This window comes from bacterium (assembly GCA_019637795.1).
Classification (GTDB): Bacteria; Desulfobacterota; Binatia; order HRBIN30; family CADEER01; genus JAHBUY01.
Window position 1 is genome coordinate 229,095 of record JAHBUY010000006.1, and the last position, 57,671, is coordinate 286,765.

General features: G+C 73.9%; 50 protein-coding genes (2 of these 50 cut by a window edge). 23 read left to right on the top strand and 27 right to left on the bottom strand.

The window, feature by feature from the left end; translation table 11 throughout:
• Positions 1-526, bottom strand: partial view of a hypothetical protein gene (locus tag KF840_20875; protein MBX3027360.1) — the 5' end (the start) only. The gene continues 1,871 nt to the left of window position 1, outside the view; the window shows 526 of its 2,397 coding nt (coding positions 1-526); the start codon lies at positions 524-526; its stop codon lies beyond the left edge, outside the window.
• 107 nt (positions 527-633) lie between these two features.
• Between KF840_20875 and KF840_20880 the strand changes: the two genes are divergently transcribed.
• Together KF840_20880 and KF840_20885 are read left to right on the top strand one after the other, a co-directional pair.
• A complete protein-coding gene (locus tag KF840_20880) occupies positions 634-2,301 on the top strand; it encodes a tetratricopeptide repeat protein (GenBank protein MBX3027361.1) in 1,668 nt (555 codons plus the stop codon).
• 158 nt (positions 2,302-2,459) lie between these two features.
• The gene (locus KF840_20885; protein ID MBX3027362.1) at positions 2,460-4,802 is read left to right on the top strand and encodes a glycerol-3-phosphate 1-O-acyltransferase; all 2,343 of its coding nucleotides are present in this window, start codon (positions 2,460-2,462) and stop codon (positions 4,800-4,802) included.
• Between the two features lie 103 nt (positions 4,803-4,905).
• Here KF840_20885 and KF840_20890 read toward each other — a convergent pair whose 3' ends face one another.
• Positions 4,906-5,238: a MarR family transcriptional regulator gene (locus KF840_20890; protein ID MBX3027363.1), complete on the bottom strand. Its 333-nt coding sequence runs from the start codon at positions 5,236-5,238 to the stop codon at positions 4,906-4,908.
• Positions 5,239-5,363: 125 nt separating this feature from the next.
• On the opposite strand from KF840_20890, the gene fabI reads away from it, so the two are divergent.
• The 8 genes from fabI (at position 5,364) to KF840_20930 (ending at position 12,030) form a co-directional block, all read left to right on the top strand.
• Positions 5,364-6,128 (top strand): enoyl-ACP reductase FabI, encoded by a 765-nt coding sequence (gene fabI, locus KF840_20895; protein MBX3027364.1) that lies wholly within the window; start codon positions 5,364-5,366, stop codon positions 6,126-6,128.
• A 15-nt stretch (positions 6,129-6,143) separates the two neighbouring features.
• Positions 6,144-6,638: a 5-(carboxyamino)imidazole ribonucleotide mutase gene (gene purE / locus KF840_20900; GenBank protein ID MBX3027365.1), complete on the top strand. Its 495-nt coding sequence runs from the start codon at positions 6,144-6,146 to the stop codon at positions 6,636-6,638.
• Entirely contained in the window at positions 6,638-7,756 is a 1,119-nt protein-coding gene (locus KF840_20905) for a 5-(carboxyamino)imidazole ribonucleotide synthase (protein MBX3027366.1), read from the top strand. Before purE ends, KF840_20905 begins: the two co-directional genes overlap by 1 nt.
• The gene (locus tag KF840_20910; GenBank protein MBX3027367.1) at positions 7,753-8,403 is read left to right on the top strand and encodes a carbonic anhydrase; all 651 of its coding nucleotides are present in this window, start codon (positions 7,753-7,755) and stop codon (positions 8,401-8,403) included. Before KF840_20905 ends, KF840_20910 begins: the two co-directional genes overlap by 4 nt.
• 3 nt (positions 8,404-8,406) lie before the next feature.
• Positions 8,407-9,372 carry a sodium-dependent bicarbonate transport family permease gene (locus KF840_20915; GenBank protein MBX3027368.1) on the top strand — a complete coding sequence of 322 codons (966 nt, stop codon included), beginning with the start codon at positions 8,407-8,409 and terminating at the stop codon, positions 9,370-9,372.
• Positions 9,372-9,674 (top strand): transcriptional regulator, encoded by a 303-nt coding sequence (locus KF840_20920; protein MBX3027369.1) that lies wholly within the window; start codon positions 9,372-9,374, stop codon positions 9,672-9,674. Before KF840_20915 ends, KF840_20920 begins: the two co-directional genes overlap by 1 nt.
• A 119-nt stretch (positions 9,675-9,793) precedes the next feature.
• A complete protein-coding gene (locus KF840_20925) occupies positions 9,794-10,780 on the top strand; it encodes a hypothetical protein (GenBank protein ID MBX3027370.1) in 987 nt (328 codons plus the stop codon).
• Positions 10,777-12,030, top strand: coding sequence for a hypothetical protein (locus KF840_20930; GenBank protein MBX3027371.1), 1,254 nt, complete (start codon positions 10,777-10,779; stop codon positions 12,028-12,030). Before KF840_20925 ends, KF840_20930 begins: the two co-directional genes overlap by 4 nt.
• Before the next feature lie 195 nt (positions 12,031-12,225).
• On the opposite strand, the gene KF840_20935 is transcribed toward KF840_20930, so the two are convergent.
• From KF840_20935 to KF840_20965, 7 genes are all read right to left on the bottom strand, one after another.
• Positions 12,226-12,741 (bottom strand): hypothetical protein, encoded by a 516-nt coding sequence (locus tag KF840_20935; protein ID MBX3027372.1) that lies wholly within the window; start codon positions 12,739-12,741, stop codon positions 12,226-12,228.
• 75 nt (positions 12,742-12,816) lie between these two features.
• Positions 12,817-15,333: a hypothetical protein gene (locus KF840_20940; protein MBX3027373.1), complete on the bottom strand. Its 2,517-nt coding sequence runs from the start codon at positions 15,331-15,333 to the stop codon at positions 12,817-12,819.
• 26 nt (positions 15,334-15,359) lie between these two features.
• Positions 15,360-18,983, bottom strand: a complete 3,624-nt coding sequence (locus KF840_20945; GenBank protein MBX3027374.1) for a DEAD/DEAH box helicase — start codon at positions 18,981-18,983, stop codon at positions 15,360-15,362.
• 75 nt (positions 18,984-19,058) lie between these two features.
• A complete protein-coding gene (locus tag KF840_20950) occupies positions 19,059-19,907 on the bottom strand; it encodes an SDR family oxidoreductase (protein MBX3027375.1) in 849 nt (282 codons plus the stop codon).
• A gap of 81 nt (positions 19,908-19,988) precedes the next feature.
• Positions 19,989-20,915, bottom strand: a complete 927-nt coding sequence (locus KF840_20955; protein ID MBX3027376.1) for an alpha/beta hydrolase — start codon at positions 20,913-20,915, stop codon at positions 19,989-19,991.
• A gap of 58 nt (positions 20,916-20,973) precedes the next feature.
• Entirely contained in the window at positions 20,974-21,906 is a 933-nt protein-coding gene (locus KF840_20960) for a DMT family transporter (protein MBX3027377.1), read from the bottom strand.
• Positions 21,907-22,167: 261 nt separating this feature from the next.
• Complete coding sequence (locus tag KF840_20965; protein ID MBX3027378.1) at positions 22,168-22,602, bottom strand: nuclear transport factor 2 family protein; 435 nt, start codon at positions 22,600-22,602, stop codon at positions 22,168-22,170.
• Positions 22,603-22,692: 90 nt separating this feature from the next.
• Between KF840_20965 and KF840_20970 the strand changes: the two genes are divergently transcribed.
• Together KF840_20970 and KF840_20975 are read left to right on the top strand one after the other, a co-directional pair.
• Positions 22,693-24,207, top strand: a complete 1,515-nt coding sequence (locus KF840_20970) for a wax ester/triacylglycerol synthase family O-acyltransferase (protein ID MBX3027379.1) — start codon at positions 22,693-22,695, stop codon at positions 24,205-24,207.
• 61 nt (positions 24,208-24,268) lie between these two features.
• Positions 24,269-25,315 (top strand): TauD/TfdA family dioxygenase, encoded by a 1,047-nt coding sequence (locus tag KF840_20975; protein MBX3027380.1) that lies wholly within the window; start codon positions 24,269-24,271, stop codon positions 25,313-25,315.
• A 120-nt stretch (positions 25,316-25,435) separates the two neighbouring features.
• Here the strand turns inward: KF840_20975 and KF840_20980 are convergent, their stop codons facing one another.
• Complete coding sequence (locus KF840_20980; GenBank protein ID MBX3027381.1) at positions 25,436-26,587, bottom strand: epoxide hydrolase; 1,152 nt, start codon at positions 26,585-26,587, stop codon at positions 25,436-25,438.
• 41 nt (positions 26,588-26,628) lie between these two features.
• Positions 26,629-27,522 (bottom strand): DMT family transporter, encoded by an 894-nt coding sequence (locus KF840_20985; GenBank protein MBX3027382.1) that lies wholly within the window; start codon positions 27,520-27,522, stop codon positions 26,629-26,631.
• Positions 27,523-27,662: 140 nt separating this feature from the next.
• On the opposite strand from KF840_20985, the gene KF840_20990 reads away from it, so the two are divergent.
• Entirely contained in the window at positions 27,663-28,109 is a 447-nt protein-coding gene (locus KF840_20990) for an HIT domain-containing protein (GenBank protein MBX3027383.1), read from the top strand.
• A gap of 131 nt (positions 28,110-28,240) precedes the next feature.
• Here the strand turns inward: KF840_20990 and KF840_20995 are convergent, their stop codons facing one another.
• The 6 genes from KF840_20995 to KF840_21020 form a co-directional block, all read right to left on the bottom strand.
• Positions 28,241-29,242 carry an NAD(P)H-dependent glycerol-3-phosphate dehydrogenase gene (locus tag KF840_20995; GenBank protein MBX3027384.1) on the bottom strand — a complete coding sequence of 334 codons (1,002 nt, stop codon included), beginning with the start codon at positions 29,240-29,242 and terminating at the stop codon, positions 28,241-28,243.
• 22 nt (positions 29,243-29,264) lie between these two features.
• Positions 29,265-30,881: an AMP-binding protein gene (locus tag KF840_21000; protein MBX3027385.1), complete on the bottom strand. Its 1,617-nt coding sequence runs from the start codon at positions 30,879-30,881 to the stop codon at positions 29,265-29,267.
• Positions 30,878-31,327, bottom strand: a complete 450-nt coding sequence (locus KF840_21005) for a nuclear transport factor 2 family protein (GenBank protein ID MBX3027386.1) — start codon at positions 31,325-31,327, stop codon at positions 30,878-30,880. The genes KF840_21000 and KF840_21005 overlap by 4 nt, the downstream gene beginning before the upstream one ends.
• A gap of 258 nt (positions 31,328-31,585) precedes the next feature.
• Complete coding sequence (locus KF840_21010) at positions 31,586-33,832, bottom strand: sulfatase (GenBank protein ID MBX3027387.1); 2,247 nt, start codon at positions 33,830-33,832, stop codon at positions 31,586-31,588.
• Positions 33,833-33,935: 103 nt separating this feature from the next.
• Positions 33,936-35,516, bottom strand: coding sequence for a long-chain-fatty-acid--CoA ligase (locus KF840_21015; GenBank protein MBX3027388.1), 1,581 nt, complete (start codon positions 35,514-35,516; stop codon positions 33,936-33,938).
• A gap of 2 nt (positions 35,517-35,518) precedes the next feature.
• A complete protein-coding gene (locus KF840_21020; protein ID MBX3027389.1) occupies positions 35,519-35,881 on the bottom strand; it encodes a cupin in 363 nt (120 codons plus the stop codon).
• A 111-nt stretch (positions 35,882-35,992) separates the two neighbouring features.
• On the opposite strand from KF840_21020, the gene KF840_21025 reads away from it, so the two are divergent.
• Together KF840_21025 and KF840_21030 are read left to right on the top strand one after the other, a co-directional pair.
• Positions 35,993-37,279 carry an AarF/ABC1/UbiB kinase family protein gene (locus KF840_21025; GenBank protein ID MBX3027390.1) on the top strand — a complete coding sequence of 429 codons (1,287 nt, stop codon included), beginning with the start codon at positions 35,993-35,995 and terminating at the stop codon, positions 37,277-37,279.
• 388 nt (positions 37,280-37,667) lie between these two features.
• A complete protein-coding gene (locus tag KF840_21030) occupies positions 37,668-38,327 on the top strand; it encodes a transglycosylase SLT domain-containing protein (protein ID MBX3027391.1) in 660 nt (219 codons plus the stop codon).
• Between the two features lie 96 nt (positions 38,328-38,423).
• On the opposite strand, the gene KF840_21035 is transcribed toward KF840_21030, so the two are convergent.
• The 5 genes from KF840_21035 to KF840_21055 form a co-directional block, all read right to left on the bottom strand.
• On the bottom strand, positions 38,424-39,416 hold the full coding sequence (locus KF840_21035) for a VOC family protein (protein ID MBX3027392.1): 993 nt from the start codon (positions 39,414-39,416) through the stop codon (positions 38,424-38,426).
• The gene (locus KF840_21040; GenBank protein MBX3027393.1) at positions 39,413-40,957 is read right to left on the bottom strand and encodes a GMC family oxidoreductase; all 1,545 of its coding nucleotides are present in this window, start codon (positions 40,955-40,957) and stop codon (positions 39,413-39,415) included. Before KF840_21040 ends, KF840_21035 begins: the two co-directional genes overlap by 4 nt.
• Positions 40,954-41,739, bottom strand: a complete 786-nt coding sequence (locus KF840_21045; GenBank protein ID MBX3027394.1) for an aquaporin — start codon at positions 41,737-41,739, stop codon at positions 40,954-40,956. Before KF840_21045 ends, KF840_21040 begins: the two co-directional genes overlap by 4 nt.
• A gap of 118 nt (positions 41,740-41,857) precedes the next feature.
• Complete coding sequence (locus tag KF840_21050) at positions 41,858-42,973, bottom strand: glucose 1-dehydrogenase (protein MBX3027395.1); 1,116 nt, start codon at positions 42,971-42,973, stop codon at positions 41,858-41,860.
• Positions 42,974-43,067: 94 nt separating this feature from the next.
• Entirely contained in the window at positions 43,068-43,757 is a 690-nt protein-coding gene (locus tag KF840_21055) for a sigma-70 family RNA polymerase sigma factor (GenBank protein MBX3027396.1), read from the bottom strand.
• Between the two features lie 461 nt (positions 43,758-44,218).
• Here KF840_21055 and KF840_21060 point away from each other — a divergent pair, with 461 nt between their 5' ends.
• From KF840_21060 to KF840_21080, 5 genes are all read left to right on the top strand, one after another.
• The gene (locus tag KF840_21060; GenBank protein ID MBX3027397.1) at positions 44,219-45,169 is read left to right on the top strand and encodes an alpha/beta hydrolase; all 951 of its coding nucleotides are present in this window, start codon (positions 44,219-44,221) and stop codon (positions 45,167-45,169) included.
• Positions 45,159-46,565: an amidase gene (locus tag KF840_21065; protein MBX3027398.1), complete on the top strand. Its 1,407-nt coding sequence runs from the start codon at positions 45,159-45,161 to the stop codon at positions 46,563-46,565. The genes KF840_21060 and KF840_21065 overlap by 11 nt, the downstream gene beginning before the upstream one ends.
• Before the next feature lie 137 nt (positions 46,566-46,702).
• The gene (locus KF840_21070) at positions 46,703-47,542 is read left to right on the top strand and encodes a cytochrome c (GenBank protein ID MBX3027399.1); all 840 of its coding nucleotides are present in this window, start codon (positions 46,703-46,705) and stop codon (positions 47,540-47,542) included.
• Positions 47,539-48,681 (top strand): GTP cyclohydrolase II, encoded by a 1,143-nt coding sequence (locus KF840_21075; protein ID MBX3027400.1) that lies wholly within the window; start codon positions 47,539-47,541, stop codon positions 48,679-48,681. Before KF840_21070 ends, KF840_21075 begins: the two co-directional genes overlap by 4 nt.
• A 112-nt stretch (positions 48,682-48,793) precedes the next feature.
• Positions 48,794-50,560 (top strand): creatininase family protein, encoded by a 1,767-nt coding sequence (locus KF840_21080; GenBank protein ID MBX3027401.1) that lies wholly within the window; start codon positions 48,794-48,796, stop codon positions 50,558-50,560.
• Here KF840_21080 and KF840_21085 read toward each other — a convergent pair.
• Positions 50,509-51,225: a hypothetical protein gene (locus KF840_21085; GenBank protein MBX3027402.1), complete on the bottom strand. Its 717-nt coding sequence runs from the start codon at positions 51,223-51,225 to the stop codon at positions 50,509-50,511. The two genes, KF840_21080 and KF840_21085, sit on opposite strands and share 52 nt — an antisense overlap.
• Before the next feature lie 131 nt (positions 51,226-51,356).
• On the opposite strand from KF840_21085, the gene KF840_21090 reads away from it, so the two are divergent.
• From KF840_21090 to KF840_21100, 3 genes are read left to right on the top strand one after another with little or no spacing between them, the layout of a single operon-like run.
• Entirely contained in the window at positions 51,357-52,106 is a 750-nt protein-coding gene (locus KF840_21090; GenBank protein ID MBX3027403.1) for a FadR family transcriptional regulator, read from the top strand.
• Positions 52,103-52,804 carry a sterol desaturase family protein gene (locus KF840_21095; protein ID MBX3027404.1) on the top strand — a complete coding sequence of 234 codons (702 nt, stop codon included), beginning with the start codon at positions 52,103-52,105 and terminating at the stop codon, positions 52,802-52,804. Before KF840_21090 ends, KF840_21095 begins: the two co-directional genes overlap by 4 nt.
• A 46-nt stretch (positions 52,805-52,850) precedes the next feature.
• Positions 52,851-53,405: a carboxymuconolactone decarboxylase family protein gene (locus tag KF840_21100; protein MBX3027405.1), complete on the top strand. Its 555-nt coding sequence runs from the start codon at positions 52,851-52,853 to the stop codon at positions 53,403-53,405.
• Between the two features lie 25 nt (positions 53,406-53,430).
• Here KF840_21100 and KF840_21105 read toward each other — a convergent pair whose 3' ends face one another.
• From KF840_21105 to KF840_21120, 4 genes are all read right to left on the bottom strand, one after another.
• Entirely contained in the window at positions 53,431-54,414 is a 984-nt protein-coding gene (locus KF840_21105) for an esterase-like activity of phytase family protein (GenBank protein ID MBX3027406.1), read from the bottom strand.
• 2 nt (positions 54,415-54,416) lie between these two features.
• Positions 54,417-55,625: a TraB/GumN family protein gene (locus KF840_21110; GenBank protein ID MBX3027407.1), complete on the bottom strand. Its 1,209-nt coding sequence runs from the start codon at positions 55,623-55,625 to the stop codon at positions 54,417-54,419.
• 18 nt (positions 55,626-55,643) lie between these two features.
• Positions 55,644-57,404: a HAMP domain-containing histidine kinase gene (locus KF840_21115; GenBank protein ID MBX3027408.1), complete on the bottom strand. Its 1,761-nt coding sequence runs from the start codon at positions 57,402-57,404 to the stop codon at positions 55,644-55,646.
• A gap of 127 nt (positions 57,405-57,531) precedes the next feature.
• A protein-coding gene (locus tag KF840_21120; GenBank protein MBX3027409.1) for a hypothetical protein crosses the window boundary here: on the bottom strand, positions 57,532-57,671 show its 3' portion. It continues 769 nt past the right edge of the window; the window shows 140 of its 909 coding nt (coding positions 770-909); its start codon lies off the right edge, out of view; it ends in the stop codon at positions 57,532-57,534.

Below are 57,671 nucleotides of genomic sequence, written 5' to 3' on the forward strand. Positions count from 1 at the left end.
CCGCCGCCCAGATGACGCCGTCGGCGCCCAGCCACCCGATGAGGGCGACGACCAGCATGCAGCCGAGGCCGGCGCCGATGAGATCGCTCGCGTAGAGTCGGTGCACCGATGCCGCGAACGCGGTGAGCAGCAGCACGATCGCCAGGCCGGCGAGGGTGAACGGAACCACCAGCACCGCGTAGGTCAGCACCAGATAGGCGAGCTGCGCCCGCTCGACCGCCAACCGGGTCGGATCGAACGGCACGTGCGTCACCAGCCCGACGGCCGCCAGCACGGCCGCGGCGAAGCCGGCCGCGCACCAGGCCGCCCCGCCCAGCGGGTGTTCGCGGAGCTGCGGCGCGAGCGCCAGCACGACGCCGCTGACCGCGAAACCGAGCAGCGCCACGCTCAGCACCATGAACGCGAAGTGATGCCAGATGGTGAACGAGAAGATGCGGGTGAGCGCGATCTCCACCAGCATCACGGCGGCGGCGAGCAGCCCCACCGCGACCAGTATCGTCCAGCGGGGGCTCCGCGGGCGCTCCATCATCGCCGACATGCAGCTCGCACAGTGGTGTGGATGAGTCAAAGCGGCGCGCCGCCGGCTGCCATCGCGCCCGCCGCCGGGCGCGCCGCCCCGCAGGTCCGCCGGTGATGCGCGATCGCCCCGCCGGCGCGCGCGCGTCGACCATCGCGGCCCTGGTCGCCATCGCGCTGGCGACGTGGTGCGCCTACTGGCCCTGCCTGTGGGGCGGGTTCATCTGGGACGACAACTCCTACGTGGCGTACAACCCGCTGCTGCAGGACGCCGCCGGGCTGTGGCGGATCTGGTTCGAGCCCACCGCCACCCCCCAGTACCATCCCCTCGTCTTCTCCTCGTACTGGGCCGAGTACCAGTGGTGGGGCCTGGCCACGCCGGGCTATCACGCCGTCAACATCGCGCTGCACGTCGCCAACTCGCTGCTGCTGTTCGCGGTGCTGCGGCGGCTGCGCGTCCGCGGCGCGGTGCTCGCCGCCGGCCTCTTCGCGCTCCATCCGGTGCACGTCGAATCGGTGGCCTGGATCACCGAGCGCAAGGACGTCCTCTCCGCCCTCTTCTACGGCGCCACGCTGCTCTGCTGGCTGCGCTACCTGGCCAGCGACCGGGAGCGCGACTGGATCATCGCGCTGGCGTTGGCGACGGGCACGCTGCTCAGCAAGACGGTACTCTGCACCCTGCCGGCAGGGCTGGCCCTGCTGGCCTGGTGGCGGGCGCCGGAACGCTGGCGCGTCTGGGGTCTGCGACTGGTGCCCTTCCTGCTCGTCAGCGCCCCCATCGCCGCGGTGACCGTCTGGCGCGAGCACGCCCACGGCAACCCCGCCCTGCCCTACGGCGCGGTCGAACGGGTGCTGATCGCCGCCCGCGCCCTGTGGGTCCACGTCGCCGCGCTGATCTGGCCCCTCGATCTCACCATCGCCTATGCGCGCTGGGACGTCTCGGTCGCCGACCCGATCGGCGCCCTGGCGCTCCTCGCCTGGCTGGCCGTCGCCCTGGCGCTCTGGCGGCTGCGCGCCCGCTTCGGCGGCGGGCCGCTGACGGCGTTCGCATTCTACGTCGTGACGCTCGCCCCGATGCTCGGCTTCGTCGACTACAACATCATGCGCTACGCCTTCGTCGCCGATCACTTCCAGTACGTCGCGAGCGCCGGACTGATCGCCCTCGCCGCCGCGGCCGCGGCGCACGGGACGCGCGGCCGACCCGCCTGGCAGCGGGTCGCCATGGCGAGCGCGCTGCTCGCCGTGCTCGCCGCGCTCACCTGGCGCCAGGCCGGGCTCTACCGCGACGCCGACACGATGTGGCGCGACAACCTCGCCAAGAACCCGCGGTCGTGGATCGCGTACAGCTTCCTCGCCACCGAAGCGATGCGCGAGAATCGCTACCCGGATGCCGCGGCGGTGCTGCGCCAGGCCGTGGCGGCGATACCCGAGCACGCCGAGGCGCGCCGCACCCTGGGCGTCGTGCTCGCCTCGCTCGGCCAGCCGCACGAGGCGTTGGAGCAGTTGCGCGTCGCGCGCGCGCTCGATCCCGCCAACCCCCGGGTCGCGCACGGCCTCGGCGCCCTGCTGCTCAGCAACGGACAGGCCCGCGAGGCCGCCGATCAGTTCGCCGCCGCCGTGGCGCTGCAGCCCGACTACGCCGACGCCTGGCACTATTGGGGACTCGCCGACGCCCAGCTCGGCAATCGAGCCGACGCCATCGCGCATCTGGAGCAATCCCTGCGCCTGCGACCGGACAACCCGGAGGCCCGCGCCGCCCTCGACGCGCTCCGCGCCTCGCCGTAAGCACCGCCGCGCCATCGGCGCCCATCCGCATCCATCGCCGGCCATCCGCATCCATCGGTGGCCATCCGTGCCCGGTGGCCATCCGTGTCCGCTGGTCATCGGTGTCCATCGGTGTCCATCGGTGGCCATCCGTGTCCATCTGTGTTTCCTATCCGCCCATGGAGGGATGGCCGGAAACCGGTGGCCGACGGGTGGTGTTCCTGCTCGACGCCACCGGGCGCCTGGAGCAGCGGCTGCTCGCCGACTGGATCGATCGCCATCGCCCGGCCGGGGTGAACGGCGAGGTGGCGATCCCCATCCCGTCGTCGCGACGGCGCCGCCGCTCGCGGCTCGATCCACGCCTCGAGGCGACGCTGGCCACCGACGACGATCCGCTGCTGGCGCCGCTGCGCGTCGCCTGGTTCGCGCGCGGCAACCCGACGCGAACGGCGCGCCTGCGCGACCTGGTGACGTTCGGCGACGGGCGCGATCCCGGCACCCTGCGCCAGGCCTGGGCGCTGCGCCGCCGGCCGGAGAGCTGCCGCATCGTCGTCGGCACGCCCGCCCCGGCCTCCGACCTGCGCCGCCGCTGGCAGCAGGCGGGGGGGAGCGACGTCGCCCAGACGACCGGCCTCGCCGACTTCGTCGCCCGCCAGGCGACGCTGGCACTGGAGCGCGCCGAACGCCGCCTGCGCGGCTCGCGCTACAAGGTGCCGCGCTTCGTCTACGAGGACATCCTCGGCCGCCCCGCCTTCCGCGGCGGCGTCGCCCGCATCGCCGCCGCGCTCGGCAAGCCCGAGCACGCCCAGCAGCAGCAGGCGGCGCGCTACCTGCGCGAGATCGCGGCGACCCACAGCCCGTTCGTCATCGACCTCACGGCGCGCCTGATCCACCAGCTCGTGGCGCGCGGCTATTCGGCGGTGCGCTACGACCGGCAGCAGCTCGAGCACCTGTTCGCGCTCGGCCAGCGCCACCCGCTGGTCTTCCTGCCGACCCACAAGTCGAACCTCGACCACCTGGTGCTGCAGTACGTGCTGCACGAGAACGGCCACCCGCCCAACCACACCGCCGGCGGCATCAACATGAACTTCTTCCCCGTCGGCCCGCTGGTGCGGCGCTCGGGCGTGTTCTTCATCCGCCGGACCTTCAAGGACAACCCGCTCTACAAATTCGTCCTGCAGCAGTACATCGACTACCTGATCGAGAAGCGCTTCACGCTCGAGTGGTACCTGGAGGGCGGGCGCTCGCGCTCCGGCAAGCTCCTGCCGCCGCGCTTCGGCCTGTTCGCCACCGTCGTCGACGCCTACCGCCGACGCCGGGCGGACGACGTGCAGCTCATCCCGGTCGCGATCGTCTACGACCAGATCCAGGACGTCGGCGACTACGTCGCCGAGCAGCGCGGCGGCGCCAAGGAGCGCGAGAGCCTCGGCTGGTTCCTCCGTCTCATCCGCCGCCTGCACCGCGACTACGGCGAGATCCACGTCCGCTTCGGCGAGCCGCTGGCGCTCAGCAAGGCGCTCGGCCCCGCCTCGCATCTCGACGAGGAGAGCGCCGACGAGCGCCACCTCGATGTCCAGAAGGTCGCCTTCGAGTCGGCGGTGCGGATCAACCGGGTGACGCCGATCACGCCGACCTCGCTGGTCGCCCTCACCCTGCTCGGGCTCGGCGATCGCGCCGCCACCGTCCCCGAGCTGGTGAAGGGCCTGTTCAACCTCGTCAACTACATCCGCCGGCGCCAGCTCCCGACCACCGTCGAGCTCGACGTCGACACCCCCGAGGGCGTGCAGCGCATCCTCGACCAGCTCGAGCAGAGCGGCGTCGTCAGCCGTTTCGCCGAGGGCCTCGACGCCGTCTACGCGATCGGCCCCGAGCAGCACCTGACGGCGGCCTACTACCGCAACACCATCATCCACTTCTTCGTCACCCCCTCGATCGCCGAGCTGGCGCTGCTGCGCGCCGCCGAGGTCGAGCCCCCGGCCGCGCCGGGTGCCTTCTGGGACGAGGCGCTGCGCCTGCGCGACCTGCTGAAGTTCGAGTTCTTCTTCGCCGACCGCGAGGCCTTCCGCGCCGAGCTGCGCGACGAGGTGGCGCTGCACGATCCCGACTGGGAGGCGGCGCTGCCGCTCGGCGGCGAGGCCATCCGCGCCACCGTGCGGCGCTTCAAGCCGTTCAGCGCCCATCGCGTGCTGCGGCCGTTCCTCGAGGCCTATCGGGTGGTCGGCGACGCCCTCGAGCGGCACGATGCCGAGAAACCGGTGGACGAGGCGGCGTTCCTCTCCACCTGCCTGGCGCTCGGCAAGCAGTACCGCCTGCAGCGGCGCATCCGGCGCGAGGAGTCGGTGTCGAAGGTCCTGTTCGCCACCGCGCTGCGGCTGGCGCGCAACTACGCCCTGCTCGCCCCCGACGGCCCCGAGCTCGCCGACCGCCGCCGCGCCTTCGCGCGCGACATGCGCGCGGTCATCCGCCGCATCGACGCCATCGACACCCTCGCCGCCAGCCGCGTCGCCGGCCTGATCGAGTGAACGCCGCCGACGCCGGCGCGCGTACCCGCGACCGGCAGGCGTCGGTGACGACGCGGTCGGTCGACCTCCGCCACCGCCGCCACCCCCCGAGGGCGACCGCGCCTCAGCCGCGCCGGCGCCGCGGATCGGTCACCATCCGCACCAGATGGCCGACCTCGCAGTGCCGCTCGATCGGATGGCGCAGCGGCAGCGCCGTCTTGACCTCGTAGCGGTTGCGCCGCCCCTCGCGGCTCTTCACCAGGTAGCCGGCCGCCTCCAACTCGGCGACGATGCGCTGCACCGCGCGCTCGGTCACCCCGACGGCCGCCGCGACGTCGCGCATCAGCGCTTCCGGATCCTGCGCCAGGCTCAACAGCACGTGCGCATGGTTGGTGAGAAACGTCCACTGCGCCTCCGCCACCGCCGGCGGCGCCGCCGCCTTCTTCGCCTTCGCCATCATCGCCCGTCCAATCTTTCACGAAATTCAATACACGATCTTGACTTCGTGTATTCCGTTTCGTATCATAGCGCATCGATGGCGGCGCGGGCCAGCGCCGCCGGGCACGGGGAGGAAGACACGGCATGCACCCACTGCAGGGCAAACGGGGACTCGTCACCGGCATCGCCAACGCCGACAGCATCGCCTACGGGTGCGCCCGCGCGCTCCGCCGCCAGGGCGCCGAGCTCGCCATCACGTACCTGAACGACAAGGCGGCGCCGCACGTGCGGCCGCTCGCGGAGGCGCTGGGCGCCCCGCTGGTCCTGCCGCTCGACGTCGAGGCGCCCGGGCAGATGCGCGCGGTGTTCGAGGCGATCGACGCCGCCTGGGGCGAGCTCGACTTCGCGATTCACGCCCTGGCCTTCGCGCCGGCGGCGGACCTGCGCGGTCGGGTGACGGACTGCTCGGCGGCGGGCTTCCAGCGCGCCATGCACGTCTCCTGCTACTCGTTCCTCGAGCTGGCGCGGCATGCCGAGCCGCTGTTGCGCCGCGGCGGCACCCTCCTCACCCTCAGCTTCTACGGCGCCGACAAAGTGGTCGGCGAGTACAACCTGATGGGGCCGGTGAAGGCGGCGCTGCAGTGCTGCGTCCGCTACCTGGCGCGCGAGCTCGGGCCGAAGGACATCCGCGTCCACGCCCTGTCGCCGGGACCGATTCGCACCCGCGCCGCCTCCGGCCTCGGCGGCTTCGACGCGCTGATCGCGGACGCGGCGGCGCGCACGCCGTCCGGGCGGCTGGCGACGATCGACGACGTCGGCGCGGTGGCGGCGTTCCTGGTCGGCGACGGAGCGCGGGCGATGAGCGGCGACACCGTGTTCGTGGACGGCGGCCGGCACGCCATCGGCTGAGACGGAGGAGCGGTCATGCAGCCACTGGTCGGCATCATCATGGGATCGCGGTCGGACTGGGACACGCTGCGCCACGCGGCGACGACGCTGGCCGCCCTCGACATCCCCTTCGAGGCCGCCGTCGTCTCGGCGCACCGCACGCCCGATCGCCTGTTCGCCTATGCGGCCGACGCGGAAGCGCGCGGCCTCGAGGTCATCGTCGCCGGCGCCGGTGGCGCCGCCCACCTGCCGGGCATGACCGCCGCCAAGACGCTGCTGCCGGTGCTCGGCGTGCCGATCCGCAGCGAGACGCTGGCGGGCCTCGACGCGCTGCTCTCGATCGTCCAGATGCCGGGCGGCGTGCCGGTCGGCACGCTGTCGATCGGCCGCGCCGGCGCCGTCAACGCGGCATTGCTGGCAGCGGCGATTCTCGCCCGCAGCCGGCCCGAGGTGCGCGAACGGCTGGCGTGCTGGCGGCGCGAGCAGACCGACGCGGTGCTGGCGCAGCCCGACCCGCGGAGCCCGTCATGATGCGGGTCGGCATCCTCGGCGGCGGACAGCTCGGCCGCATGCTCGCCCTCGCCGCCCAGCCGCTCGGCATCCACTGCCGGGTGTTCGACCCGGAGCCCGGCTGTCCGGCCGCCGCCGTCGCCGAGCACGTGTGCGCGCCGTACGACGATCGCGATGCGCTGGCGCGCTTCGCCGACGGGCTCGATGTCGCGACCTGCGAGATCGAGGGGCTGCCACCGGCGACCCTCGCCGCGCTCGCGGCGCGCGTGCCGCTGCGCCCCGGCCTCCCGGCCCTGGCGCTCAAGCAGGACCGCCTGTCGGAGAAGCGGTATCTGCGGGCGCACGGCCTGGCGACGGCGCCCTTCGCCAGCGCGGCATCGCCCGCCGAGCTCGGCGGCGCGCTCGCCGCGGTCGGGCTGCCGGCGATCCTGAAGCGGCGCGAGCGCGGCTACGACGGGCGCGGTCAGGCCCTGCTGCGCACCCACGATGCCGCCGCCGCGACCGCGGCGGCGCTGGGCGGCGGGCCGCTGCTGGCGGAGGCGGTGGTCGAGTTCGCGCGCGAGCTGTCGGTGATCGCGGTGCGCAGCGCCGAGGGCGAGATCCGCACCTATCCGCTGACCGAGAACCTGCACGAGGACGGCATCCTGCGCTGCGCGGTGGCGCCGGCCCCGGCGGTCACCGCGGCGCTGCGCGACGCCGCCGCGGAGACGGCCCGGCGCCTGCTGGTGGCGCTCGACTACGTCGGCGTCCTGGTGGTCGAGCTCTTCGCCCTGCACGATGGCCGCCTGCTGGTGAACGAGATCGCGCCGCGCGTCCACAACTCCGGCCACTGGACGATCGAGGGCGCCGAGACCAGTCAGTTCGAGAACCACCTGCGCGCGCTCTGCGGCCTGCCACTGGGCTCGACGGCGGCGATCGGGAGCTCCTTCCTGGTCAACATCATCGGCGCGCCCCCGGCGCTCGATCCGATCCTGCGTCTGCCGGACACGCACCTGCACCTCTACGGCAAGACCCCGCGGCCGGGGCGCAAGATCGGGCACGTGACCGCGCGCGCCCTCGACGAGCGCCATCTGCGCCAGCGCGGACAGGCCATCGTCCGCCATCTGTCCACCACCAACGAGCATGGGAGGATGCCATGACGCTCATCGCGGCGGCGCTCGTCGCCAGCCTGACCCTCGCCCCCGCCGCGCCGGCCGCGGCGGACGGCGATCCGCTGACCCGCCTGCTCGCCGGCAACCAGCGCTACGGCGCCGCCCAGCCGCTGCACCCGAACCAGTCGCCCGAACGGCGTCGGGCCGTCGCCGCGGCGCAGGCGCCGTTCGCCGCGGTGGTCGGCTGCGCCGACTCGCGGGTGCCGCCGGAGCTGGTGCTCGACGCCGGCCTCGGCGACCTCTTCGTCGTCCGCACCGCCGGCAACGTGGTCGACGAGATCGGCCTCGGCAGCATCGAGTTCGCCGTCGCGGTGCTCGGCACGCCGCTCGTCGTCGTCCTCGGCCACGAGCGCTGCGGCGCCGTCGAGGCGACGTTGCGGGGCGGACCGGTGCCGGGCGACGTGCAGGCCGTGGTCGACGCGATCCGCCCCAACCTCGCGCGCGCCGCGGCCCGGCCCGGCGATCCGCTGGCCAACGCCGTGCACGACAACGTCGCCGCCGTCGTCGCCCGCCTGCGCAGCGCCGAGCCGGTGCTGGCGCCGCGGGTGCGCGACGGCACGCTGCGCATCGTCGGGGCGGTGTACGACCTCGACAGCGGCGCGGTGACGCTAGTCGACGCGCCGGGCGGGAGGTGAGCCGTGGCGGCGACGCTGCAGGCCAATCTGTTCTCGCCGATCGTCCTCGCGTTCGCGCTCGGCGTCGTCGCGCGCCTGGTGCGCAGCGAGCTCCGGTTGCCGAAGGACCTCTACACGGCGTTGTCGATCTACCTCCTGTTCGCGCTCGGCCTCAAAGGCGGCGTCGAGCTCGGACACGCCACCCTGGCGAGCATCGCCGGGCCGGCCGCGGTGACGCTGCTGCTCGGCTGCATCCGGCCGCTCACCGCCTACGCCAGCCTGCGCCGGCTCGGCGGATTCAGCGCCGCCGACTCGGCGGCCATCGCCGCCCACTACGGCTCCGTGTCCGCGGTGACGTTCCTCGCCGCCCAGACCTTCGTGGCCTCGATGGGCCACGCGGCCGAGGGCTTCATGCCGTCGCTGCTGGCGCTGCTCGAGAGCCCGGGCATCCACATCGCCCTGGCGATCGGGACGCTCCAGGTCGGCAGCGGCCGCCCGGTGCGCGAGACGCTGCACGAGATCCTCACCGGCCGCACGATGGTCCTGCTCGCCGGCGGCATGCTGGTGGGCGTCCTGATGGGAGAATCCGGATGGCAGGCGGTGGCGCCGTTCTTCGACGGCGGCTTCAAGGGCGCGCTCACCCTCTTCCTGCTGGAGATGGGGATGGTCGCGGCGGAGCGGCTGGGCGACCTGCGCAAGGTCGGGCCGTTCCTGCTCGCCTTCGGCATCGCCCTGCCGCTGCTGCACGGCGCGCTCGGGGCCGCGCTCGGCAGCCTGGCCGGGCTGTCGCTCGGCGGCAGCACGGTCCTCGGCGCCATGGCGGCCAGCGCCTCGTACATCGCCGCCCCGCCGGCGGCGCGCATGACCCTGCCGACGGCCAATCCGACCTACTACCTGACGTCGTCGCTGGCGATCACGTTCCCCTTCAACGTGACCATCGGCATCCCGCTCTACTACCAGCTCGCGCGTCTGCTGCACGGAGGCTTCTGATGGGTACCGTCGCGCTGTCCCTGGTCACCATCGTCGCCGAGGCGGTCCTCGAGGAGTCGCTGATCGCCACCGTCGGCGAGCTCGGCGCCACCGGCTACACGCTCAGCGACGCCCGCGGCCAGGGGAGCCGCGGGCGCCGGCTGGGCGAGATCCCGGGCGACAACATCCGCCTCGAGGTCCTGGTCCGCGCCGACAGCGCCGAGGCCCTTCTCGATCGGCTCGCCGAACGCTTCTTCGAGCACTACGCCGTCGTCGCGTGGATCACCGACGTTCGCGTCCGGCGGGGGGAGAAATACGGCTGAGCGGGCCGCCGGCCGGCCGGCGCAGCGCCGCGTCGCCGCCGTCTCGGCGGACGGCGCTCGCGGCGGCCGGCTTGCCTCAACGGACGCGGCGGGCCATACAGGCCGAGGATCCCCTCACCGTGCGCGCATCGTTCTCCCTCCTCGCGTATTGCGTCGTCGGCCTGGCGGCGGTGGCGAGCGCGCAGACGAGCGGCGAACGCGGCGCCTCGCTGCTCATCTTCCCCAAGGTGGTGGCGAACGGCAGCGGCGACACGGTGCTGCAGGTCGCCAATCTCCTGGAGTCGCGCGTCAACGTGTTCTGCGTCTACGTCGACGGCAGGACCTGGGACGCCACCAGCTTCCGGCTGTCCCTGGTCGCCGAGCAGCCGCTGCACTGGGTCGCGGCGCGCGGCCGCGCCACCAGCGGCGACGATCCGAACGACGTGCCGCCGGCCCCGGCCGATTTCGACGGCGAGCTGATCTGCGTCGAGGTGGACGGCACCGGCGCGCCGACCGCCGGCAACCGCCTGGTCGGCCGCGCCACCGTCACCACCCTGGCCGACGGCGACGCCTTCGCCTACGCGGCGGTCGGCGTGCCCAGCTCGGGATTCAACGACGGCGACGACACCCTCTGCCTGGGCGGCGAGACCTCCGACCTCTGCCTGTTCGGTTCCGAGTACAACGCCTGCCCCGCCGGCTGGTGGCTGGCCCACCCCAGCGACGGCGCCCCCGACGAGCAGCTCGGCGCCGGGGCGACGCAGACGACGCGATTCGTCATCGTCCCCTGCACGCAGAACGTCCGCGACGGCGAACCCGGCAGCGTCACGGTGTCGCTGTTCGTGACCAACGAGTTCGAACAGCGCTTCACCGCCGCGACCAACGTCGCCTGCTGGGCCGACCTCGCCGCCGGCGACGTCAGCGCGATCTTCCGCGCCGACATGCTGGGCAGCCCCGCCGCGGCGACCTTCCTGCGGCCGCGCGTCGGATCGGGTGGCTTCATCCTCCTCGCCGAACGCGAGCGCCGCGGCGCCGGCGGTGCCGTCGTCGCCCGCGACGCCCTGGTGCCGCAGCAGGACGGCGCCAGCGATCTCGCCGACGCCATTACCCTGCCGATGGTGCGACCGTGAGCCGCCGCGGCGGACGCAGGCCCGGGTGGCGGCGCCTCGCCACCACGGCACTGGCCAGCGCGACCCTGCTCGCCGCCGCTGCGACGGCCCGCGCCGCCGTGTCGAGCGGCGCGCCGGCGTCGCTGCTGGTCTTCCCGCTGGTCACCGTCGATGCCGCGTCCGCCGTCGACACCGAGATCCGGCTCACCAACCTCGGCGACGTGCCGCAGGCGGTGCGCTGCGTCTACCTCGACGCCAGCCTGGTCGCCGGCAGCGGCCGCGACTTCCGCATCCTCCTCACCGCCGGACAACCGGTCTCCTGGCTGGCCAGCACCGGCCGCCCCGTCGCCCTCGGCGGCGGCACCGTGCCGGCGGTCCCGAAGATCCCGTTCAGCGGCACCCTGCGCTGCGTCGCCGCCGAGGGCGACGGCACCCCGACCGCCAGCGACGTGCTGACCGGCAGCGCCGCGATCCTGCGCGGCGCGCCGGCGCCCGACAGCGCCGCCTACACCGCCACCGGCTTCGCCGCCACCGGCACCAGCGCCGACGAGCCCGACGTGCTGGTGCTCGGCGGCCCGCAGAGCGAGTACGACGCCTGTCCGGCGGAGTTGGCGCTGCAGCCGTTCCTCGATGGCGCGACGATCGCCCTCGGCAGCGACGGCGCCGTCACCCGCACCACCGCGACGACCCTGGCTCTGGCCACCTGCAGCTCCGACCCGAACGCCGGCGCCGCCGCGACGGTCGACATCCGCCTGGTCAACGAGCTCGGGCAGACGTTCACCATGAGCCGCGCCCTGCGCGAGCTGCTGGTGTCACCGCTGTCGCAACTCGACACCACCTCGCCCGGGCGCTCGATCTTCAACAGCGCCGTCGCCGGCAGCACCACCGGCAACGTCCGCATCACCCCGAAGGGCACCGGCAGCGCCGTGCTGGCGGTGGCGCTCACCGCGCTCAGCGGCGGCGGCACGACGCACCGCGCCGCCGCGCAACCGCAACTCCTCGGCGCCCGCGGCGCCCCCGGCGATCTCGTCGACCTCGCCGTCCCCACCCCGATACCGACGATCACCCCGCCGCCCGCCTGCCCCGGCGACTGTGACGGCAACCGCACCGTGGCGATCAACGAGCTCATCGTCGGCGTCAACATCGCCCTCGGCAGCGCCAGCATCGACGCCTGCCGCGCCTTCGACAGCAACGGCGACGGCGCCGTCGCGATCAACGAGCTGATCACCGGGGTGAACGCCGCGCTCGGCGGCTGCCCCGCCGCGGGCTGATCCCGACCGTCTCCCCCGGGCGATCCGGCGCTGCGGGGTCGCCGAGCCCCCCGACCGTGAGGTGCGGCTGACCGCCGGACCCGTCTCGCCCGAACGATCCAGCGCCGCGGGGACGGCGCGGACGGAGCACAGCGTCTCGCCCGCGACCTCAGCCGTTGGCCGACGTGTGGGGCGATGCCCCTGCCCGCCTCCCGCTCAGCGCCGGATGTAGATCACCAGCCCGACCAGGGCGGCCAGCAACACCGGCACGACCACCAGCGCCACCCGTTCGAGATAGGCGAAGCCGAGCACGGTGCCGCCGAGGACGAGGCCGAGCACGGAGAGCCGCCAGTCGGTGTAGACACCGGCGAGGAAGGCGGCGAGCGCCAGCACCACCAACACCGCGCTGCCGGCGGCTTCGTTGGTCATGCGGCCGAAGTGCTGCAGGAGGTAGATCAGCAGCACCGCGCCGACGACACCGAGCCAGTGCACGATCTGCGTCGGCACGATGGCGGCGACCGGATCGCCGCGGCGCTGGGCGCGCGACCACGCCGCCCAGATGCTGACGATGCCGAACACCGGCGTCATCCACAGCCAGACACGGAACGCGGTCTGCGCGCTGCCGTAGTCGTTGACCACCACGCCGGCGCCCGACAGCAGCACGAGCAGCACCAGCACGATCTCCTCGACGTGGCCGCGGCCGGGGACAGAGGCCTCTTGGGCATCGCTCATGCGGGCGTGAGTAGCAGAAGCGGACACGGACTGCACCACGAACGGACGCGAGGGGGTCGCGGCGCCGCTCCGCGCTCAGCGCACCAGCTCCTCGGCCGACATGCCGACCGGCGCCAACGCGCCCTGCGCCAGCGGATCGATGATCAGCGGCACGCCGTCGAGTGCCGAGGTGAAGAACGTCGCCCGCTGCAGGAACGACTCGGCGGCGCTCTGGGCGCAGTAGTGGCCCTCGCCGCCGATGGCCGGCGACAGCACGGCGCAGCCCGGAGTCGGATCGATGCCGGCGACGCCGGTGGGCACGTACTGGTAGAAGGCGCCGCTGCGATCCGCCGCCAGGTTGCCCTGCAGCGGGCCGCTGACGACCTCGAGGAAGGGCACCGCGCGCTGCACCGGCGCCAGGTGCGGCAGCGGGCCGAGCGACCACGCCAGCGAGTCCGTGGCGTGGTTCGGCACCAGCGTGTCGTCGAGCCCCTCGACCAGCAGCACGCTGGCGCGCTGCGGCGGATCGCCCGGCAGCGCCACCGGCGTGCGGGCGAGGAACGGGGCGTGGTTGTGCGCGTCCTGTGGGTCGTAGAGGTGCTGGAACAGCGACACCCCCATCCAGATGTCGGCCGGCGTCATGTTGGGGAAGATGCCGCCGAGCACGGTGAGGAAGAGATCGTCGGCCTGGTGCAGCAGCACCTCGGAGAGGCGCGCCCCGCCGGCGACCAGCGCCGCCGCCCTGATCTCCGGGGCGTAGGGCAGGATCCCCGGCCCGTTGTTGGCGCCCTCGCTGATGCCGAGGTACATGCGCGGCCGCTCGGGCGCGAGGTCGGGGACGCCGTCCGGCGCGCCGAGCGGCAGCACGTCGAGACCGCCGAGGCCGTCGATGAAGCGCAGGAAGGCGATCTGCTCGGCGCGCGTCTCGGCCCAGAAGTCCGGCACCCGGCCGCGCTCGAGGATCGACTGCAGCACCGGCGCCACCTGGGCGAGGATCGCCTGCTGCTGGTCGGTGACGCCGGCGCTGAGCTCGCGGTTGAGGATGTCGGTGAAGCCGATCACCGCGAACCCCTGCGCCGCCAGCGAGCGCCGCGCCGCGCTCGGCACCTCGGCCTCGGAGCTGCCGGGATTGCCGTGCTGGTACATGACGATCGGCACCGGCCCCCGCAGGGCCGCGGTCGGCAGGGCGAGGGTGAACGGCACGGCGCGCGTCCGCGTTTGCCGCGGCCGCCCGGCCTCGTCGCGCGCGAAGTTGAGGCCGTCGCGCCAGTCCGGCGCCTGCCAGGTGCCGCTGACGATCGCCGCCACATCGCCCGAGGACCCAGGGACGACGCTGGTAATCGTGTAGGCCGGCGGCTCGACCGCCGCCATCTGCTCCTTCACCGCCACCTGGTCGTCGGCGATGTGGGCCGTGTCGCCGATGGTCGCGCGCAACACCAGCGCCGCGTCCGCGCGCTCGATCGGCGGCCCGTGCGCCGCGGTGGCGGCGAGCACCTGGTCGGCGACGGCGCGCAGGCGGGCGCACTCCGCGCTCTCGATCGGCGGCTCGGCGAGGCAGCTCGCCATCGCCTCCGACATCGCGAACGGGCGCGACGGATCGGCGAGCACGCGCCGCGTCAGCACCAGCCCGTACTGGTGGTGCGCGGTGAGTGGAATCGACGGAAACAGCAGCAGCGTGTGCGACACCACGCCCGTGACGCTGGTGTCGTCGCGCGGCTCGACGCGGAACGGAATGCGCTCGCCATGGGTGTCGGCGCCCGGCGTCACGTCGATCAGGCGCATCGTCGCCAGCGGATCCAGCGACGCCGCCGGCGTCAGCGGCACCGTCGCCGGATCGACCGCGTCCGACAGCTCGATCACCCAGTACGCCAGCGGGCTGAAGCCGGTCAGGCGTGCCCCGTCGCCGAGCAGCAGGCCGCCGAAGATCCGCCGCACGTCGTCGGGCCCGTCCGGCACCGGGATCGCGAGATGCCCGCCGTCATCGTCGGCAACGTAGAACGCGTCGTCGGGCAGCGGCGCCAGATGGCGGCGGTCGGAACGATCGTAGTGGATCGTCGGCAGCGACTCCGATCGGGGCGCGGCACGGAAGTCGATGCGAGTCCCGGGCAGGATCAGCGCGCACTCCTCGCCCGACGGCAATGGCAGCTCGCCGCCGATCGGGTCGAAGACCACCACCGTCGGCGACAGCGCCGTGGTCCGCACCGGGGCGCGGCGGTCGAGTTGCCGGTTGCCGCACTGGACCCACGCCAGGTCGCTGAAGTCGGCTGGGTCGACCGGGGCGGCGAATTCGACCCGCACCCACGCGGTTCGCGGCACGTCCACCGCACCAGGCGCGGGATCGCTGGCGACGATCGCCGGCAGCGCCGGCGCCGGACAGCCTTCGAGGGCGTTGCGCACGGCGCGGATGAGATCGGCGACGCACACCGGCCCGACCTCGCACGCCGGGAACGCCGGACACGCCGCCAGCGGCGCCACGCCGAGCGCGACGTTCACCCCCAGCACCAGCTCGTCGATGGTGACCGCTCCGCCGCCGCCCCCGCAGTCGCCGGTGCAGCGCCCCTGCGCGGCCGGCGCCAGCAGGAGCAGCGACAGAACCACCAGCAGCGATCGCATCGTCCCCCCTCCGTGCCCGACGGTGCTCACACCGCCGTGACGTCCGCCAGCAGATACTCGAGATCGTCCCGCGTCAGCGCCCGCGAGAAGCCGCCCTCGCCCAGCACGTCCCGCACCAGGGACGCCTTGCGCTGCTGCAGCTCCCAGATGCGCTCCTCGATCGTGCCCAGGGCGAGCATGCGGTAGGCGATCACCGTGCGGTCCTGGCCGATGCGGTGCGTGCGGTCGATCGCCTGCGCCTCGACGGCCGGGTTCCACCACGGGTCGAAGAGCACCACGTACGACGCGGCGGTGAGGTTGAGACCGGTGCCGCCGGCCTTGAGCGAGATCAGGAAGACGCACGGCTCGGGATCGTCCTGGAACCCGGTGACGACCTGCTCCCGCTTCGTCGTCGCCCCGGTCAGGGTGTGGAAACGCACGCCGCGCGCCTTGAGCGCCGCCTGCAGCAGCTTCAGGCACTGCACGAACTGCGAGAACACCAGCACCTTGTGGCCCTCGGCGAGCAGCGGCTCGAGCATCTCGAACAGGGCGTCGAACTTGCCCGAGCCGAGATCGGCGCGGCCGCCGGCGAGCGCCGGGTGGCAGCAGATCTGGCGCAGGCGGGTGAGCGCGGCGAGGACGTGCAGCTTGTCCTTGGCGAAGCGGTCCGCGGTGTCGAGCTGGGCGAGCAGCGAGCGGCTGCGCTTCAGCTCGGCGAGGTAGAGCTGGCGCTGCTCGCTGGTGAGCTCGCAGTCGCGCCGTTCCTCGATGCGCGGCGGCAGCTCCGGCGCCACCGCCCCCTTGCTGCGGCGCAGCAGCACCGGCCGCAGCTTGGCAGCGAGCAGCGCCCGCACGTGCGGCGGCGCGTCCGGCCGGTCGATGCGGCGCACGAAGGCGGCGCGCCCGCCGAGGTAGCCGGGGTTGCAGAACTGCATGATGCTCCACAGATCGAGGGCGCGGTTCTCGAGCGGCGTGCCGGTGAGCGCCAGGCGATGGCGGGCATCGAGCGCCTGCGCGGCCCGCGCCACGGCGGCGTCCGGGTTCTTGATGAACTGCGCCTCGTCGAGCACCGCGGCGCGCAGCGGCACGCCGGTCCAGTCGTCGAGGTCGCGGCGCAGCAGGGCATAGGTGGTGATCACCAGGTCGTGGGCCGGGATCTCCTCGCGCAGGGCGTGCCGCTCCTTGCCGCTGGTCAGCAGCAGCACCCGCAGGTCGGGCGCGAAGCGGGCCGTCTCGCGGGCCCAGTTGTGCACCACCGACGCCGGACACACGACCAGCGCCGGACCGCCCTGCGGGTCCTGCTCGCGCAGGTGCAGCAGCCAGGCCAGCGCCTGCACGGTCTTGCCGAGGCCCATGTCGTCGGCGAGCACCGCCCCGAGGCCGAGGCGCGCGGTGTGGGCGAGGAAATCCAGGCCGTGGCGCTGGTACGGTCGCAGGGTCGCCGTCAGGCCGGCCGGGAGCGGCACCGACGTGATGCCGCTGAAGGCGGCGACCCGCTGTCGCAGGTCCTCGACCGCGGCCAGCGTCTCGGCATCGATGCCGAGGGTGGCGAGGTGCGCCAGGCCCTCCTCGGAGGCGCCGGCGAGCTGCCAGACGCTGACCCGCTGCTCGCCCGCGTCGAGGCTGATGCCGAGATCGGCGAGCAGCCCGGCGGCGTCGTCGTGCTCCTCGATCAGGTCGCGCCGCACCCAGCCCGCGTCGAGCTTCACGAACGGACCGCTGGCGGCGCGCAGGACGGCGAGATCGGCCTCGTCGAGGCGCAGGCCCTCCGCCTCCCAGTCCGCCGAGACGGTCAGCCAGTCGACGCCGCTGGCGCGCACGCGCAGCCGCGGCGCGCCGATGCGGCTGCCGCCGAGCAGCCGGCGCACGGCGCTGGTGCCGAAGAACGAGACGCCCGGTGGCCGCTGCTCCCAGGCCTCGGCGAGCGCTTCGAGGGTGCGCCGCGCGACCCGCATCCACCAGCCGAGGGCGTTCGCATCGGGCGCGCCGGCGCGCGCCGCACTGGTCAGCGGCAGCCCGCGCACCCAGATGGCGAGCGGCGACACGGTCGCCGGATCGGGCAGCTCGATCCACGCCTCGTCGCCGCGCGCCGGCGCGGTCTCGGCCGCCGCGTCGGGCAGCGGCGGCGGCGGCGCGCCGCCGCCCAGGTCGGCGAACGCGGTGGCCGGGCGGGCATTGCGACCGGCGCGCACCCAGCCGCGTTCCGGCGAGAGCTCGAAGACGACGGCGTCGTCGGCCAGCGGCGCCCCCGGATTCCACGGCACGCGGCCGCTGCGCGCGAAGACGCGGAGCTGCAGCCAGTCGTCGCCACGCAGGTCGAGGGCCACCGACGGCGCCACGACGTGCACGCGGGTGTGGGCGGCGAGCGTGTCGCGCAGGTGCGGGAACGCCTCGGCGAGGGTGCGCATCAGCGGCGCCCGCTCCTGGCGCGGCACCGGCAGCGGCCCCTCGCGTTCGAAGCGGCTGCGCAGCGCCGGCGGCGGCTCGTCGGCGACCGCGAAGGCCTCGCCGTCGCGCAGCACCATCGCGCCGCGGCCGGCGCCCGGCTCGGCGGCCACGTAGAGCACGTCGCCGAGCGCGCGCTCGCTGCCGTCCTCCCAGCGCGCGCGCAGATCGAGCGCCAGCTCCTCGCCGGCGCCGACGTTGGCGGGCACGACGCGGACGTCGGCGCGGCCGACCCGCACCGGCGCGCCCGGGCTGACGCCGGCGCGCGCCGCCAGCGCCGGATCGAGCGCGTCGCCCCATTGACCGACGCCGGCGGCGGCGACCCGCTCGAGCAGCGCCACCGGTCGCCCGACCTGCAGGCGGGTGCCGTTCCACTCCGCGGCGCTCGGCTGCGCCTGGTCGGCGAGCCAGCTCAGCAGGCTCGCCTGCTCGGGCGGGAAGAGCCCGGGATCGCGCAGGCTCTCGGTGCGCAGGCCGTGCAACTGGGCGACGGTGCGCGGCGCGTCGTGCACCCGCGGCGTGGTCAGACGGACCTCGAAGCCGATCGCCGGCGCGCCGTCGGCGCCGGCCAGCAGGCTGAGCACGACGCGCAGCCGGCGCGGCGGATGGGCGCCGCGCTGGCGCGCCCATTCGAGCAGGGCCGCGGCGGTGGCGGCGCGCTCGCGGTCGCGGAAGCGATGCGCGACGTCGCCGCGCTCGAGGTACGGCCGCAGCGGCGCCGGTACCCAGCCGTCGGCCTCGGCGGCGATGGCCGCCGCGAGCCGCCAGCAGCGGGTGTCGGCGTCGGGTTCGCGCAGCAGGTCCTCGAGTGGCGGCCCGTAGGGGGTCAGGCTCGCCGCCGGCGCCTCGATCAGCAGCTCGTCGAGCGCCGCCTGACGCTCCCAGAGGGCGCGGGCGTCGCGCAGTCGGGTCAGCGGATCGGCGGGCGCGGCCGCGGGCGCGCCGCCGCCCAGCACGGCGCTGGCGACCGCGTAGGCGTGCTTGCAGCCGGCGCCGTACGGGCAGGTGCACTCGTGCGCCCAACCGCGCCCGTTCCACCACCAGAGGACCCGGTAGTCGCTGGAGCCGTGGACGGTGGCCTCGACGCGGTCGGGCTCGCCGCGCAGCGCCGACACGCGGCCGTCCTCCACGTAGCCCTCGCCGCGTTGCACGACCGCGGGCGTGAACGTCTCGAGCTCGGCGCGCAGCGCGCCGAGGCGGTCACCTGACAGGGGAAAGGCGGACAAGCACCGGCCACAATCCCACACCCGGTCGGTTCTCTCAACGGGTCGTTTCGCCGGGCAGCGAACGGCGACCGCCGCTCACCCGGCCGGCGGGCGGCGCGCCGTCATCGCCTCGCTCACCGCCCAGAGGCGGCCGGCGGCCTCGGCATCGCGGGCGGCGCGCGACGGCGCCTTCTCGCGGCAGTTGGCGAAGTAGCGGCCGCTGACGGCGGCGAGCTGCGGCGCGGTGGCGAGGTGCACGGAGGTGGCCGCGCCGTCGTCCGGGGCGCGGAAGAACGGGCGCAGCAGGCGGATCAGGCCGCGCGCCCAGCCGCCGTTGTTGGTGCCGAGGCCGGTGGCCACCGCCCCCGGATGCAGGCTGTTGGCGGTCACCCCGCTGCCCGCGAGGCGCCGCGCCAGCTCGCTGGTGAAGAGGATGTTCGCCAGCTTCGACTGGCCGTACACCCGCATCACCCGGTAGCGGCGGGTGTTCTGCAGGTCATCGAAGTCGAGCGGCGCGAACCGGTGCGCCTCCGAGGCGACGTTGACGACCCGCGCCGGCGCGCTGGCGCGCAGCCGTTCGAGCAGCAGCGTGGTGAGGAGGAAGGCGGCGAGATGGTTGACGGCGAAGGTGGTCTCGATGCCGTCGGGGGTGACGCTGCGCCGCACGTTGACCACGCCGGCGTTGTTGATCAACACGTGCAGCGGTCGGTCGCTGGCGAGAAACGCGGCGGCGGCCCGCCGCACCTCGGCCTGGCGGGCGAGGTCGGCGAGCAGCAGATCCACCCGCGGCGCGCCCGCGGCGCGCGCCTCCGCCGCCGCCGCCTCTCCCTTCGCCGGGTCGCGGCAGAGCAGGACCAGCTCGGCCCCCATGCGCGCCAGCGCCAACGCCGTCGCCCGGCCGATCCCCGACGACGCGCCGGTGATCAGACAGACGCGGCCGTGCATCGACGTGGCCGGGTGCGCGCGCCTGCCGCTCTCCCGCTCTCGACCTGGCGACGGATCTCCCACGCGACGCCGTTGACGGCTTCAGCGGCGTTCCGCCACCGCGCCCGCCGTTGCGATCTCGGCCGCCTCCGGCACGGGCCGACCGGTGAGGAAGGCGTCGAGCATGGCGTTGACGGTCTCCGGAGCTTCCTGCTGCACCCAGTGCGACACCCGCGGCAGGTAGCGGAGGGTGAGATCGCGGACGTACGCCTCGGTGCCGTGGGTCGTCTCCTTGGCGAGGGCGACGTCCTCCTCGCCCCAGATGAGCAGGGTCGGGATGTCGATCTGCGGATAGCCGCGCGCCCGCTGGCGGGCGCCGCCGCCGCCGCGGCCGTAGGCGCGGTAGTAGTTGAGCATGGCGGTGAGCGCTCCCGGACCGGCGGCGCTGTCGCGATAGCGCTGCAGCACCTCGTCCGGAAAGCGCGATTTGTCCACGGCGGAGGCGCGGAAGGCCTCGCCGATGGCGCGGTAGTTGCGCGCCCGCAGCAGCGCCTCCGGCAGGTACGGCAACTGGAAGAGCAGCGCGTACCAGGAGCGGCGGAGCTGCCGCCACGTCCGCAGCTCGCGCTCGAAGCAGGCGGGATGCGGCAGGTTCATCACCACCAGGCGCGACAGCGGGCGCGGCCGCCGCATGGCGAAGGCCCAGGCGATCAGCCCGCCCCAGTCGTGGGCGATCAGCACCGTCTCGCGGGCCGGCGCGGCGTCGATGAGCGCGGCGACGTCCTCCACCAGCGTCTCGATGGCATAGTCCTCCATCCGCGCCGGCCGCTCGCTCCTGCCGTAGCCGCGCAGATCGGGCGCCCAGGCGCGGTAGCCGAGCCGCGCCAGCAGCGGCATCTGGAAGCGCCAGGAGTACCAGAGCTCCGGAAAGCCGTGCAGGAAGAGGGCCAGCTTGTCGCCGCCGCCGCACTCGGCGACGTGAAAACGGATGCCGTTCGCCTCGACGAAGCGATGGTCGATGCCGCGCACGCGATTTGCCACGGGAGGCAGAGGATCACAGCGGCACGCGCTGTCTCAAGCCCCCGGCTCAGCGCTCCGCGTCGAGCAGCAGCGGGCCGCGCACCGCCGAGGGACGGCGGACGTCGCGAGCGCGCGTCGTCACGGCGACGCCGAGCAGCACCAGGGCGCCGCCCAGCACCTGCGACGGCAGCAGCGGCTCGCCGAGCAGCAGGGCCGAGAGCAGCGCGGTCAGCACCGGCACCAGATAGACGAAGACCACGGTGCGCCCGACGCCGACGCTGTGGACGCCGAAGAGAAAGAGCTGGCCGGCGAGCACCGAGGCGAAGACGACGAGGAACGCCAGCGCCGCGATGGTGGGCGCCGAGGCGGCGGCGAGCTGCGCGAAGGGCGCGGTCGGCAGCGCCAGCGACAGCGTCACCAGGCTGCCGACGCCGTAGGTGACGGCGTTGGTCATCGCATGCGGCAGGTGCGCCACCGCGCCGCGCGACGCCAGGTTGAAGATCGCCCACAGGCAGGCGGCGGCGAGCGCCAGCAGATCGCCGCCGCGGGCCGCCGCCAGGCCGGCCAGGATCGCGAGGTCGCCGTGGGTGATCACCACCGTGGCCCCGGCGAGGGCGAGGAGGATGCCGGCGACCCGCCCGGCGGTGAGCGCCTCGCCGACCAGGGGTGCCAGGAGGACGGTGAGCGCCGGGTTCAGCGCCACCAGCAGCGCCGCGTTGGTCGCGCTGGTGCGCTGCAGCGCCGCCATGAACGCCCATTGGTACAGCACCCCGCCACAGACCGCCATCACCGCCAGCGACGGCAGCGCGGCGCGCAGATTGGCGGCGCGCCGCATGCGCCAGGCGAACGGCAGCAGCACCAGCGTCGCCGCCAGGTGCCGCAGCCCGGCCGCCGCCAGCGGCGTCAGCTCGGCGGTCACCAGCTTGCCGGCGATGAAGGCGCCGGCCCACAGCAGACTGGTGAACGACAACCCGAGGTAGGCGCGAGCGGCGCGGCTCATGCGGCAGGGCTAGCCTTCATGTGACGAAGAGATTTCACCACGGAGGCACGGAGACACGGAGTAACCTGGACACGAGGTGGTTCGGGGCGAGATCCCCAACGCCATCAGGAATCGCCTTAGGGATTGCACCCACCCGCCATTCCGACGCTGCCTCCTCCGTGTCTCCGTGCCTCCGTGGTGAAGGTGTCTTGTGTATCGAGGCTAGCACCGCGGGGCGCCGACTGGCGATGGCATGAGACGCCCATGGAAACGAGTCGACGCTCAGCCGGTCCGCAGGTGGCGGCCGAGATCGCCGACGAGATCCATGAAGATCAGGCGATCGGCGAAGCGCCACGCGCCGTCGGCGTGGCGCGCGAAGCGGTCGTGGTAGCGGCCGGCGACGATCGGCTGCAGCGCCGCCCCCGGCGCCGCCTGGAGGACGGTGAAGCGCGAACGCGCCGTCGCCGCGTCGCCCGCCAGCTCGATCACCAGGTTGGTGGTGACGTGCTGGGTGCGCGGCACGCCGTCGTAGAGGATGACCACCCGCTCCAGGACCGCGCGCACGGCCGCGGCGCCGCGGTACGCGCCGCCCTGGGCGCTGCGATAGGTGGCGTCGGCGAAATAGCCGGCCACCCCCGCCAGGTCGCCGGCGTCGAGGCGCTCGGCGTAGCCCATGATCAGCGCCGTGATCGCCGCCCGGTCGGCCTCGTCGCTCATCGCCCCCCTCCGACAGCGCGCGCTTGGCAGGGCGCGTCCGACCCACTACTAGACGGTTCCGACGCCGCAGCGCTCGCGCAGGAGTCCGCCATGCCCCGCTACGCATACGACCAACTGACCTTCCTCGACAACTCCTTCCTCATCATGGAAGCGCCGAACGCGCCGATGCACATCGCCGGCACGGCCACCTTCGAGGCCGGAACGCTGGTCGGACCCGACGGCGGTCTCGACATCGACGCCATCCGCGCCTACGTCGCCTCGCGCCTGCACCTCATCCCGCGCTACCGGCAGCGCCTCGCCACCCTGCCCCTGCAGCAGCGGCCGATCTGGGTCGACGACCCGCACTTCAACATCCACTACCACGTGCGCCACACCGCCCTGCCGCGCCCCGGCGACGAGCGCCAGCTCAAGCGCCTGGCGGCGCGCATCATGGCGCAGCACCTCGATCGCTCGAAGCCGCTGTGGGAGATCTGGTTCATCGAAGGGCTCGAGGGCGACCGCTTCGCGATGGTCAGCAAGATCCACCACTGCATGGTGGACGGCGTGTCGAGCGTCGACCTGCTGAACGTGCTGCTGCAGCTCGAGCCGTCGAGCGAGATCCACCAGGCGCCGGAGTGGATCCCGCGGCCGGCGCCGACGGTGATGGACCTCGCCGCCGAGACGGTCGAACAGCTCACCACCCTGCCGCGCTCGCTCGGCGACGCCGTGCGGCGCACGATCAGCGACGCCCAGGACCCGCGCTCGGACCTGCGCGCCCGCCTGCGCGCGGCGCGCGACGCCTTCGCCGACGTGCGCACGGTGTCGGCGACGCCGCTCAACCGGCCGATCGGCCCGCACCGCCGCTTCGACTGGCTGCGCATGCCGCTCGCCGAGATCAAGGCGGTCAAGAACGCGCTCGGCGGCACGCTCAACGACGTCGTGCTGGCGACGGTGAGCGGCGCCATCCGCCGCTTCCTGGAACGCCACCGGGTCGACGTCGACCATCTCGACTTCCGGGTCATGGCGCCGGTCAGCGTCCGCAGCACCGACGAGCGCGGCACCCTCGGCAACCGCGTCTCCGCCTGGATGGTGCCGCTGCCGCTCGACGAGCGCGATCCGCGCGCCGCGCTGACGCGGATCCGCGAGACCACCGAGCAGTTGAAGGAGAAGAAGGAAGCGATGGGCGCCGAGGTGCTGGCGCAGGTCGGCGAGTGGACGCCGTCGACCCTGCTCTCCCTCGCCTCGCGCATGCTCACCCGCGCCCTGCCGTTCAACCTCGTGGTCACCAACGTGCCCGGGCCGCAACTGCCGCTCTACCTGATGAGCGCCCGCATGCTCGACAACTTCGGCCTCATCCCGCTCACCGACTACCTCTGCCTCGGCATCGTGCTGTTCAGCTACGACGGCCAGCTCTGCTGGGGGTTCACCTGCGAGTGGGACCTGCTGCCCGACCTGCACGATTTCGTGCTCGACATCCGCGCCGCCTTCGCCGAGCTGCAGGACGCCGCCGCCGCGGTCGCCGCGCCGCCACGGTTGACGCGGCCGGCGCGCGCGCGTCGGCACAAACGACACGAGGCGCCACCGCGCCGCGCCGCGCATTCGCGCGCCGGACGGCGTCGGGAATGACGCTTTCCGCCGTCCTCCTGCGCCGTCGTCCCGCGCCGTCCGTCGTGGTTCGCCTGTCCCGATGATCCCGTACCGCACCACCGTGATCAGCCCCGAGGGCCTGCCGCTCTGCATCGAGCCGAGCGACGACGCCGACGTCGGCCGCCTCTGCGACTGGCTGCGCGCCCACCCCGACTGGGTGCAGGAGCAGCTCACCGCCCACGGCGCCCTGCTCTTCCGCGGCTTTCCGATCGACGACGCGCCGACCTTCGAGCGCGTCGCCCGCGCCATCGACGACCACCTGAAGAACGAATACCTCGGCACCTCGCCGCGCAACGGCCTGACCGACTACGTCTTCACCGCCAGCGAGCTGCCGCCCTTCTTCCCCATCCCCGAGCACTGCGAGATGAGCTTCGTCGCCCAGCCGCCGCAGCGGGTCTTCTTCTGCTGCCTGCTGGCGCCGCCGGCGAACAGCGGCGAGACGCCGCTGGTCGACTTCCGCGCCGTCTGGCGCGACCTCGACCCCGCGGTGCGCCAACGCTTCGAGACCGGCGGCATCCGCATCGTCCGCAACTACGCCGGCCCGGGCGGCGGCGCGACGCTCGACCTGTGGCAGCTCAAACGCTGGGACGAGATGTTCCTCACCACCGACAAGGCCGCCGTCGAGGCCAAGTGCCGGGCGGAGGGCTTCGAGGTGCAGTGGGGACCCAAGGACCGTCTGCGCCTGATCAGCACCCAGCCGGTGCACCGCGATCACCCGCGCACCGGCGAGCGCGTCTGGCACAACCACACCCAGGTCTTCCACCTCTCCGCGGCGCCGGGCGAGTACCGCCGCATCGCCGCCCTGCGGCCGACGCTGCGCCACCGCCTGCTGGCGAAGGTGGCCGAGATGATGGTCGCGCTGCAGCGCCGCCTGCGCTCGTCCGAGCAGCAGGCGATGCACTGCACCTACCTCGACGGCCGCGAGATCAGCGACGCCGACATGGAGCACGTGCGCGACGTCATCTGGCGCCACCTGGTGATCACCCCCTGGCAGCGCGGCGACGTGCTGGCGATCGACAACTGCTCCGTCGCCCACGGCCGCCTGCCCTACCGCGGCCCGCGCCAGGTCGCCGTGGCGTGGGCCTGAGCGCGCCTTCGCGCGCGAACCGCAGCCACGAAGGCATGCGGCGGCGGAGCCGCGGGAGCCCATGCGTCCCTCGCCCCGCGTCTCCGTTCCTTCGCGTGACGGGAGCGCTCCGGCGATCGCTCACGCCCGCAGGGCGCGGAAGAAGGCCCGGATGTCCTGCACCAGCAGCGCCGGCTCCTCCATGGCGGCGAAGTGGCCGCCGGCGGGCATCGGCGTCCAGTGGGTGACGTTGTAGAGCTTCTCCACCCAGCGTCGGGGCGGGCGGATCAGCTCGCGCGGAAAGATGGCGCAGCCGGTCGGCACCTCGACGCGGAAGTCGGTGGGCGGGAACTTCGCGTTGCGCATCGTCTCGCAGTACAGGCGGCAGGAGGAATTGGCGGTCTCCGGCACCCAGTAGAGCATGATGTTGGTGAGCAGTTGGTCCTTGCTGAAGCGGCGCTCGATGTCGCCGCCGCAGTCGCTCCAGGTGCGGAACTTCTCGACGATCCACGCCGCCAGCCCGGCCGGCGAGTCGTTGAGCGCGTAGGACAGGGTCTGCGGCTTGGTGCCCTGGATGCGCTGATAGCCGGTCTCCTCCTTGAGGAACTGCTGCGCCTCCATCAGCGGGATCAGCTCCTCCTGCGTCAGGCCGTCGGCCGGATTGGCGGGATCGGGGGGAAAGGCGACGACCATGTTGAGGTGCACGCCGGCGACCCGCGGCGCGTGGCGGTAGCCGAGGTAGGTGCTGACCATCGACCCCCAGTCGCCGCCCTGGGCGCCGAAGCGGGCGTAGCCGAGCCCCTGCATGAGCTCGGCCCACAGCGCCGCGATGCGCTCCGGATCCATCCCCGGCTCGCGGGGATGGTCGGAGAAGCCGTAGCCCGGCATCGACGGACAGACGACGTCGAAGGCGTCGGCCGGATCGCCGCCGTGCGCCGCCGGGTCGGCGAGCGGGCCGACGATGTCGACGAACTCGGCCACCGAGCCCGGCCAGCCGTGGGTGATGACGAGCGGAAACGGCCGCGGCCCCCGGCCGCGCACGTGGATGTAGTGGATGCCGAGACCGCCGACCTCGGCCCGGAACTGCGGCAGCGCGTTCAGCCGCGCCTCGGCGGCGCGCCAGTCGTAGCGGTCGCGCCAGTAGGCGACCAGCTCGCGCAGGTACGCGAGCTCGGTCCCATAGCCCCAGCCGGAGCCCGGGATCTCGTCCGGGAATCGCGTCCGCGCCAGGCGGTCGCGCAGATCGGCGAGCACGGAATCGTCGACGGCGATGCGAAAGGGTTCGATGCGCATGCGGCTGCATACGAAACGGCGCGCCCGCTGGCCAGGGAGGGTCAGGCGTGGCTGCCCCGGTCGGCGACGAACGCCAGGATGCCGGTCGCGGTCAGCAGCAGGCCCGCCCACTGCGCCGGGGTCGCGACCTCGCCGAGGATCAGGAAACTCGCGGCCAGCGAGAGCAGCGGGATGGACGGCACGACGATGGCGGTGGCGCGCGCCAGGTCGATGCGGGCGATGGCGACGTACCACAGCAGCGTGCCGCCGTAGCTGAGCACCAGGCCCTGCAGGATCCACAGCGGCGCCAGCGGCCACAGCGCCGCCGCTGGCGGCAGCGCCGCGGGGCCCTCGACCGCCACCCAGACGGCGGCCAGCAGCAGGCTGCCGTAGGCGTAGCGGGCGCTGGTCAGCGCCACCGCCGGACTGCCGCCCAGGGTGCGCAGGACGATCAGGTGCGAGGCCTGCCAGCACAACGGCGTCAGCAGCAGGAGCCAGACGCCGAACGAGGTCTCGATGGCGCTGGCGCCGACCGCGAGGGCGATGCCGGCGAGGATGAGCAGGGTCGCCAGCAGGCGGCGCGGCGTCGGCCGATGCCCGAGCACCAGCCAGGCGAGCAGCAGCGAGTACGCCGGCTCGATCTGCAGGCACAGGGTGGTGACGATGGCGTTGGTGCGGCTGGCGCCGACGTAGAGCAACAGGTGCGCGGCGGCGGTGCCGAGGGCGGCGATCGCCAGCAGGCGCCAGGCGCGCGGCCGCGCCACCAGCCAGCACAGCTCGCCGCGCAGCGCCAGCACCACGAGCGCGGCGAGGCCGGCGAAGACGTTGCTGCCCGCGGCCACCAGCAACGGGCTGGCGTGGCCGGTGGTCAGCTTGGCGACCGCCGGGATGAAGGCGCCGTTCAGGGCGCACAGGGCCGCGGCCAGCAGCCCCAGTCGTTCCTCGCGTTCCCGCATCGTCGGTCGGTGGGCGCGCCGCGGCGGGCCGCGCGCCCGGCATCTGGCATGGCGCCGCGGCGGCCGCAAACACGCTTGAACGGGCGGCGCGAAATGCGTAGCCGAGGAACCGGGTCGACCAACCGAAGGAGGCGCGGCGCATGGATGTCGACGGCACCTGTATCTTCTGCCGCATCGTCAGCGGCGCGATGCCCTGCCACCGCGTCCACGAGGACCCGCACACGCTGGTCTTCATGGACATCTTCCCGGTCGCCGACGGCCACACCCTGGTGATCACCAAACAGCACGCGGCGACGATCTTCGAGGCCGACGAGACGGCGCTGACGGCGGTGGCCGCCACCGCCCGCCGGGTGGCGCACGCCATCCGCGCGGTGCTGGCGCCGGACGGCCTGATGGTGTTCCAGCTCAACGGCGCGGCGGCGATGCAGACCGTGTTCCACTACCACATGCACCTGCTGCCGCGCCGCGCCGACGAGCCGCTGGCGCTGCACACGCGCGTGCCCGGCGATCCGGCGCGCCTGGCCGAGCTCGCCCGCCAGCTCGCCGCGGCGCTCGGGCGGCCGCCGCGGCCGTCGTCCAGCACCTGAGGGTCGGTCCGAGGAGGGAGCCGAGCCTGGCATCCCGCCGCGATGCGCCGGCGCTCGCGCCGCTCGGCCGCCGACCGCGCCGCGGCGCGGTCCCGGGGGCATCGCGACCGCGGCCCGCGCTCGAGGCGCGGCTACCCCGGATCCTGCTCCGAACCGGCGGCGACGCGCATCAGGCCGCGATACGCCTGTTGCGGCGTCGAGCCCTCGTGCACGACGCGGTAGACCTCGCGGGCGATCGGCATCTCGACGCCGTACTTCTCCGCCAGCTCCATGACGACGCGCGAGGTCTTCACGCCCTCGGCGACCATGTGCATCTCCTGGCAGATGTCGTCGATGGTGCGCCCCTTGCCGAGCTGCTCGCCGACGTAGCGGTTGCGGCTCTGCCGGCTCATGCAGGTGGCGACCAGATCGCCCATGCCGGCGAGACCGGCAAAGGTCTGCAACTGCCCGCCCATGGCGACGCCCAGGCGGGTCAGCTCGGCGAGCCCGCGGGTGATCACCGCCGCCTTGGTGTTGTCGCCGACGCCGAGCCCGTCCCCCATGCCGGCGGCGATGGCGATGACGTTCTTCAGCGCCCCACCGACCTCGCAGCCGACCACGTCCTGGTTGGTGTAGACACGGAAGATCGTCGACTTGAACACGCGCTGCAGCTCGCAGACGATGGTCTCGTCGTCCATCGCCACGACGCTGGCGGCGGCGAACCCGGCCATGATCTCGCGCGCCAGGTTGGGACCGCTGAGCACGCCGGCGGGATGGCCCGGCAGCACCTCGCCGATCACCTGCGTCATGCGCAGCAGCGACCCCTGCTCCAGCCCCTTCGCCAGGCTGATGATCGGCACCCAGGCGCGGACGAACGGTCGCGCCTGTTCCAGCACGTCGCGGAAGCCGTGCGACGGCACGCCCATCACCAGCACGTCGGCGGCCCGCGCCGCCTCCTCCATCGACGCCGTGGCGCGCAGGTCGCGGCTCAGCCGCGAGGTGCCGAGATAGCGGGCGTTGGTGCGCCGGGCGTTGATCTCCTCGGCGATGTCCGGATCGCGTGCCCACAGGACCGTCGGGCAGTTGTGGGCCGCGATGCTGGCGACCGTGGTGCCCCACGACCCGGCGCCGATGACGGCGACCGTCAGGCGCATCGCCGCTCCCCGCCGCGCCTCGTCACGCCAGCCCCAGGCGCTCCAGCGCCACCTGCCGGGTGCGCGCGAAGTCGGCCTTGCCGGACGGGCTGCGGTAGACGTCGTCGACCTGCAGCACGTGCCGCGGCGCCTTGTATCCGGCGAGGTGCTGCTTGACGAACGCCTTCAGCGCCTCGCCGTCGAGCGGCGCGCCGGCGGAGACGACGGCGGTGATGGCCTCGCCGAAGCGCTCGTCGGGCACCCCGACCACGACGCAGTCCAGGACGCCGGGGAAGCGCTTCACCACCTCCTCGACCTCTTCCGGGAACACCTTCTCGCCGCCGGTGTTGATGCACACCGAGCCGCGGCCGAGCAGCGACAGGGTGCGACCGTCCTCGTTCACCACCGCCCAGTCGCCCGGCACCGAGAACCGGCCGTGCGGCGTCTCGACGAAGGTGCGGGCGCTCTTCTCCGGATCCTTGTAGTAGCCGACCGGCTGCGGGCCGCCGACGCCGACCAGTCCCTTGGCGCCCGGCACGGCGTCGAGCAGCGCGAGCTGCTCGCTGAACAGCCGGGTCGTGTCGGAGAGTTGGAAGGTGCCGGTCTGCACGACGCCGGCGGCGGTGGTCACCGACAGGCCCATGCCGACCGCCTCCGACGAGCTGAAGGAGTCGATCAGCATCAACTGCGGCGCCGCCGCCAGCAGCCCCGCCTTGGTCTCCTGGCTCCACATGACGCCCGAGGACGAGATCAGGGCCAGCGACGAGAGGTCGTACGGGCGCGGCGCCTCGCGCAGCGCCCGCAGCATCGGCTTGGCGAAGGAATCGCCGACGATGGTGACGCTGGTGGCGCGCTCGCGCTCGACCACCTGCCACAGCTCGTGCGGGTCGAAGCGCGTCGGGTTGTCGAGCAGCAGCACGCTGCCGCCGGCGAGCCAGGCGATGACGCTGGTGAACCAGCCGGTGCCGTGCATCAGCGGCGGACCGATCAGGGCGCGCATCGGGATCGGCGGATTGGCGACCACGGCGCGCAGTCCGTCGAGCGAATCGGGCGGCGGCATCAGGCCGCCGCCGGCGAGGCGCAGGAAGAGATCGGCCTGCCGCCACATGACCCCCTTCGGCATGCCGGTGGTGCCGCCGGTGTAGAGGAAGAGGTGGTCGTCGGGCGAGCGCGCCACGCGCGGCGCCGGCCGATCGGTTTCGGCGACGGCGTCGTAGCCCGCCGCGCCGGGGAGCCCGTCGAGCGCGCCGCCGCCGTCCTCGTCGATCACCAGCACCCCGCGCAACCGCGGCAACTGGCCGGCGACCGCGCGCACCAGCGGCACGAATTCGGCGTGGACGATGGCGATCTCGGCGTCGGCGTTGTCCAGCAGGTAGCGCAGCTCCGCCTCGCGGTAGCGGTAGTTGACGTTCACCGGCACCAGGGCCGCCTTCATCGCCGCGTACACCCCCTCGACGTAGGCGGGGTGGTTGTAGGTGTAGACGGCGACCTTGCCCTGGTGGGTGGCGCCGCGCTCCAGCATCCAGGCGGCGAGGTTGCGCGCCCGCCGCTCGACCGCGGCCCAGGTGCGCCGCGTCCCGCCCTGCACCACCGCGTCCTGGGCGGCGCAGGTCTCGGCCACGGCGTCGAAGGCGTCGGCGAGATTGAAGCCGCCGCTCATGCCGGCTCCCGCGGCGGCGCCGCGTTGCCGCCGGCGGCGCGGAAGGCGGCGCGCGCCGCCAGGCTGGCGCGCACGTCGTAGATGTCCTCCTCCCGGCACCACAGGCCGCCGCGGTAGCGCAGGTAGGACACGGTCGGGAAGGCGATCGGCGGGCCGCTCGGATCCGCCGGGTTGGGATAGGCGTTGTCGATGCAGAAGCAGACCTGGTCGCCGTCGATGAGCTGCCAGGTGGGCTGCGGAAAGTACATGTCGGGCACCCCCGCCATCACCGAGGTGATCCAGGCGCGGATCGCCTCGCGGCCGTGGAAGGTGCCGTACTGCGCCTCGACGTAGACCGCGTCCTCGGTGAACAGATCGGCCCAGGCGTTCCAGTCGCGGCGGTAGGCGCCGGTCTCGAGATAGCGCTGGAAGGCGCCTTCCACCTCGGCGCGGCTCGGCATCGCCATGTGCGTGACTCCCCGTGCGGTTCCTAGCCCGGATTATTCATGAATTCGCTACTGCGAGCGCCGATCGTCCGCCATCTCCGGCCGTGCTCGCTCCTCCCACCTCGACAGACCATCGAGTCTGCCTGCGTCGGTCGTCGCTGCGCTGGGCCAGATCTGGCGCACGCTCGGCGCTCTCGCTACGCGAACCCATGAATGATCCAGGCTAGGCCGGATCGCCCGCGGGGGTCAACGCGCCGGCGGCGCGTGGGCGGTGGGCGGTCAGTGCAGGTAGCCGAGGGCGCGCATGCGCTCCTCGAGCGCGCCGTCGGGCACCAGGGTCCGCTCGGCGCCAACCGGGACGGCGTTGCGGAACGCCGGCAGGCGGGCGAACAGCGTGCCGGCGCGCACCGGCTGCACGTCGGCCAGGTCGCGCGCCTCGCCCGGGTCGGCGGCGATGTCGTAGAGCGCGATCCGCGGCTCGGGTCGCTCGGCGACGATCGAGTAGATGAGCTTGTGGCGGCCGACCAGCAGCGAGGCGATGCTGCTCGGCTTCCCGAGCGTGCTGTAGGCCGGCGGCCTGGGCGCGTCCGGGCAGTCGAGCGCCGGCAGCAGGCTGGTGCCGTCGAGCGCCGCCGGCGGATCCGCGCCGAGCGCATCGAGGATCGTCGGCAGGATGTCCACCTGCTGCGCCGTGGCGCCGATCACCGTGCCGGCGCGCCATTGGTGGGGGAACTTGATCAACAGCGGCACGTGCAGCAGCTCGCCGTACAGCGAGTTGGCGTGCGAATAGTAGTCGTGCTCGCCGAATCCCTCGCCGTGATCGGCGACGACGACGATCAGCGCGTCATCGTACAGCCCGCGGGCCCGCAGAGCGGCGACGAGGCCGCCGAAGGCATCGTCCACCGACGCGATGTCGGCGTCGTAGAGGGCGATCATCTGCTGCCGCTCCTCCGCGGTGAGTCGGCGCGTGCCTTTGACGACGCCGTCCAGCACGTGCGGCAGCCCGAGCTCGAGATCGGCATCGCCCGCCAGGGCCTCGCGGAACGGCGACGGCGGCAGGTACGGATTGTGCGGGTCGGAGGCGTGCAGGTACAGGAACAGCGGCCGACTGGACTGGCGGTCGTCCACCCACCTGAGGGCGGTGTCGTGCAGCACCGTCGCCGGCTGGTGCATCACCTGCGGCGGCCGCCCGCCGAGCGCGGGGGGAATCGGCTCCTCGGGCAACAGCGTGTAGGTGGCGAAGCCCTGGTTCAGGCCATACTCGGCGGTGATGACACTGTTGGTGATGAAGCCGGCGGTGTCGTAGCCGCGCGCCGCCAACACGCTGGCCAGGGTCGGCATCGGCGCCAGCACCCCGTGGCCGCCGATCGCGTTGTGGCGCGGCGGCGTCAGCCCGGTCATGATCGACGCCATGGACGGGCGGGTCCATGACGACTGGGCGACGGCGTAGGCGAAGCGCACGGCATCGGCGGCGAAGGCGTCGAGGTGCGGCGACGTCGGCCGATCGTAGCCGTAGCAGCCGAGATGGTCGGCGCGCAGCGTGTCGATGACGTAGAGGATCACCGGCGTGGTCGCGGTCGCCGGCGGGCGCGGCGCGCGACATGGCGGCGCCTGCCCACGCGGCACGTCCAGGCGCGGCGCGTCGAGCACCACGCCGCCGCCGGCGCCCGCCGCGCCGGTGGCGCGCAGGCGAAGGCGCGCCGGGCCGCCGGCGTCGATCGACTCCTCCCACGGCGCCGGCGTCGCCCGGACGCCGACCGTGACCTGGCGCGCGACCGCGCCGTCGCGCTCGACGGCGACGACGAGGTCCGAGGCGTCCGCGGCGGCGAGCGGACGCACGGCGTCGACATGGAAGGTCGCGCCGTCCGGCAGATCGACGAAGAAGTCGACCTGCGAGCCGCTGGGCAGGGTCAGCGACCCACCCGCCGGCCCCGCCGCCGCGGTCGGCGCGGCGCCGTCGGCGAGCCCATCGAAACGCATCCAGCTCCAGGCCACCGACAGGGCGCGCCCGTCGTCCGACCCGGGCGACAGGCTGCGCGGTCGCCGGGCGTAGCCGTAGCGAAGCTCGAGCGTGTTGACGCCGGATCGCAGCGCCTCGGCGGCGAGCGGAAAGCGGTAGACGCGTTGGTCGCGCAACAGCTCCAGGCGCCCCTGCGGCGTGCCGTTGACCGCGAAGTCGATGGTCTGCGGCGGGGCATCGGGGTCCGGAAACGGGCCGCACTGCAGGGTCAGGATCAGCGACCGCGGCGCGGCGACGTAGAACTCGAGCAGCGACCGCGTGCCGAGCGCCCACAACATCGTCCGGCCGTCCTCCCAGGTCTCGTCCCGACCCCAGCCGAGGAGCAGATGCTGGCGCGCCGCCGGGGTGCCGAAATCGACCAGCGTCGTCTCGTGCCACGCCTGCGCCACCGGCAACTGCGCCGCCAGGTCGATGCGGTCGCTGCGCGCGCAGGCGGCCAGGGCGGCGGCGCAGAGGCCGAGCGCCACCATGCGTCCCGACCCGCTCCACCGTGCGCCGCGTCGCACCTGCAACTCCCCTCGCCGACCTACATCCCGCCGCCGGCGCCTGCAACCGCGATGCGCGCCCCGTTCTCATCGCCGCGGATCGCCGCCGCGGCCGCCGCGCGCCTCAATTCACCCGGCGCGAGCCCTGCCAGTAGCGCTCGCGCAGCTTGAACTTCTGCAGCTTGCCGGTGGCGGTGCGCGGCAGCTCGGCGACCAACTCGATGGAGCGCGGACATTTGAAGTGCGCCAGGTGCGTGCGACAGAAGCGCAGGAGCTCGCTCTCGTCGGCGGCCTGCGCGGGACGCAGTACCACCAACGCCTTCGGCGTCTCGCCCCACTGCGGGTCGGGAACGCCGATCACCGCGCATTCGAGCACCGCCGGGTGTTGGTAGAGGACATCCTCGATCTCCGACGAGCTGATGTTCTCGCCGCCGGAGATGATCACGTCCTTCTTGCGATCGACGATGTGGACGTTGTGCACCGCGTCCCAGACCGCCAGGTCGCCGGTGTGGAACCAGCCGTCGCGAATCGCCTCGGCGGTCGCGTCCGGCTGCTCCCAGTAGCCCTCGAACACGACGTTGGAGCGGGCGCAGACCTCGCCCACGGTGGCGCCGTCGGTCGGCACCGGATGGCCGTCGCCGTCGAGGACGGCGATCTCGACCCCGATGCCCTCCACCCCGGCCCGAGCGCGGCGCGGCCAGTCGTCCTGGCGGGTCGCGAAGTCCGGCGCCGAGACGGTGAGCAGCGGCGCGGTCTCGGTCAGGCCGTAGATCTGGATGAACTGCCAGCCGACCTCGCGCTCGAGCCGTTCGATGAAGGCGGCCGGCGGCGGCGCGCCGGCGACGGTGAAGCGCGGCCGGGTGCGGATCGCGTGCGCGGCCTTGTCGGGATAATCGAGGACGGCGCGCAGGACCGCCGGCGCCATGCAGGCGAAGGTGACCCCCTCGCGGGCGATGAGCTCGTAGATGGCGCGGGCGTCGATGCTGCGCAGCACCACGTGCGTGCCGCCCTGGGCGGTGAGCGCGTAGACGCCGCCCCAGCCGTTGCAGTGGAACATCGGCAGGGTCCACAGCTCGACGTCGTCGTGGCGCACCCCGAGATGGGCGATGAGGTTGTACGCGTTCAGGTAGCAGTTGCGGTGCGTCAGCATGACGCCCTTCGGCCGCGCCGTGGTGCCGGAGGTGTAGTTGATCGACACCAGGTCGTCCTCGTCGATGGCGCGCGGCGGCGCTGGCGGCGGGGTGTCCGGCGCGGCGGCGATCCAGTCCTCCCAGTCGCGCCACCCGGCGGCGGCGCGGCCGTCGGAGCTGGCGCTGATCCAGTGCTCGACGCGGCGCAGGTCGGGGCGGATCTGGTCGATGACGGCGGTGTGCTCGCTGTCCACCAGGACGCAGCGGACGCCGGCGTGGTCGAGGATGTACGCGTGATCGGCGGCGATCAGCCGGTAGTTGAGCGGCACGAGGACGGCGCCGATCAGGCTCGTGCCGTAGAAGCTCTCGAGGAAGTAGTGCGAGTTCGGGCTGAGGATGCAGACCCGATCGCCCTGCCCGATCCCCAGGCCGCGCAGGGCGTTGGCGAGCCGCCGGGCGCGCGCCTGGAACTGGCGGTAGGTGAAGCGGCGGTCGCCGTCGACCACCGCCAGCTTGTCCGGGTAGAGGGTCGCGGCGCGGCGCAGGAAGTCGGTGACCAGCAGGGGAACGCGCACGCTCAGTCCTCGCGGTGCACGGTGGCGGGCGAGAACGCCGGCAGGCAGACGGCGATGTATTCCGCCCCCTCCGGCTCCGGCGTCGAGTAGCGCACCCATTCGCCGGGCGCGGTGACCACCGCCTGGCCGGCGCGCACCTCGAGCGCGCCGTCGGCGTGCTCGACGCGCAGCATGCCGGCGAGGACGATCGTGTACTCGGTGAACTCCGGCCGCTGCGCCGGCTCGCTCCAGCCAGCGGGCGAGCGCATGTGGGCGATGCTGACGGCGTCGGTGGCGCTGTTGACGCGACCGACGTACTCGTCGATCAGCTTCGGCTTGTTGCCCGCGGCGGTGACGCGGGTCGGCTGCTCGATGTGGCGCGGCATGGGGACCCTCCGGCGGTCGCTATAGGACAGCGGCGGCGCGAGATGAAGCACGCCGTCCCGGCCGGCGCCGGCGTTCTTGATCTCTCCGCGCCGCCGTGATTCGTGCCGCCGGTGCTCGAGCTCGTGCGGCGCTCCCTGCAGATCGCGGCGGCCATCGTGGTCGGCGCCGCGGTCTTCGTCCGCCACCGCGTGGCGATGCGCGGCGACGACGCCACGCCGCGGGCGGCGGGCATCGCCCTGGTGCGGCTGTGCACGCGGCTGGGGGCGACGTTCATCAAGGTCGGGCAGATCGCCTCGACGCGCGCCGACCTGCTGCCGCGGCCGCTGGTCGGGGAGCTGGCGGCGCTGCAGGACCGCGTCCCCGCCTTCCCCGCCGCGGTCGCGCGCGCCGCGATCGAGCGCGAGCTCGGGCGACCGCTGGCGGCGCTGTTCGCCGCCTTCGACGACGAGCCGCTGGCGGCCGCGTCGGTGGCGCAGGTGCACCGCGCCCGCCTGCCGAGCGGCGAGCTGGTGGCGGTCAAGGTGCGCCGGCCCGACATCATCGACAAGGTGCGGCACGACCGCGCCATCCTGCTGGCGCTGGCGCGCGCCGGCGAACGCGTCGTGCCGTCGCTCCGCCTGGTGTCGCTCCACACCGCGATGGGGATCTTCTGCGATGCCGTCGAGGAGCAGCTCCACTTCACCAGCGAGGCGGCGAACAACGTCCGCTTCCGGGAGAACTTCGCCGCCGACCCGGAGATCGACTTCCCGCGCCTGTACCCGGCGCTGTGCAGCGACGGCGTCCTGACCATGGAGCTCATCGAGGGCGTGCGCGAGGCCGACCTCGACGCCCATGCCATCGACGTCACCCGGGTGGTCACCGCCGGCATGCGCTGCGTCTGCCGGATGATCTTCTCGCACGGCTTCGTGCATGCCGACCTGCACGCCGGCAACCTGCGCTTCTTCCCGCCCGGCCGGGTGGTGCTGCTCGACCTCGGCCTGGTCGGCCGCCTCAACGACGAGGACCGACTCGGCGTCGCCGCCACCCTCTTCGCCTTCGCCTCCGGCGACGGCCGCACGGTGGCGCGGCTCTTCTACGACGGCGCCCCGTACCGCGCGACGCCGGACTACGACGCCTACGAGCGCGAGGTCGTCGAGGTGGTCGAGGGCCTGCACCGGCGCGGCATCGGCAGCATGCAGATCACGGTCGAGATCGGCCGCCTCTTCGACATCCTGCGCCGCCACCACATCCACGCCCGCAGCCACATGACCATGGTGAACCTGGCCCTGATGGCCGCCGAGGGCCTCGGCAAGCGCCTGGCCCCCGAGCTGTCCCTCTCCGACGAGGCCCTGCCCTACCTCGCCGAGGCCCTGAGCGCCCCCGGCGCCGCCGCTGAGCCCGCGACGGCCGACCAGTAGGACCCGCTCTGCGCCGCCGGCCGCCTGCGGATCGCCGCTTGCGGGGCCGGACCGGACAACTCGAGCTCCCTACCGGACAACTCGAGCTTTCTAGATGATACGGGGCGATTCTCGCTGCGGCCCCTCCGCTCGTCACGGGTCGCCAGACAGCAATCGCATGTAATCGGCAGCTTACGGGTCCGGATGAGCGGCGACGGCAGCACCGGCGGCGGCGCCAATCAGATTCCCTGCCATTTGCCATTAGGCCTTTTGCACGACGCGGTGGTTGCCTTCGCCATCCCCCGCTTCTAGCGTGCCCCTCGTGACCGCTGGCCTGCCTGGTCGTGGTCACTCGGCCCGCTCGGAGGGAGGACGCGTGCCAGTGAACAGCCACCTATCCCAGAGCCTCGTGCCCAAGACTTGCCCATCGACTGCCCGCCACGGCTGGACCCTGCGCCTGCTCGCGGCGGCGGGATGGAGCGGCGTCGCCATCGTCACCCTGGCCCCCAGCCCGGTGGCCGTCCCGGAGCGACTGACCGTGCCCGAACCGGTGCTTCTGGCCGCCGTCGAGCGCCGCGCTCCAGAGCCCCCACCCGACCCGGCCCGCACGGTCGCCAAGGCGCTCACCGACTGCCCCAACCGGCTGTCGCGCGAGGAGCGCTGGAACATCGCCCGCATCATACAGCGGGAGAGCATCGAGCACGGCTACGATCCCCTGTTCATCACCGCCCTCGTCCAGGTGGAGAGCGGCTGTTCAGCGACGGCGCGCGGCGGCGGCGCCATTGGCCTCACCCAGCTCCTGCCCTCGACCGCCCGCGGGGTGGCGGCGCGCGCCGGGATCCCCTGGCGGGGGCCCGAAACCCTGAAGGACCCATCCGCCAATGTCCGCCTCGGGGTTCACTACCTGAGCGAGCTCGAGGACATGCTCGACTGCCCGTATCGCGCCGTCGCCGCCTACAACATGGGGCCGGCGCCGGTGCTGCACATGTCGACCCGCCGCGCCCGACGAGTCGGGTACGTGCGCAAGGTCCTCGATCGCTACGAGCACCTGCGCGACCAGTACGCCTGATCGGTAGCGGCGGGCTGCGGCCCGCCACCCCTGGCTCGACGGGAGGGTGGAGAGGCTGGAGCGGGCGCGCTGGCGGTGGCGGGTTGGAGCCCGCCGCTACGGGTGCGGCGCCGGCTCGACGATCTCGACCGCGTGGCCGTCGGGATCGCGCAGCGTCAGGCCGCGATCGATGCCGAGCTCGTCGTCGGGCGGATCGGCGACCGGCCCGGCGGCGAGCTGCTCGAGACGTCCGCCGGCGCCCACCACCAGGCGGGTGGCCCACCACACCAGGTCGTTGGCGCGCGCGTCGGCCGGATACGGGCGGCCGTCGCGCGGCGCCAGGTACTCAAGCAGCTCGATGCCCGGACCGCTGCCGGCGCGCAGTCCGGTGATGCGCACCCGCGATCCCCGAAGGCCGTTGAGGGCGTCCTGCTCGGCGCCGCTGTTCAGGCTGTGCCCGGCGACCCGAAAGCCGAGCCGGTCGCGGTAGAACGCCAGGCTCGCGTCGGTGTCCGCCACCGCGATCGCGGTGTGGTCGATGCCGCGGAAGACGGCCTCGCCGGCCGGCGTCTGCCAGCGCGCATCGCCCTTGCCGGGCGGGAACCAGATCAGCTCCAGGGGATGGCCGTCGGGATCGCGGAAGTAGAAGGCGCGGATGCCGCCGGCGTCGCGATTCCAGTCCGGCAGCCGCTGCGGCCGGCGGGAGATCGCCGCCACGCCGTGCGCGCGCAGCCGCGCGTAGGCGCGATCCATGTCGCTGACGACGATCGCCGCGTGCTGGAACCAGCGGTCGTTGCTGCGCGCCCCGGCCGGCGTTGGGCGACCGGGCGGCGTCAGGTACTGCGCCAGCTCGAGGTGCTCGTCGCCGAGCCGCAGGCGGGCGACGCGCATGCGCAGCGGGGCGACGCCGCGCAGGTGCTCCCACGCGGCGCCGGTGATCTCGTCCTCGCGCTCGACCCGGAAGTCGAGCACCTCGGTGTAGAAGGCGCGGCTGCGCGCCAGGTCGCCGACCGTCAGGGTGACGGCGTCGACCGCGGCCACCGGCAGCGCCGCGGCGGCCGCGGCGGCGGCGCACAGCAGCGCCGCGACGAGGGCCGCCAGCCGCGTCATCCGAGCCGCGCCCGCAGGTGGTCGCCGACGCGGAGGGCGTTGGCGATGATGGTGAGCGCCGGGTTCACGGCGCTGCTCGACGGAAAGAAGCTGCCGTCGACGACGTAGAGGTTGTCGACGTCGTGGGCGCGGCAGTGGCGGTCGAGCGCCGACTGCCGCGGATCGTCGCCGAAGCGCACCGTGCCGTTCTGGTGCGCGACGCCGGCGAGCGGGATGCGCGCCGGGACGTAGGCGGTGAGGCGCACCAGGTGCTCGTCGTGGCAGCGGATCGCCTTCAACAGGCTCTTCAGCTTGCCGATCAGGCGGCGGTGCGCCTCCTCGTTGTTCGGCGCGTAGCACAGGCGAATGCCGCCGTCGCGGTCGACCAGCACCCGGTTCTCCGCGTCGGGCAGGTCCTCGGAGGTAAGCCAGAACGGCAGCGTGTGCGCCGCCATGACCTCCAGCGACATGGTGGGAGCGAAGCGCGGCGCGCCGGCGCGCAGGATGCCGGCGTCGACCTTGCCGATCATCGAGATGTGCCCCATCGGCAGCTCGGAATCCGCCGACGGCCCGTAGAAGTCGTTCAACCCCCACGTCTTGTGGAACACGGTCGGGTTGGGCTCGCGCGACACCGCCAGCAGCATCGAGTTGAGGTGGCACATGTAGTGGCGGCCGACGACCCCGGAGCGATTGGCGAGCCCGTCGGGATGGGCGTCGTTGGCCGAGCGCAGCAGCAGCGCCGCCGAGTTGATCGCGCCGGCCGAGACCACCACCACGTCGGCGCTCAGGGTGAGCCGCTCGCCGTCGCGCTCGACCTCGACGCCGGTCACCCGGCCGCCGCCGCTGTCGGTGCGCAGACGGGTGACCCGGGCGCGCGTCAGCAGGCTGACGTTCGCGTGCTCCAGCGCCGGATCGACGCAGATCACCTGCGCGTCCGCCTTGGCCTGCACCAGGCACGGGAAGCCGTCGCAGGTGTCGCAGCGGATGCAGCGGCTGCGCTGCGGGTTCGCCTCGTCGCGCAGGATGCCGACCGGCATCGGGAACGGCTGGTGCCCGAGCCCGCGCAGGTCGTCGACGAGCTGCTGCACGCGCGGCTCGTGTCGCAGCGGCGGGTGGGCGTAGGGCGCGCTCGCCGGCGGTTCGGTCGGATCCGTGCCGCGCTGGCCGTGCACCTGGTACAGGTGCTCGGCGCGCGTGTAGTAGGGCTCGAGCTCGTCGTAGTCGATCGGCCAGGCCGGCGACAGGCCGCCGTGGTGGCGCACGACGCCGAAGTCGTGCGCCCGCATGCGGATCAGCGCCGCGCCGTAGAACTTGGTGTTGCCGCCGACGCAGTAGTGGGCGCCGGGGTGGAGCTCGCTCCCCGCCTCGTCCCGCCACGTTTCGGTGATGTGATAGCGGTTCTCGACCGCGACCGCGTGCGAGTCCCAGTTCTGCTTCTCGCGCGGCACGTAGTCGCCGCGTTCGAGCAGCAGGATCTTCTTGCCCGACGGCGCCAGGCTCCAGGCGAGCGTCCCGCCGCCGGCGCCGCTGCCGATGATGATGACGTCGTAGTGCATGCTCATCCGTCCTCCCCGAGCGCCGCGTAGTCGCAGCGAAAGATGCAGCGCCCGCCCCCGCGGTGTCGCAGCTTGGCGCAGTACACGCGGCCCCCGCCGCGCAGCCGCAGGTAGAGCTCGGCGGCGGCGAGCATGCCGAGCGGCGGGGCGACGAAGTAGATCCAGAGGCCGCGCCACTCGCCGGCGATCAACGCCGAGGCGAAGCTGCGCGCCGGGTTCATGCTCATCCCCGAGAGCGGCGCCTCGAGGCTGATGTAGGCCCACACCAGCAGCCCGGCGACGATGCCCGTGTAGCGCGCCAGGGCGGCGATGTTCGAGGTGACGAGCACCATCGCCATCATGACGGACGAGATGGCGAGCTCGGCGGCGAAGGCGCGCGCCGTGCCGGCCGGCCCGGGGAGGGTCGCCGCGTAGCGCACCGCCGGATGCCCGGCCGTCATGCGCGCCACGGCGCACACCAGGAGGACGCCGGCCAGCCCGCCGGCGAACTGGGCGGCGACGTAGGCGGCGGCGTCGCCGCGGGCGACCTTGCCCAGACGCAGGAAGGCGAGGGTCACGGACGGATTCAGGTGCGCGCCGGAGCGCCGTCCCCATGGCGAGTAGATCAGGGCCATCGCCGTCAGCCCCATCGCCAGACCGATCAGCACCCGCCGCAGCAGCGGATCGGCGATGGCGCGGCGCACGGCCGAGTCGGGATGCTCGAGGGCGATGGTCACGCCGCAGGCGGCGATCATGAACACCCCCAGCAGCGCCGCCTCGATCAGGTATTCCGGCAGATGGTCACGCATGAGGTCACGCTCCGATGCGCCGGCAGCACGCCGGTTTCCCGGCCCAACACGCGCCGCGCCCCCCGCCGAACGGTCAGTGGTCGGGGAAGGAGGTTGGCGTGGGTGCGGACGCCGGCGCTCAGGCCGCGAAGCGCAGGACGTTCTTGATCCCCTGCAGCGGCCCGAGCAGCAGTTCCTGGTAGTGGTCGACGGCGTGCCGGCCGGTGATGAGCGATGCCACCGCCGCCGGCCAGCGCGCCGTGAAGCGCGCCAGGTCGGCGATCGCGGCGGCGAAGGCGTCATGGCCGGCATTGACGGTGCCGAACACCACCTGGTTCTTGAGCACCAGGCTGCGCATCAGCGCGTCGGTGTCCACCGTGATCGGCGCCTTGCGCCCGGGCACGCCGGTGAAGATGAAGATGCCGTTCACGCCCAGCACCTTCATCACCTCGAACGCCACCGCCGACGCGCCGGTGGCCTCGTACACCAGGTCGATGTTGCCGACCCGGGTCGCGAGCTGCTCGACGCTGGCGTCCTGCGCCGACACGTAGTGGGCGCCGATGCCGGCCACCACGTCGGCCTTCGGGTTCGGCGCGCGTTCGCGCGAGTAGACCCAGGTCTCGAAGCCGGCGTTGACCAGCGCCATGGCGCCCAGCAGGCCCACCGGACCGGCGCCGATCACCAGCGCGCGGTGACAGCTCTGGCGCGGCGCGCCGGGCGTGAACGCGCACGCCCACGGCAGCCGCTGCTGCACGTGCTCGACCTGGATCAGCGCCTTCTCGGCGATGGTCAGCGGCTCGACCAGCACCGCGACGTCGCGCAGCGCCGGCGGCACGACGTGCATGTAGCGTTCGTCGTCCACCACCAGCTCGGTCATGAAGCCGTGCAGGCCGCCGATGCCGCGCTCGTGGAAGTCGCCGGTGGAGCAGAAGTCCTGCCGCCCGCCGCGGCAGGGCTGGCAGTGGTCGTGGGCGCACGGCCGGCGCACCATCGTCACCACGAGGTCGCCTGGCTGGACGCGCGTCACCTCCGGCCCGACCTCCACCACCTCCGCCAACGACTCGTGCCCGAGCACCAGGTGCTCGCTGCCGCACGGCGGCGTGCCGTACTGGAAGGTGCAGATTTCGCGATCGGTGCCGCAGACGCCGACCTCGAGCATGCGCAGGCGCGCCTGCGTCGGGGCGCTGATGCGCGGCGCCTCGTGGTCGACCAGCTCGACGGCGCGGCGTCCCGGATTGACAGCGATGGCTTTCATCGACCTGGATCTCCCTTCGCGCCGTTCGATGCGGCAGGCGCGCCGCCGTTTCCGCCTGTCACGGCCGGGCAGCGCCACCGCGGGCCCGCGCTGGTCAGCCGACGGCGAGACTCGGCGCGTCGGCGGCGAGGGCGCGCTCGATCAGGGTGCGCAGCGCCTGGCGGGCGCGATGGAGGCGGATCTTCACCGCGTTGGCGCTGATGCCGAGCAGCGCCGCCGTCTCGTCGGTGTCGAGCTCGTCGAGGTCGCGCAACGTCAGGACGACGCGGTAGGTCTCCGGCAACTGGGCGATGCAGCGGCGGACCAGGCGCCGCGTCTGCTCGCGCTCCAGCAGGACGTCGCTCGCCGTGTCGCCGTCGCCGACGCGGTCCGCCCAGTGGCCGTCCTCGACGAAGCGCGGCAGCAGCTCCTCGATCGAATGCTCCGGCCGCGCCTTGCGGCTGCGCATCCGCATCAGCACCACGTTCACCACGATGCGGTGCAGCCAGGTCGACAGCCGCGACTGACCGGCGAACTGCCCGATGTGGCGGAATGCCGACAGCAGCGCCTCCTGCAGCGCATCCTCGGCATCGTCGTCGTTGCCCAGCATGCGGCGCGCGGTGGCCAGCAGGCGGGCGCCGTAGCGGCGCACGATCGCTTCGTAGGCCTCGCCGTCGCCGCGGCGCAGGCGCTCGACCAGCCCGCGCTCGTCGTCGCCGCCGCCCACCGCCTCGGTGCGTGGTCCTTCGAGCAGCTCGAAGATGAAGGCGGACGCGCCCAACAGCACCGCGCCCTGCCCCTGCATGCGAGCCAGCAGCGCCGCGCCCGCGGCGTCGGCGTAGGACACGCCGGCGAGGTCGAGCACCGGCGGCTCGCCGCCGGCAATCGCCGCGGCGCACACCGACTCCAATTCGCCGACGCTCGGCCCCGCCAACCGCCCCTCGATCTTCAACCGCACCATCCCAGCGTCCCCGTTCGTCTCCGTGATACGCAGCATGTCGAACCTCCCTCGCGGCGTGTTGCGTCTGTCTGCCGAGCCCCCTTTTGCCAGCCCCGTGCCAGCGCTGCGGAAGCGAGCCGCGATCGCGTCGGCTACGTGAATTCAGTGACTTGGACGCTCGCCAGATCGCATCCGCCGCCTCCCATGGGAGATCGTGGCCACGAAGCCGCGAATACTCGCGGCCCGTCGTGGGCCGTCGTGGCTGGCGGGACGCGGGGCGCGTGGGGACTTGTCTCGGCGCCGGCGAACGGCGAAGGGTGACCGACATGTCCGCCAGCTCCGAGTCCCTCGCGCGGGCGCTCCTGTCGCACGCGCGGCGGCGGACGCTGTCGCTCCCGGGTCGCGGCATCGAGACCGCGTTGCTCGACTGGGGAGGCGACGGCCCGCTCGCCCTGCTCCACCACGCCAATGGCTTCTGCAAGGGCACCTGGGCCGAGGTCGCCGACGCGCTGCGCGATCGCTTCCGCGTCGTGGCCCTGGACGCGCGTGGCCACGGCGACTCGTCGCGCCCGGAGGGGGCGGGCGCCTATGACTGGCCGCGCTTCGCCGAGGATCTGGTGGCGGTCGCCGAGGCCCTGGTCGGCGAAAGCCGCGACGGCCAGATCGCGCTCGGCATCGGCCATTCCTTCGGCGGCACGGCGATGATCGGCGCCGCGGCGCGCCGGCCGGGGCTGTTCTCGCGGCTGCTGCTCGTCGATCCGGTGGTGCCGCCGCCGCCCGGTTCCGGCATCTCGCCCGCCAACACGCCGGCGCTGCGCCGCCTGGTCGAGGGCGCGCGCCGCCGCCGGGCGCACTGGCCGTCGCGGGCCGCCGCCCGCGCCTACTGCCGCGAGCGCCGCTTCTTCACCTCGTGGCGGCCGACGGCGATCGAGCTCTACCTGCTCGACGGCATGCGCGAGCACGCCGACGGCTCGCTCGAGCTGAAGTGCCCGGGAGCGGTCGAGGCGGCGGTGTTCGGCAGCAGCGACACCGTCGACGTCTTCGCCCTCGCGGCGCAGGTCAGCGCGCCGGCGCTGGTGCTGTGGGCGGAACGCGGCGACTTCCCGCGCCCGATCCACGAAGCGCTCGCCCGAACCCTGCCCGCCGGCCGCTTCCGCGCCGTCCCCGCCGGCCATCTGGTGCCGATGGAGAACCCGGCGCTGGTGGTGGACGCCGTGGACGCAGTGCCAGCCGAGCCGACCGCCGCTGGCGATGGAGGACGTGCCGATGGCTGCTGACGATCTCTGCTGGTTGAGCCTCAGCGAGGCGTCCGATCGCCTCGCCCGCCGCGAGCTGTCGCCGGTGGAGCTGACACGCGCCGTGCTGGCGCGCATCGAGCGGCTCGACCCGGCGCTGCGCGCCTACCTGGCCGTGCTCCCCGAGGCGGCGCTGCAGGCGGCGCGCGCGGCCGAGGCCGAGATCGCGGCCGGGCGGCGGCGCGGCCCGCTGCACGGCGTGCCGGTGGCGGTGAAGGACCTCTGCGACCTGCGCGGCACCGCGACCACCTGCGCCTCGCGGGTGCGCGATGCGCAGCCGGCGACCGCCGACGCCACCTGCGTCGCCCGCCTGCTCGAGGCGGGGGCGGTGATCGTCGGCAAGACCAACCTCACCGAGTTCGCGCTCATGGGCCATCACCCGGAGCTGCCGATCCCGATCAACCCGTGGAGCGCCGACCACGCCACGGGCGGCTCCTCGAGCGGCTCCGGCGTGGCGGTGGCCGCCGGCCTCTGCGCGGCGGCGCTCGGCACCGACACCGGCGGCTCGATCCGCATTCCCTCGTCGTGGTGCGGCACCGTCGGCTTGAAGCCGACCTACGGCCGGGTCAGCCGCGCCGGCGTCTTCCCCCTCGCCGCCTCGCTCGACCACGTCGGACCGCTGGCGCGCCGCGTCGCCGATGCCGCGCACGTGCTCGATGCGATCGCCGGCGCCGACCCGCGCGACCCGACGACGCCGCGCCAGCCGCCCCCCGGCTGCGCCGCGGCGCTCGCCGACGGCGCGCGCGGCCTGCGCGTCGGCTGGGACGAGACCTACGCCACCACCATGGTGCTGCCCGAGGTCGCCGCCGCCGTGCACGCCGCGGTCGAGCAGCTCGCCCGGCTCGGCGCCGCGATCGTGCGCGTCCGCGTGCCGCCGGTCGAGGACGTCGTCGCCGCCTGGCCGGTGCTCTGCGGCGGCGACGCCCTGGCCGCGCACTCGCAATACTTCCCCAGCCGGGCGGCGGCGTACGGTCCCTCGTTCCGCAGCTTCCTGGAATACGCCAGCCGCCTCAGCGCCGCCGACTATGCCCGCCGGCACGAGCAACGGCTGGAGTGGGCGGGGGCGTTCCGCACGCTGTTCGAGGACTGCGACGCGCTCGCCTGTCCGTCCACCTTCATGCCGCCGCCGCCGGCCGACGCGCTCGATCCCTACGGCGCGTTCAGCGACACCATCGCCCCGTTCATGCGTTTCACCGCGCCCTTCAACTTCAGCGGCAGCCCGACGCTGTCGCTGCCCTGCGGGATGACGGCCGACGGCATGCCGCACAGCCTGCAGTTGGTCGGCCCGCACGGCGGCGAGGCGCTGCTCTGCCGCCTCGGCCACGCCTACGAGCAGGCGACCGACTGGCACCGCCGGCGGCCGCCGCTCGCCGTCTGATCGCGCCGTCGCCGCGGCCGCCGGTGCCGATGGCGCGCGCTCGCCGTCGGCATCGCCGGCGGGGCGGGCGATGACTCCGCGGTGCGGTCGCGGCGCGATGATTGCGCCGCCCACCCACCCCACGGTAGCAACCTCCCATGGGGTGGCGGTTCACGACGGTCCTGCTGCTCGTCGCCTGGGCCGCCTCGGCCGGCGCCGCCGAGCCCGCCACGCTGCGCTTCCTGCGCCCCGGCGCGGCGCCGGTCACGCTCACCGCCGACGAGATGGCGCGGTGCTGCGGCGCCGTCACCGTGCGGCTCGACGACCCCTACTACGGCGCCGAGAAGTCCTACCGCGCCTGCCCGCTCGCCGCCGTCCTGGCGATGGGCTTCGGCGCGCCGATCACCGACTTCGCCGGTCAGACGGTGTTCTTCCGCGCCCGCGACGGCTACGCCAAGCCGGCGCCGCCGGCGCTGCTCGCCGAGCCCGGCGGCTACGTCGCCTTCGCCGACGCCGACCACGCGCGCGGCGACGATCCGGGCTGGCAGCCGATCGACCGCGCGCAGGCCGACCCGGGGCCCTTCTACGTCGTCTGGACCGGCGCCGCGCAGCAGGACACCCACCGCTATCCCTGGCCGTACCAGCTCACCGAGATCGAGATCGCGCCGATCGAAACGCTCTATCCGCACATCGCGCCCGCCGGCCTGGCGGACGACGCGCCGGCCTGGGTCGGCTACCGGATCTTCACCAGCCAGTGCATCGCCTGCCACGCGATCAACCGCGAGGGCGGCACGGTCGGCCCCGACCTCAACGTGCCGCGCAGCATCGTCGAGTATCGGCCCGCCGACCAGATCAAGGCCTACATCCGCGACCCGCTCAGCTTCCGCTACACCAACATGCCGCCGCACCCGGGGCTGCGCGAGGCCGACCTCGACGCCCTGGTCGCCTATTTCACCGCCATGAAGGACCGCAAGCACGATCCGGGGCGGACGCCGTGAGCGCCCCGTCCCTGTGCGGCACCCTGCTGTTCCGCGCCAGCCGGCCGCTCGACACGCCGCATGGCCGCTTCACCGCCCACGAGCTCACCGATCTCGCGACCCGGCAACCGCTGCTGGCCGTGACCACCGGCGCGTGCGATGGCGGCGAGCCCCTGCTGGCGCGCGTGCACTCGTCGTGCGTCACCAGCGAGAGCATCGGCAGCGCCGACTGCGACTGCGCCGAGCAGCTCGACGCCGCCCTCGCCCGCATCGCCGCCGCCGGCCGCGGGGTGCTGTTCTATCTCCTGCAGGAGGGACGCGGCGCCGGACTGGTGGCCAAGGCGCGCGACCGCATGCTGGTGCAGGCGAGCCACGACCACGTCACGACCTTCGACGCCTACGCGCGCATGGGGCTCGACCGCGACTACCGCCGCTACGATCCGGTCGCCTTCGCCTGCGCCGCGCTCGGCATCGCGGCGCCGCTGCACCTGCTGAGCAACAATCCCGACAAGCTCGCCGCGCTGCGCGGCGCCGGCGTCCGCGTCGCCGGCTGCACGCCGCTGGCGCACGCGCCGTCGCCGTTCAACCTCGCCTACCTCGCCGCCAAGTCGCGCTCCGGCCACGCGCTCGACGTCGCCGATGCGCCGGCCCGCGCCGCGGCCCTGCCGGAGGCGGTGCAGGTGACGGAGCCGGCGGCGCTCGCGTCCGTCCCCTCGCTGCTCGCCGTCGCGTCGTATCTGGTGCCGATTGCGGCTCTCGCGCCGGGGCGCGGCGTCCACTGGCTGCGCCTGCACCTGTACGCCGACCGCGACTCGGGCCGCGAGCGGGTCGTGCTCACGGTCGCCCGGCCGCGAGCGGCCCGGCCGCTCGTCCACGTGCACGCCGAGACGCTGCACGGCCGCTTTCCCCGCCCGCTCGCCACCGATGCCTGGCGGCGGGCGGTCGAGCGCCTCGCCGCGCACGGCGCCGGCGCTACGCTGTTCCTGCTGCACGACGAGCCCGGGCTCGCCGCGGCGGAGCACGCGGCCGATCTGGTCGCCGCCCGCCCCGAGCTGGTCGGCCTGCTGGCGCACCACGTCGGCGCCAGCGCCGCGCTGCTCGTCCCGCATGCCGGGCTCGCCGCGGCGCTGCGCGGCGCCGGCGTGGAGTGCGCCGGGTGAGCACCGCGCGGCGCGGCGCCGGCGCGCGAGCGGACGCATGACCGCGGATCGACTGCTGGCGGCGCGCCTGCGCGGCGCGCCGGCGCTGGTGCGGCGCGCCGCGGCGCAGCCGCTGCCAGCCGTGCCGTTCCTGCCGCGCGCCGCGCGCGCCGTCCTGGTCACCGGCGTCGGCAGCTCGGCGGCGCACGCGCGCCTGCTCGCGCACCTGCTCGCCGAGGTCGCCGGCCTGCCGGCGCGCGCCGTCCCCGCCGGCGCCTTCCTCGCCGGAAGGGCCGACCGACGCGACGCGCTGGTCGTGTTCTCGCAGGGCCTCTCGCCCAACGCGCGCCTGGCGCTGCACGACGTCGCCGGCTGGCTCGGCGTCGTCCTGGTCACCGCCGTCACCGGCCGCCGTGGCAGCGCCGCGGCGCGGGCGACGCTGGCGCGCGCGCGGACCGCCGGCGCCCGCGTCGTGGCGCTGCCGGGCGGCATCGAATCGGGCCGCTTGCTGCGTCTCGCCGGCCCGCTGGCCGGCTACGCCACCGCGCATCGCCTCGCCGCGGCGATCGCCGCGGCGGCCGGCGTCGAGCAGCCGGCGCTGCGACTCGCTCCCACCCGCATCGCCGCCGCGATGCGCCGCGCCGCCGCGGCTGTCGCGCGGCTGCCGGCCGACCTCTTCGACGCCGACGTATCGGCGTTCCTCGCCAGCGGCGGCTATGGCGCCCTGGCCGGGAATCTCGCCCTGACCGTCGGCGAGGGACTCCTCGCGCCGCCGCCGCCGGTGTGGGATCTGCTCGACTTCGCGCACGGCCCGTTCCAGGCCCTGTTCGCCCGCCGCGCCACGGTGCTGGCGCTGACCCGGCGCGACGCCGCCGGCGAGCCGGAGCTGCTGCGCCGCGCCGCCCGCATGCTCGATCGCCGCCGCCACCGCCTGGTGGCGCTGCCGGCGACCCTGCCCGGGACGCAGGCGTTGTTCGAGCACCAGATGCTGGTCGACGCGCTGGTGCTGCGCGCCATCGCCGCGCGCGGCATCGACCAGGCGCGCTGGCCGGGGCACGGGCGCGACGGCCCCCTGTACCGGGTCGCCCGCCCCGCCGGGGCCGCCGCGGTCGTCGCCGATCCGCCGCCGCCGGCCCTCGCCGAGCTCGCGTGGCCGGAGCTGCGCGCGGCCCTGCGCGCCGGGCGCACCACCGCGGTCGTGCCGCTCGGCGCCACCGAGCAGCACGGACCGCACCTGCCCTTCGCCACCGACACCTGGATCGCCGACGCGCTGGCCGAGCGCTTCTGCGCCCGCGTGCCGGAAGCGGTCCGCCTGCCGGCCCTCCCCTTCGGCTGCTCGGCCGAGCACGCCGGCTTCCCCGGCACCGTCACGCTGCGCTGGCGGACCCTGCGCGCGCTGCTCGCGGACGTGCTCGCCTCGCTCGCCGGCGGCGGCTTCCGCCACCTGGTGGTGTTCTCGGCGCACGGCGGCAACGATGCGCTGCTGCGCGAGGAGCGCGCCGCCTGGCAGGCCGCGGCGCGGCCGGCGCGGATCACCGTGGTGCACGGCCTGCCGCGGCTGGCGCGGCGCTGGGCGCAGGCGAGCGCGCGCTTCGGCATCGCGCCGGCCGCGTCCGGGCAGCACGCCGGCGAGCTCGAGACCTCGATCCTGCTCGGTCTGCGCGCCGCCGCCGTGCGCGTCGGCGCCGGCCGGGCGCGGCCCGCCGCGCCCGGCGCCGACGCGCACGCGCTCTTCTACCCGGACCTCCGCGCCACGGCGCCGGACGGCGTCGTCGGCGATCCCCGCCCGGCCGCCGCCGCGCGCGCCGCGGCGTATCTCGACGCCTGGTGCGACCTGCTGGTCGCCGACTACCGGCGGGCGAAGAACCGCCACACCACGAAGGGAATCCAGAAGGCGTAGTAGAGCTGGTTGGGCAGGATGCGCAGCAGCCAACCGACGTCGAGCCCGCCGAGTTGGATGAGCGCGTCGGCGGTCGCCCACAGCCCGTAGTAGAGCGCGACGTAGCGCAGCACCTCGGCGACGACGGCGCGCAGCGCCGCCGGCGCGGCGGCGGCGCGACGCGGCAGCGCCCGGCTCAGCGCCAGCGCGACGACGAAGAAGACCGTCTCGTAGACCAGCCAGATGGTGTTCGGATCGGCCCCGGGGCGGACGGCGCGGATCCCCAGCGCGAGCGGGTAGGCGACCAGCGGCACCAGCAGCGTCCACGCGACGGCCGCCGGCACGGCCGCGCGCCAGGAGCGACCGGAGGCGATCGCCACCAGCGACAGGACGAGCAGATAGACGCGGAAGTCGCCGAGCAGGACGAAGAGCACCATCACCGCCGTCGCCAACGGCGTGCCCGCGAAGCCGAACGATCGCAGCAGCGGACCGGTCAGCAGCGGATCGATCAGCGTCTCGATCGCGAAGGCGACCGCGTAGCCGTCGACGAAGGGCGCCGCCGCCGGCAGCGCGCCGGCGCCGCGCGGCCGCCAGCCGAAGGCGCGCCACGCCAGGTAGAGCGCCGGGATCGGCAACAATGCCCAGCAGCCCTGCAGGTCGGTCGCGTAGACCGCGCTCCACGCCACGCCGCAACCATGCCCGCCAGGCACCGGCGGGGCAAATCGCATCCACCCGCGCGCGGCGCGCCGGCGTCCGCCTCCTCGCGGCCCACCGGAAAGAATTGTCCGACCAGTTGACAATCAGATGAGCGGATGAGATGAGCAGCGGCATGCTCAAGCCGGTGCGCAAGCAGTCGCTGTCGGAGGCGGTGTTCACGCAGCTCCGCGATCAGATCGTCAATGGCGAGTTGGCGCCCGGCGACGCGCTGCCGGCGGAACGCGTGCTCTGCGAGGCGCTCGGCGTCAACCGCGGCTCGGTCCGCGAGGCCCTGCGCCGCCTGCAGCAGTCGCGGCTGGTGTCGATCCGGCACGGCGGCACCTCGCAGGTGCTCGACTACCGCGCCACCGGCGGCCTCGACCTGCTCGCCGACCTGATCGTGCCCTCCGGCGGCGCGATCGACACCGGCGTCGTCCACGGCATCATCGAGATGCGGTCGGCGCTGGCCCCGGACATCGCCCGGCGCGCCGCCGAGCGGCGCACCGACGCGCACCTGGCGCGGCTGGATGCGACGGTCGAGCGGATGCGCGACGCCGGCGAGGACCTGGCGGCGCTGCAGGATCTGGCGGTGGCGTTCTGGTCGGAGCTGGTCGATGCCTCCGACAACCTGGCCTACCGCCTCGCGTACAATTCGCTGCGCGCCACCTACGACCAGTGCCGCGCCCTGTTCACGCAGGTGCTGGCCGACGAGATCGGCGACCTCGCCGGCTACGCCGCCATCGCGGCGGCGGTGCGCGGCGGCAACGGCGAGGGCGCGGCGCGGCGCGCCCGCACCCTCATCGAACGCGGCGAGCGCGGCGTGAAGCAGGTGCTCGACCATCTCCGCCGCGCCGCGAAGGAGCAGGCATGAGCACGATCACCACGACGCCGCTCGACGCCGACGGGCCCGTCCCGTCGCTGTCGCTGGCCGCCACCGACAGCCCGCGCACCGTCGCCGAGGCGCTGGCGGTGTTCCTCCGCCACGGCAGCCCGCGGATCGTCATGGCGGCGCTGCTGATCGCGGTCGCGGCGCGGCTCGCGGTCGGCGACTGGTCGGCCTGGGACCTGCTGCCGGTGGCGGGGATCCTCGCCTTCTGGCCGATCCAGGAGTGGTTGATCCACGTCTACATCCTGCACTTCCGGCCGCGGACCGTGTTCGGGCGGCGGCTCGACTTCCCGGTCCCGCGCAAGCACCGCGAGCATCACCGGACGCCATGGGAGATCGACCTGCTGTTCATCCCCATGCACTCGTTCCTGTACTCGCTGCCGCTGCTGGTGCTGCTGTGGTTCGCGCTGACGCCGAACACGCCGCTGGCGCTCACCGGCATCGTCGCCCACCTGGCGCTCACCCTGCACTACGAGTGGGTGCACTTCCTGGTGCACACCCGCTACCAGCCGACCTCGGCGCACTACCAGCGCCTGTGGCGCAACCACCGCCTGCACCACTTCAAGAACGAGCACTACTGGATGGGCGTCACCATGACGGGCGGCGACCGGCTCTTCGGCACCGCGCCGGCGCTCAAGGACGTGGAAACGTCGCGCACCTGCCGCACCCTGGCGGCGGGATGAGACAGGCGCGGGTCCCGTCTGCTATCGCGTCCGCCGGGAGGACCCGATGACGATGACCCCGCCGCGCCTGGCGCCGCTGCCGCCCGACCAGTGGCCCCCCGACACCGCCCAGCTCCTCGAGGCCAGCAAGATGGGCGGGCGGGTGCTGAACATCTTCGCCACCCTGGCGCATCACCCCGATCTGCTGCGCCGCTGGATGGTGTTCGGCACGCACGTCCTGATCAAGTCGACCATCGCGCCGCGCGAGCGCGAGCTGCTCATCCTGCGCACCGGCTGGAACTGCCGCGCCGAATACGAATGGGGCCAGCACGTGGTGATCGGCCGCCAGGTCGGCCTCAGCGAGGACGAGATCCGGCGCGTCGCCGCCGGACCCGAGGCGCCCGGCTGGGACGCCTTCGACGCCGCCCTGCTGCGCGCCGCCGACGAGTTGCACCGCGACGCGCGCATCGGCGACGCCACCTGGCGGGTCCTCGGCGCGCGCTACGACAGCAAGCAGCTCCTCGACCTGATCTTCACCGTCGGGCAGTACACCCTGGTCTCGATGGCCCTGAACTCGCTCGGCGTGCAGCTCGACGAGGGGGTGGCCGGCTTCCCGCCGTAGGCGCCGGGTCGAAGCCGCGCTGGGCTCAACGCCGCCGGATGCGCAGCGGGTACAGCGCCTGCGCCAGCCGGTGGCCGTCGTCGCTGACGAGGATCAGGCTGTGGCTGCCGTCGGCGAGCGTCGGGCCGACCGCCATGCCCTCGAAGTTCTGATTCGGCGCCGTGCGTTGCCAGAGCAGCGTCTTGGCCACGGGGACGACGTCGGCGCCGGCAAGGGCGGAAATTCCGCTCACCTCGGTCGCGCCGGCGAGATCGAGCTCGTACAGCCGGATGCGCAGCCCCTCGCTGCCGAGCGAGCGCTCGAGGGCGAGCAAGCGGCCGTCGGGCAGCGCCGCCAGCTCGGAGAGGCCGGTGCCGCGGTCGGCGAGCACGGCCGCGCCGGCGATCGGGTCGGTGCGGTAGGCCCACTGGCCGGTCGGCCGCAGGTCGGCGTCGAGCCGCAAGAGGCGAACCAGCGTGCCCTGCCCGGCCGACGACGTCGGGCCATCGACCGTCAGCGCCTCCTCGTTGGCGGTCCAGTACTGCCCGGACGGATCGCGGGCCAGCGACTCGAGCCCGAGGTTGTTGCGCAGCGACGCGAACACCGGCGGCAGCGTCGCGGTGCGCTGCCACGCGCCGTCGGCGAGGCGGTATTCCCGCACCGCCGGGCCGACCTCGTCGCTGACCACCACCGACTGGCCGTCCGGGGTCAGCGCGATGCCCTCGAGGTCCCGGCTCGTCGGCAGCGGCAGGGCCGCCACCGCCTCGGCGGCGCCGATCCGGCCGGTGGCGGGATCGACCGCGATGCGCAACCAGTACAGACGGCCGTCGTCGTCCGACACGGCGGCGAAGCGGTCGCCGCCGGCCCAGGCGAGGCCGCTGAGCTCGCGCGCGCCGGGGCTGCCGGCGGCGAGCGGCACCGGCCCCTGGCCGGGATCGTCGATCGCCCAGCGCTGCGCCGCCGCCGGCGCGGCGAGCAGGAACAGCGCCAGTCCGGGCGCGAGCGGAAGCGATCGCCAACGGCCGCGCATGCTCAGTGGAAGAGGTTGGAGAGGATCTCGGTGGTGCCGACGATCGTCCCCATGCTGGTGCCGATGGTCGACAGCAGGAAGACCAGGCAGATGCGCAGCAGCCGGTTCGTCCACCAGCGGCGCGCCACCCGCACGTCGTCGGCGACGCTCTGGATCTCGCGCACCAGCGGCGGGCGGACGTAGGCCTGCACCAGCGCCGCGACGTAGCCGACGCCGAGCAGCGGCGACAACGTCGTGATCGGCGCCGAGAGGAACGTCGCCAGCAGGGTGAGCGGGTGCCCGAGGGCGATCGCCGCCCCGACGAGGCCCGGCAGGCCGGTGGCGAGCACCCAGTACAACGCGTTGTCGCCCACCGCCGACAGGCCGTGGCGCAGGCCGATCGCCGCCAGGCCGGCGACGATCACCACCGGGATCGACCAACCGGCGATGCGGGCCGCGGCCGACGGCGGCGGCATGGTCTCCAATGCCGCCACGTCCGCCACGCGGCCGGCGCGCAGGGCGTCGAGCATGCCGCGGACGTGCCCGGCGCCGACGACGGCGACGATGCGCGCGCCCGGCGCCTCGCGCAGGCGGGTGGCCAGATAGGCGTCGCGCTCGTCGATCAGCACGCCCTTGATGCCGGGAAAGGCGGCCCCGAGCTCTTCCATCAGGCGGCTCAGCACGTCCTGCTGGCGCAGCCGGCGCAACTCCGCCTCGTCGAGCTCCGGCGCCTCGAGCATGGCGGTCAGCAGGGTCGCGATCAGCTCGGCCTTGCGCCACAGCGACAGGGCGGCCCAGGCGCGGCGCAGGGTGACGCGCACGTCGCGGTCGCAGAGGCGCACCGGGATGTCGAGCCGCTCCGCCAGTTGGGCGGCGGCCAGCAGCTCGCTGCCCGGCACCACTCCGAGCTGGCCGCCGAGCTGCTTCTGGTACGACATCAGCAGCAGGTTGAGCAGCAGCGGCACGAGCTGGCGGTTGCGGATGACGGTCTTCAGGTCGAGCGATTCGATGCGCGTGCGGTGCGCCAGCGCATCGTAGCGGCGGGCGTCGAGCTCGACGCAGACGCAGTCCGGTCGCTCGCGCTCGATCACCCGTTCGACCAGCTCGGCCGACTCCTTCGACACGTGCGCCGTGCCGACCAGGATGAGCTCCCGGCCGTCGACGGTCAGGCGATGGACGTCGCTCTCCTCCCCGGGCGACGGCCCGCCGTCGGCCGCGCCAGCCTGCTCCACGTCTGCCACGCGGTTCTTCTACCCGCGATCGAGGCGGAATGGCAGCCAGGCGGTGAAGCAGGCGCCGCGGCCCGGGCTGCTGCTGACGGTCACGTCGCCGCCCATCAACTGGGCCAGGCTCTTGACGATGTAGAGGCCGAGCCCGGACCCGCCGGTCACCGCATCGCCGTCGCCGCGCTCGAACAGGCCGAAGATGCGCGCCTGGTCGGCGGGCGCGATGCCGGGGCCGCTGTCGCTCACGTCGATGCGCAGCCGATCGCCGTCCGCGGCCGCGCGCACGCGCACCGGCTCGGCGCCGGCGAACTTGAGCGCGTTCGACACCAGGTTGTGCACCACCTCCTTGACCTTCAGGCGGTCGAGATGGAGCGGCGGCAGCGGGCCGTCGATCTGCCAGCGCACGCTCGCCGCGGCGCGCGCTTCGGGCAGCGCGGCAACGCTCTCGCGCAGCTCGTCGAACAGCGCCGACAGCTCGAACTCGCTCGGGTGCACGGCGAGCCCGCCACCGCTCAGGCGGCCGACGGTGAGCGTGTTCTCCACGAGATGCAGCAGCTCGAGCGCGTTGGCGCGGATGCGCGCCGCCGCCACGGCCGGGTCGGCGCGCTGCTCGGCGAGCATCTCGCCGTAGCCGATGATGACGTGCAGCGGCGACCGCAGCTCGTGCGACATGGTGTTGACGAACTCCGATCGGGCCCGCAGCGCCTCCTGCAGGCGGGCGAACAGACGCGCCGAGTCGAGCGCCGTGCAGACCTGGCTCGCCATGGCGCGCCACATCAGCACCTCCTCCTCGGCGGCCGGCCGCGGCCCCGTGGCGCTCAGCACGATGGCGCCGGCGACGGCGTCGTCGAACACCATCGGCAGCGCCACCAGCGTCCCGCCCAGGGTCGCCCACGGCAGGTCGGACTCGGCGACGCGCGAGGCGACGAACGGCTGGCGATCCCGCATCCGCTGCACCAGCGCCAACAGACTCGCGGCGCTCGGCTCGACGCCGGCCCACACGCCGGCCGTCGCGAGGACGCGCGGGGCGCCGCCGGGCTCGATGGTGACGATGGCGCAGTGGCCGGTGCCGAACGCCTGCCGCAGCCGCCCCGCCAGCTCGCGCGCCGCCACCGCCTCGCCGAGCTGCGGCGCGATGCCCTCGCTGAACTCGCGCAGCGCGCGCTCGCGGGCGCAGGCCTCCTGCCACCAGGCGGTGCTGGTACTGACGCGGTCGCGGAAGAGGATGAGCGCCAGCGCCGTCACCGCGCCGGTCAGCAACGCGCCATACAGATCGATGGCCACCGTGTTGGGAGCGTCCAACGGGGTGGTCGCGAGCACCGCGGCGACGAGCGAGCCGAGCGCCACCACCACCCCGATCACGTCCATGCCCGTCTGCAGAAACGCGGTCGGCGCGAACATCGCCAGCGCCTGCACCCCGAGATCGCCGCGCACCGGCCCGCGCAGCAGGATCAGCGAGCCGATCGCCAGGTTGAGGGCCAGCGCCAGCCCGACGGTGAAGAGGCGCAGGGCGCGCCAGGTGAAGCGCGGACCGAAGGCGATGCCGAGCGCGATGCAGACGCAGACCGCGCCGCGCACCCACGGCGCCAGCGGCTGGTCGGGCATCGGCCGCAGCAGCACCCCGGCGGCGTAGAAGGCGAGCAGCGCCAGGCTGGCGAGGCGCACCGCGGCGCCGTCGACCGCGCGCGCCCGGTTCAGGGCGCGCCAGAGATCGCGCGCCGCGACCGAGCGCCGTCTACGGTCGCCGCGCTCGGCCGACCCGTCATGAGGGGGCAGCGAGTCCACGCCTCGTTATGCTGCAAACCCTATGCCCCCTGCCAGCGCACATGCCGCTCGTCCGCCGCGCGCGCGGCGGCGACGAATTGCCGCGAGCGAGGCCGCAAAGCGGTAGCGGGGATCCCCTCCGCGCCCGCTACGGCTCCGCGGTGGCGTACCGCGACGTGACCCAGTGCCGGAGAGCGGCGTCGCCGATCGCCGTCCACACCGCCTCCTCCTGCGCCGCCGCGTCGGGCACGGCGACCACCCGCGGGTTCGGATTGTGGGTGACGTGCG

Excerpts from the sequence above, each read along its gene's own strand:
- KF840_21040 (MBX3027393.1), bottom strand. The coding sequence starts at position 40,957 with ATGAGCATGCACTACGACGTCATCATCATCGGCAGCGGCGCCGGCGGC.
- KF840_20985 (MBX3027382.1), bottom strand. The coding sequence starts at position 27,522 with ATGCGGGAACGCGAGGAACGACTGGGGCTGCTGGCCGCGGCCCTGTGC.
- KF840_20975 (MBX3027380.1), top strand. The coding sequence starts at position 24,269 with ATGATCCCGTACCGCACCACCGTGATCAGCCCCGAGGGCCTGCCGCTC.
- KF840_20935 (MBX3027372.1), bottom strand. The coding sequence starts at position 12,741 with ATGAGCGATGCCCAAGAGGCCTCTGTCCCCGGCCGCGGCCACGTCGAG.
- purE (MBX3027365.1), top strand. The coding sequence starts at position 6,144 with ATGCAGCCACTGGTCGGCATCATCATGGGATCGCGGTCGGACTGGGAC.
- KF840_21105 (MBX3027406.1), bottom strand. The coding sequence starts at position 54,414 with ATGCGCGGCCGTTGGCGATCGCTTCCGCTCGCGCCCGGACTGGCGCTG.
- KF840_20910 (MBX3027367.1), top strand. The coding sequence starts at position 7,753 with ATGACGCTCATCGCGGCGGCGCTCGTCGCCAGCCTGACCCTCGCCCCC.
- KF840_21045 (MBX3027394.1), bottom strand. The coding sequence starts at position 41,739 with ATGCGTGACCATCTGCCGGAATACCTGATCGAGGCGGCGCTGCTGGGG.
- KF840_20960 (MBX3027377.1), bottom strand. The coding sequence starts at position 21,906 with ATGAGCCGCGCCGCTCGCGCCTACCTCGGGTTGTCGTTCACCAGTCTG.
- KF840_21060 (MBX3027397.1), top strand. The coding sequence starts at position 44,219 with ATGTCCGCCAGCTCCGAGTCCCTCGCGCGGGCGCTCCTGTCGCACGCG.
- KF840_21005 (MBX3027386.1), bottom strand. The coding sequence starts at position 31,327 with ATGGCGATGCCGAGCCGCGCCGAGGTGGAAGGCGCCTTCCAGCGCTAT.
- KF840_20970 (MBX3027379.1), top strand. The coding sequence starts at position 22,693 with ATGCCCCGCTACGCATACGACCAACTGACCTTCCTCGACAACTCCTTC.
- fabI (MBX3027364.1), top strand. The coding sequence starts at position 5,364 with ATGCACCCACTGCAGGGCAAACGGGGACTCGTCACCGGCATCGCCAAC.
- KF840_21050 (MBX3027395.1), bottom strand. The coding sequence starts at position 42,973 with ATGAAAGCCATCGCTGTCAATCCGGGACGCCGCGCCGTCGAGCTGGTC.
- KF840_21035 (MBX3027392.1), bottom strand. The coding sequence starts at position 39,416 with ATGACGCGGCTGGCGGCCCTCGTCGCGGCGCTGCTGTGCGCCGCCGCC.
- KF840_21055 (MBX3027396.1), bottom strand. The coding sequence starts at position 43,757 with ATGCAGGGGCAGGGCGCGGTGCTGTTGGGCGCGTCCGCCTTCATCTTC.
- KF840_20995 (MBX3027384.1), bottom strand. The coding sequence starts at position 29,242 with ATGCGCCTGACGGTCGCCGTCATCGGCGCCGGGTCGTGGGGCACCACG.
- KF840_20905 (MBX3027366.1), top strand. The coding sequence starts at position 6,638 with ATGCGGGTCGGCATCCTCGGCGGCGGACAGCTCGGCCGCATGCTCGCC.
- KF840_20990 (MBX3027383.1), top strand. The coding sequence starts at position 27,663 with ATGGATGTCGACGGCACCTGTATCTTCTGCCGCATCGTCAGCGGCGCG.
- KF840_20885 (MBX3027362.1), top strand. The coding sequence starts at position 2,460 with ATGGAGGGATGGCCGGAAACCGGTGGCCGACGGGTGGTGTTCCTGCTC.
- KF840_21070 (MBX3027399.1), top strand. The coding sequence starts at position 46,703 with ATGGGGTGGCGGTTCACGACGGTCCTGCTGCTCGTCGCCTGGGCCGCC.
- KF840_21000 (MBX3027385.1), bottom strand. The coding sequence starts at position 30,881 with ATGAGCGGCGGCTTCAATCTCGCCGACGCCTTCGACGCCGTGGCCGAG.
- KF840_21095 (MBX3027404.1), top strand. The coding sequence starts at position 52,103 with ATGAGCACGATCACCACGACGCCGCTCGACGCCGACGGGCCCGTCCCG.
- KF840_20880 (MBX3027361.1), top strand. The coding sequence starts at position 634 with ATGCGCGATCGCCCCGCCGGCGCGCGCGCGTCGACCATCGCGGCCCTG.
- KF840_20940 (MBX3027373.1), bottom strand. The coding sequence starts at position 15,333 with ATGCGATCGCTGCTGGTGGTTCTGTCGCTGCTCCTGCTGGCGCCGGCC.
- KF840_20980 (MBX3027381.1), bottom strand. The coding sequence starts at position 26,587 with ATGCGCATCGAACCCTTTCGCATCGCCGTCGACGATTCCGTGCTCGCC.
- KF840_20965 (MBX3027378.1), bottom strand. The coding sequence starts at position 22,602 with ATGAGCGACGAGGCCGACCGGGCGGCGATCACGGCGCTGATCATGGGC.
- KF840_20920 (MBX3027369.1), top strand. The coding sequence starts at position 9,372 with ATGGGTACCGTCGCGCTGTCCCTGGTCACCATCGTCGCCGAGGCGGTC.
- KF840_21065 (MBX3027398.1), top strand. The coding sequence starts at position 45,159 with ATGGCTGCTGACGATCTCTGCTGGTTGAGCCTCAGCGAGGCGTCCGAT.
- KF840_21090 (MBX3027403.1), top strand. The coding sequence starts at position 51,357 with ATGAGCAGCGGCATGCTCAAGCCGGTGCGCAAGCAGTCGCTGTCGGAG.
- KF840_20890 (MBX3027363.1), bottom strand. The coding sequence starts at position 5,238 with ATGGCGAAGGCGAAGAAGGCGGCGGCGCCGCCGGCGGTGGCGGAGGCG.
- KF840_21020 (MBX3027389.1), bottom strand. The coding sequence starts at position 35,881 with ATGCCGCGCCACATCGAGCAGCCGACCCGCGTCACCGCCGCGGGCAAC.
- KF840_20950 (MBX3027375.1), bottom strand. The coding sequence starts at position 19,907 with ATGCACGGCCGCGTCTGTCTGATCACCGGCGCGTCGTCGGGGATCGGC.
- KF840_21100 (MBX3027405.1), top strand. The coding sequence starts at position 52,851 with ATGACGATGACCCCGCCGCGCCTGGCGCCGCTGCCGCCCGACCAGTGG.